This is a genomic window from Rhodococcus yunnanensis NBRC 103083 (assembly GCF_001895005.1).
GTDB classification, from domain to species: domain Bacteria; phylum Actinomycetota; class Actinomycetes; order Mycobacteriales; family Mycobacteriaceae; genus Rhodococcoides; species Rhodococcoides yunnanense.
The window spans coordinates 56,260-113,930 of sequence record NZ_BCXH01000014.1 but is presented as its reverse complement, the minus strand read 5'-3'; the positions used below and the strand labels follow the sequence as shown (position 1 = coordinate 113,930).

At 64.4% G+C, this 57,671-nt stretch carries 52 protein-coding genes and 1 pseudogene (2 of these 53 only partly in view); 30 read left to right on the top strand and 23 right to left on the bottom strand.

Going from position 1 to position 57,671, the window contains the following annotated elements:
* Positions 1 to 1,534: the 5' portion of a carboxyl transferase domain-containing protein gene (locus RY1_RS20760; RefSeq protein ID WP_072805928.1), read on the bottom strand. It extends 44 nt beyond the left edge of the window; the window shows 1,534 of its 1,578 coding nt (coding positions 1–1,534); the start codon lies at positions 1,532 to 1,534; its stop codon lies off the left edge, out of view.
* A gap of 124 nt (positions 1,535 to 1,658) precedes the next feature.
* Here RY1_RS20760 and RY1_RS20755 point away from each other — a divergent pair, with 124 nt between their 5' ends.
* Positions 1,659 to 2,330, top strand: coding sequence for a TetR/AcrR family transcriptional regulator (locus RY1_RS20755; protein ID WP_072805927.1), 672 nt, complete (start codon positions 1,659 to 1,661; stop codon positions 2,328 to 2,330).
* Between the two features lie 28 nt (positions 2,331 to 2,358).
* On the opposite strand, the gene RY1_RS20750 is transcribed toward RY1_RS20755, so the two are convergent.
* From RY1_RS20750 to RY1_RS20740, 3 genes are all read right to left on the bottom strand, one after another.
* Positions 2,359 to 3,948, bottom strand: a complete 1,590-nt coding sequence (locus RY1_RS20750) for a GMC oxidoreductase (protein WP_072806004.1) — start codon at positions 3,946 to 3,948, stop codon at positions 2,359 to 2,361.
* A 50-nt stretch (positions 3,949 to 3,998) separates the two neighbouring features.
* On the bottom strand, positions 3,999 to 4,553 hold the full coding sequence (locus RY1_RS20745; RefSeq protein ID WP_072805926.1) for a TetR/AcrR family transcriptional regulator: 555 nt from the start codon (positions 4,551 to 4,553) through the stop codon (positions 3,999 to 4,001).
* A gap of 126 nt (positions 4,554 to 4,679) precedes the next feature.
* A complete protein-coding gene (locus tag RY1_RS20740; RefSeq protein WP_072805925.1) occupies positions 4,680 to 5,315 on the bottom strand; it encodes a TetR/AcrR family transcriptional regulator in 636 nt (211 codons plus the stop codon).
* A 121-nt stretch (positions 5,316 to 5,436) separates the two neighbouring features.
* On the opposite strand from RY1_RS20740, the gene RY1_RS20735 reads away from it, so the two are divergent.
* On the top strand, positions 5,437 to 6,927 hold the full coding sequence (locus RY1_RS20735) for an MDR family MFS transporter (protein ID WP_072805924.1): 1,491 nt from the start codon (positions 5,437 to 5,439) through the stop codon (positions 6,925 to 6,927).
* Positions 6,928 to 6,933: 6 nt separating this feature from the next.
* Here the strand turns inward: RY1_RS20735 and RY1_RS20730 are convergent, their stop codons facing one another.
* Positions 6,934 to 8,241: an MFS transporter gene (locus tag RY1_RS20730; RefSeq protein WP_072805923.1), complete on the bottom strand. Its 1,308-nt coding sequence runs from the start codon at positions 8,239 to 8,241 to the stop codon at positions 6,934 to 6,936.
* 247 nt (positions 8,242 to 8,488) lie between these two features.
* On the opposite strand from RY1_RS20730, the gene RY1_RS20725 reads away from it, so the two are divergent.
* The 7 genes from RY1_RS20725 to RY1_RS20695 all read left to right on the top strand — a co-directional run bounded on the left by RY1_RS20725 (position 8,489) and on the right by RY1_RS20695 (position 16,161).
* Positions 8,489 to 10,162 (top strand): class I adenylate-forming enzyme family protein, encoded by a 1,674-nt coding sequence (locus RY1_RS20725; RefSeq protein WP_072806003.1) that lies wholly within the window; start codon positions 8,489 to 8,491, stop codon positions 10,160 to 10,162.
* Positions 10,155 to 10,835: a TetR/AcrR family transcriptional regulator gene (locus tag RY1_RS20720; protein ID WP_084727636.1), complete on the top strand. Its 681-nt coding sequence runs from the start codon at positions 10,155 to 10,157 to the stop codon at positions 10,833 to 10,835. Before RY1_RS20725 ends, RY1_RS20720 begins: the two co-directional genes overlap by 8 nt.
* Positions 10,832 to 11,881 (top strand): phosphotransferase family protein, encoded by a 1,050-nt coding sequence (locus RY1_RS20715; protein WP_072805922.1) that lies wholly within the window; start codon positions 10,832 to 10,834, stop codon positions 11,879 to 11,881. The genes RY1_RS20720 and RY1_RS20715 overlap by 4 nt, the downstream gene beginning before the upstream one ends.
* Before the next feature lie 21 nt (positions 11,882 to 11,902).
* The gene (locus RY1_RS20710) at positions 11,903 to 13,150 is read left to right on the top strand and encodes an acyl-CoA dehydrogenase family protein (protein ID WP_072805921.1); all 1,248 of its coding nucleotides are present in this window, start codon (positions 11,903 to 11,905) and stop codon (positions 13,148 to 13,150) included.
* Between the two features lie 138 nt (positions 13,151 to 13,288).
* The gene (locus tag RY1_RS20705; RefSeq protein ID WP_072806001.1) at positions 13,289 to 13,663 is read left to right on the top strand and encodes a PEP-utilizing enzyme; all 375 of its coding nucleotides are present in this window, start codon (positions 13,289 to 13,291) and stop codon (positions 13,661 to 13,663) included.
* Positions 13,660 to 14,988, top strand: a complete 1,329-nt coding sequence (locus RY1_RS20700; RefSeq protein WP_245819807.1) for a hypothetical protein — start codon at positions 13,660 to 13,662, stop codon at positions 14,986 to 14,988. The genes RY1_RS20705 and RY1_RS20700 overlap by 4 nt, the downstream gene beginning before the upstream one ends.
* 27 nt (positions 14,989 to 15,015) lie before the next feature.
* Positions 15,016 to 16,161 (top strand): Rv3169 family protein, encoded by a 1,146-nt coding sequence (locus RY1_RS20695; RefSeq protein ID WP_245819805.1) that lies wholly within the window; start codon positions 15,016 to 15,018, stop codon positions 16,159 to 16,161.
* A 205-nt stretch (positions 16,162 to 16,366) separates the two neighbouring features.
* Here the strand turns inward: RY1_RS20695 and RY1_RS20690 are convergent, their stop codons facing one another.
* On the bottom strand, positions 16,367 to 17,179 hold the full coding sequence (locus RY1_RS20690) for a response regulator transcription factor (RefSeq protein WP_245819803.1): 813 nt from the start codon (positions 17,177 to 17,179) through the stop codon (positions 16,367 to 16,369).
* Between the two features lie 94 nt (positions 17,180 to 17,273).
* Here RY1_RS20690 and RY1_RS20685 point away from each other — a divergent pair, with 94 nt between their 5' ends.
* The 10 genes from RY1_RS20685 to RY1_RS20640 all read left to right on the top strand — a co-directional run bounded on the left by RY1_RS20685 (position 17,274) and on the right by RY1_RS20640 (position 28,445).
* Positions 17,274 to 17,987, top strand: a complete 714-nt coding sequence (locus RY1_RS20685; RefSeq protein WP_072805919.1) for a PEP-utilizing enzyme — start codon at positions 17,274 to 17,276, stop codon at positions 17,985 to 17,987.
* A 2-nt stretch (positions 17,988 to 17,989) separates the two neighbouring features.
* Positions 17,990 to 19,552 carry a hypothetical protein gene (locus RY1_RS20680; protein WP_072805918.1) on the top strand — a complete coding sequence of 521 codons (1,563 nt, stop codon included), beginning with the start codon at positions 17,990 to 17,992 and terminating at the stop codon, positions 19,550 to 19,552.
* Between the two features lie 91 nt (positions 19,553 to 19,643).
* The gene (locus tag RY1_RS20675; protein ID WP_072805917.1) at positions 19,644 to 21,125 is read left to right on the top strand and encodes an AMP-binding protein; all 1,482 of its coding nucleotides are present in this window, start codon (positions 19,644 to 19,646) and stop codon (positions 21,123 to 21,125) included.
* Positions 21,118 to 21,726 carry a hypothetical protein gene (locus tag RY1_RS20670; protein WP_072805916.1) on the top strand — a complete coding sequence of 203 codons (609 nt, stop codon included), beginning with the start codon at positions 21,118 to 21,120 and terminating at the stop codon, positions 21,724 to 21,726. The genes RY1_RS20675 and RY1_RS20670 overlap by 8 nt, the downstream gene beginning before the upstream one ends.
* Positions 21,723 to 23,504: a pyruvate, phosphate dikinase gene (locus RY1_RS20665; protein ID WP_084727635.1), complete on the top strand. Its 1,782-nt coding sequence runs from the start codon at positions 21,723 to 21,725 to the stop codon at positions 23,502 to 23,504. Before RY1_RS20670 ends, RY1_RS20665 begins: the two co-directional genes overlap by 4 nt.
* Positions 23,501 to 24,028, top strand: a complete 528-nt coding sequence (locus RY1_RS20660; protein WP_072805915.1) for an acetyl-CoA carboxylase biotin carboxyl carrier protein — start codon at positions 23,501 to 23,503, stop codon at positions 24,026 to 24,028. The genes RY1_RS20665 and RY1_RS20660 overlap by 4 nt, the downstream gene beginning before the upstream one ends.
* A complete protein-coding gene (locus RY1_RS20655) occupies positions 24,018 to 25,403 on the top strand; it encodes an acetyl-CoA carboxylase biotin carboxylase subunit (protein WP_139279934.1) in 1,386 nt (461 codons plus the stop codon). The genes RY1_RS20660 and RY1_RS20655 overlap by 11 nt, the downstream gene beginning before the upstream one ends.
* Positions 25,400 to 26,899 (top strand): hydroxymethylglutaryl-CoA lyase-like TIM-barrel protein, encoded by a 1,500-nt coding sequence (locus RY1_RS20650; RefSeq protein WP_072805913.1) that lies wholly within the window; start codon positions 25,400 to 25,402, stop codon positions 26,897 to 26,899. The genes RY1_RS20655 and RY1_RS20650 overlap by 4 nt, the downstream gene beginning before the upstream one ends.
* Complete coding sequence (locus tag RY1_RS20645) at positions 26,899 to 27,306, top strand: Zn-ribbon domain-containing OB-fold protein (RefSeq protein WP_072805912.1); 408 nt, start codon at positions 26,899 to 26,901, stop codon at positions 27,304 to 27,306. The genes RY1_RS20650 and RY1_RS20645 overlap by 1 nt, the downstream gene beginning before the upstream one ends.
* Entirely contained in the window at positions 27,303 to 28,445 is a 1,143-nt protein-coding gene (locus RY1_RS20640) for a thiolase family protein (RefSeq protein WP_072805911.1), read from the top strand. Before RY1_RS20645 ends, RY1_RS20640 begins: the two co-directional genes overlap by 4 nt.
* A gap of 55 nt (positions 28,446 to 28,500) precedes the next feature.
* Here RY1_RS20640 and RY1_RS20635 read toward each other — a convergent pair whose 3' ends face one another.
* On the bottom strand, positions 28,501 to 28,896 hold the full coding sequence (locus tag RY1_RS20635) for a nuclear transport factor 2-like protein (protein ID WP_072805910.1): 396 nt from the start codon (positions 28,894 to 28,896) through the stop codon (positions 28,501 to 28,503).
* A gap of 300 nt (positions 28,897 to 29,196) precedes the next feature.
* Between RY1_RS20635 and RY1_RS20630 the strand changes: the two genes are divergently transcribed.
* Positions 29,197 to 31,863, top strand: coding sequence for a LuxR C-terminal-related transcriptional regulator (locus tag RY1_RS20630; RefSeq protein WP_084727633.1), 2,667 nt, complete (start codon positions 29,197 to 29,199; stop codon positions 31,861 to 31,863).
* A 20-nt stretch (positions 31,864 to 31,883) separates the two neighbouring features.
* Here RY1_RS20630 and RY1_RS20625 read toward each other — a convergent pair whose 3' ends face one another.
* The 6 genes from RY1_RS20625 to RY1_RS20600 form a co-directional block, all read right to left on the bottom strand.
* On the bottom strand, positions 31,884 to 32,720 hold the full coding sequence (locus RY1_RS20625; protein ID WP_072805909.1) for a mycofactocin-coupled SDR family oxidoreductase: 837 nt from the start codon (positions 32,718 to 32,720) through the stop codon (positions 31,884 to 31,886).
* A gap of 19 nt (positions 32,721 to 32,739) precedes the next feature.
* Positions 32,740 to 33,951, bottom strand: coding sequence for an acyl-CoA dehydrogenase family protein (locus tag RY1_RS20620; protein WP_072805908.1), 1,212 nt, complete (start codon positions 33,949 to 33,951; stop codon positions 32,740 to 32,742).
* A gap of 110 nt (positions 33,952 to 34,061) precedes the next feature.
* Positions 34,062 to 34,388 (bottom strand): putative quinol monooxygenase, encoded by a 327-nt coding sequence (locus RY1_RS20615; protein ID WP_072805907.1) that lies wholly within the window; start codon positions 34,386 to 34,388, stop codon positions 34,062 to 34,064.
* 12 nt (positions 34,389 to 34,400) lie between these two features.
* The gene (locus RY1_RS20610; RefSeq protein ID WP_072805996.1) at positions 34,401 to 35,426 is read right to left on the bottom strand and encodes an NAD(P)-dependent alcohol dehydrogenase; all 1,026 of its coding nucleotides are present in this window, start codon (positions 35,424 to 35,426) and stop codon (positions 34,401 to 34,403) included.
* A gap of 32 nt (positions 35,427 to 35,458) precedes the next feature.
* The gene (locus RY1_RS20605; protein ID WP_072805995.1) at positions 35,459 to 36,166 is read right to left on the bottom strand and encodes an iron-sulfur cluster assembly protein; all 708 of its coding nucleotides are present in this window, start codon (positions 36,164 to 36,166) and stop codon (positions 35,459 to 35,461) included.
* Positions 36,167 to 36,169: 3 nt separating this feature from the next.
* Positions 36,170 to 37,222 carry an amidohydrolase family protein gene (locus tag RY1_RS20600; protein WP_072805994.1) on the bottom strand — a complete coding sequence of 351 codons (1,053 nt, stop codon included), beginning with the start codon at positions 37,220 to 37,222 and terminating at the stop codon, positions 36,170 to 36,172.
* A 212-nt stretch (positions 37,223 to 37,434) separates the two neighbouring features.
* Here RY1_RS20600 and RY1_RS20595 point away from each other — a divergent pair, with 212 nt between their 5' ends.
* The gene (locus RY1_RS20595; RefSeq protein WP_072805906.1) at positions 37,435 to 38,850 is read left to right on the top strand and encodes an AAA-type ATPase lid domain-containing protein; all 1,416 of its coding nucleotides are present in this window, start codon (positions 37,435 to 37,437) and stop codon (positions 38,848 to 38,850) included.
* Between the two features lie 237 nt (positions 38,851 to 39,087).
* On the opposite strand, the pseudogene RY1_RS30705 reads toward RY1_RS20595, so the two are convergent.
* Positions 39,088 to 40,491 (bottom strand): annotated as a pseudogene (locus RY1_RS30705) (FAD-dependent oxidoreductase); the annotation flags it as partial.
* 89 nt (positions 40,492 to 40,580) lie between these two features.
* Here RY1_RS30705 and RY1_RS20585 point away from each other — a divergent pair.
* Together RY1_RS20585 and RY1_RS20580 are read left to right on the top strand one after the other, a co-directional pair.
* Positions 40,581 to 41,150 (top strand): TetR/AcrR family transcriptional regulator, encoded by a 570-nt coding sequence (locus RY1_RS20585; RefSeq protein ID WP_072805904.1) that lies wholly within the window; start codon positions 40,581 to 40,583, stop codon positions 41,148 to 41,150.
* 87 nt (positions 41,151 to 41,237) lie between these two features.
* On the top strand, positions 41,238 to 41,894 hold the full coding sequence (locus RY1_RS20580; protein WP_072805993.1) for a response regulator: 657 nt from the start codon (positions 41,238 to 41,240) through the stop codon (positions 41,892 to 41,894).
* Here the strand turns inward: RY1_RS20580 and RY1_RS20575 are convergent.
* Complete coding sequence (locus RY1_RS20575) at positions 41,869 to 42,258, bottom strand: response regulator (RefSeq protein ID WP_245819802.1); 390 nt, start codon at positions 42,256 to 42,258, stop codon at positions 41,869 to 41,871. The genes RY1_RS20580 and RY1_RS20575 overlap by 26 nt on opposite strands.
* A gap of 111 nt (positions 42,259 to 42,369) precedes the next feature.
* On the opposite strand from RY1_RS20575, the gene RY1_RS20570 reads away from it, so the two are divergent.
* The 3 genes from RY1_RS20570 to RY1_RS20560 all read left to right on the top strand — a co-directional run bounded on the left by RY1_RS20570 (position 42,370) and on the right by RY1_RS20560 (position 46,686).
* The gene (locus RY1_RS20570) at positions 42,370 to 43,935 is read left to right on the top strand and encodes a GAF domain-containing protein (RefSeq protein ID WP_072805902.1); all 1,566 of its coding nucleotides are present in this window, start codon (positions 42,370 to 42,372) and stop codon (positions 43,933 to 43,935) included.
* 93 nt (positions 43,936 to 44,028) lie between these two features.
* Positions 44,029 to 44,850: an alpha/beta fold hydrolase gene (locus RY1_RS20565; protein ID WP_072805992.1), complete on the top strand. Its 822-nt coding sequence runs from the start codon at positions 44,029 to 44,031 to the stop codon at positions 44,848 to 44,850.
* Positions 44,851 to 45,000: 150 nt separating this feature from the next.
* On the top strand, positions 45,001 to 46,686 hold the full coding sequence (locus tag RY1_RS20560; protein WP_084727629.1) for a serine hydrolase: 1,686 nt from the start codon (positions 45,001 to 45,003) through the stop codon (positions 46,684 to 46,686).
* A 42-nt stretch (positions 46,687 to 46,728) separates the two neighbouring features.
* Here the strand turns inward: RY1_RS20560 and RY1_RS20555 are convergent, their stop codons facing one another.
* Positions 46,729 to 47,925, bottom strand: coding sequence for an MFS transporter (locus RY1_RS20555; protein ID WP_072805901.1), 1,197 nt, complete (start codon positions 47,923 to 47,925; stop codon positions 46,729 to 46,731).
* 97 nt (positions 47,926 to 48,022) lie between these two features.
* Here RY1_RS20555 and RY1_RS20550 point away from each other — a divergent pair, with 97 nt between their 5' ends.
* The 3 genes from RY1_RS20550 (at position 48,023) to RY1_RS20540 (ending at position 51,484) form a co-directional block, all read left to right on the top strand.
* Positions 48,023 to 49,192: an ROK family protein gene (locus RY1_RS20550; RefSeq protein WP_072805900.1), complete on the top strand. Its 1,170-nt coding sequence runs from the start codon at positions 48,023 to 48,025 to the stop codon at positions 49,190 to 49,192.
* Between the two features lie 158 nt (positions 49,193 to 49,350).
* Positions 49,351 to 50,691 carry a serine hydrolase domain-containing protein gene (locus RY1_RS20545; protein WP_084727627.1) on the top strand — a complete coding sequence of 447 codons (1,341 nt, stop codon included), beginning with the start codon at positions 49,351 to 49,353 and terminating at the stop codon, positions 50,689 to 50,691.
* 142 nt (positions 50,692 to 50,833) lie between these two features.
* On the top strand, positions 50,834 to 51,484 hold the full coding sequence (locus tag RY1_RS20540) for a PadR family transcriptional regulator (RefSeq protein WP_072805899.1): 651 nt from the start codon (positions 50,834 to 50,836) through the stop codon (positions 51,482 to 51,484).
* A 25-nt stretch (positions 51,485 to 51,509) separates the two neighbouring features.
* Here the strand turns inward: RY1_RS20540 and RY1_RS20535 are convergent, their stop codons facing one another.
* The 7 genes from RY1_RS20535 to RY1_RS29805 form a co-directional block, all read right to left on the bottom strand.
* A complete protein-coding gene (locus tag RY1_RS20535) occupies positions 51,510 to 51,722 on the bottom strand; it encodes a hypervirulence associated TUDOR domain-containing protein (RefSeq protein WP_072805898.1) in 213 nt (70 codons plus the stop codon).
* A complete protein-coding gene (locus tag RY1_RS20530; RefSeq protein WP_072805897.1) occupies positions 51,719 to 52,903 on the bottom strand; it encodes an RNA polymerase sigma factor in 1,185 nt (394 codons plus the stop codon). Before RY1_RS20530 ends, RY1_RS20535 begins: the two co-directional genes overlap by 4 nt.
* 1 nt (position 52,904) lies before the next feature.
* Positions 52,905 to 53,312 carry a YciI family protein gene (locus tag RY1_RS20525; RefSeq protein WP_072805989.1) on the bottom strand — a complete coding sequence of 136 codons (408 nt, stop codon included), beginning with the start codon at positions 53,310 to 53,312 and terminating at the stop codon, positions 52,905 to 52,907.
* A 176-nt stretch (positions 53,313 to 53,488) separates the two neighbouring features.
* A complete protein-coding gene (locus RY1_RS20520; RefSeq protein ID WP_072805988.1) occupies positions 53,489 to 54,400 on the bottom strand; it encodes an RNA polymerase sigma-70 factor in 912 nt (303 codons plus the stop codon).
* 82 nt (positions 54,401 to 54,482) lie between these two features.
* On the bottom strand, positions 54,483 to 54,875 hold the full coding sequence (locus RY1_RS20515) for a sigma-70 family RNA polymerase sigma factor family protein (RefSeq protein WP_072805896.1): 393 nt from the start codon (positions 54,873 to 54,875) through the stop codon (positions 54,483 to 54,485).
* A 208-nt stretch (positions 54,876 to 55,083) separates the two neighbouring features.
* Positions 55,084 to 56,184, bottom strand: coding sequence for a beta-mannosidase (locus RY1_RS20510; protein WP_371829493.1), 1,101 nt, complete (start codon positions 56,182 to 56,184; stop codon positions 55,084 to 55,086).
* A 22-nt stretch (positions 56,185 to 56,206) separates the two neighbouring features.
* A complete protein-coding gene (locus RY1_RS29805; RefSeq protein WP_139279933.1) occupies positions 56,207 to 56,476 on the bottom strand; it encodes a hypothetical protein in 270 nt (89 codons plus the stop codon).
* Between RY1_RS29805 and RY1_RS20505 the strand changes: the two genes are divergently transcribed.
* Positions 56,475 to 57,671, top strand: the 5' portion of a protein-coding gene (locus RY1_RS20505; protein ID WP_072805894.1) for a hypothetical protein. It continues 843 nt past the right edge of the window; 1,197 of the gene's 2,040 nt are visible here — the first part of the coding sequence; the start codon lies at positions 56,475 to 56,477; its stop codon lies off the right edge, out of view. The genes RY1_RS29805 and RY1_RS20505 overlap by 2 nt on opposite strands.

Here is a 57,671-nt window from a genome sequence, read left to right as displayed (position 1 = left end):
TCGCACACGCCGAGAGTGCCAGTCCGAGAACATTTCTGGTGTCTGCCGGGTCGATGATTCCGTCGTCCCAGATGCGCGCCGTCGAATAGTACGGGTTGCCCTGCGACTCGTACTGCTCGCGAACCGGCGCCTTGAAGCTCTCCTGGTCGTCTTCCGACCACGGCTTGCCTGCGGCATCGAGCTGTTCGCTTCGCACGGTCGCGAGCACCGAGGCCGCCTGTTCGCCGCCCATGACGGAGATGCGCGCGTTCGGCCACATGAACAGGAATCGCGGCGAGTACGCCCGCCCGCACATCGAGTAGTTTCCAGCGCCGTACGACCCTCCGATGACGACGGTCAGCTTGGGAACCCGCGCACACGCGACGGCTGTCACCATCTTGGCGCCGTGCTTGGCGATACCGCCTGCCTCGTAATCTCGCCCGACCATGAAGCCGGAGATGTTCTGCAGGAACACCAAGGGGATGCTGCGCTTGTCGCACAGCTCGATGAAGTGCGCGCCCTTCATCGCGGACTCGGCGAACAGCACGCCGTTGTTGGCGACGATGCCCACCGGATGGCCATGAATGTGTGCGAAACCGGTGACGAGCGTCTTGCCGTACTCGGCCTTGAACTCGTCGAACTCCCCGGCATCGACGACGCGGGTGATCACTTCCCTGACGTCGTACGGCGTCCTGGAATCGGTGGGAACGATGTCGTAGAGATCGTGCTGATCGGCGATCGGCTCACGGGTCGGTTCGACGTCCCATGGCCTATTCGCCCGCGGCCCGAAGGTCTTCACGATGCGACGTACACGGCGCAACGCGTCGCGGTCGTCGTCGGCGAGATAGTCGGTGACTCCGGAGATCTTCGAGTGCAGATCACCACCGCCGAGTTCCTCTGCCGTGACGACCTCACCGGTTGCGGCCTTCACCAGCGGCGGACCGCCGAGGAAGATCGTTCCCTGATTCTTGACGATGATGGCCTCGTCGCTCATTGCCGGTACGTATGCACCGCCCGCGGTGCAGGATCCGAGCACCGCCGCGATCTGCGGAATCCCCTTGGCGCTCATCGTCGCCTGGTTGTAGAAGATGCGGCCGAAATGGTCGCGGTCCGGGAAGACCTCGTCCTGCCGGGGCAGAAACGCTCCTCCCGAGTCGACGAGGTAGATGCAGGGCAACAGGTTCTGTGCCGCGATCTCCTGGGCACGCAGATGCTTCTTGACCGTCATCGGATAGTAGGTGCCGCCCTTGACGGTGGCGTCGTTCGCGACGATGACGCACTCGCGGCCCGATACCCGGCCGATGCCGGCGATCATTCCGGCGCCGGGGCTTTCGTCGTCGTACATTCCGTTGGCGGCGAGCGGTGCGATCTCGAGGAAGGGACTTCCTGGATCGAGCAGTTCGTCGACACGATCACGAGGGAGGAGTTTGCCGCGAGCGATGTGGCGCTCGCGTGACTTCTCGCTGCCTCCGCGGGCCGCGAGCGCCAATGCGTCGGCCAGCTCGGTGACGAGCTTTTCGTGATTCGCTCGAAACCCGGACGATTCGACTGCCATAGGGGGGTGACCTCGTTCTCGTCGACAACTCGGGGATAGTTTCAGTTAATCCCGACTAACTGCCCTTTCAGTAAACTACGATTAACCGAAATTGTCCAGGATGTACCCGAGAGCGAGGACTGCGATGGTGGACTCCGGCACCCGTACGCCGACGACGCGCGAGGTGAAAAAGGCCGAGCGGCGGTCCGAGTTGCTCGCCGCGGCGGCCACGCTGTTCGCGGACCGCGGGTTCGCAGGCGTACGGCTCGAAGACCTCGGTGCGGCCGTCGGCATCAGCGGCCCTGCCGTCTATCGGCACTTCCCCAACAAGGAGGCCGTACTCGTCGAACTACTGGTCGACATCTCCGAATACCTGCTCGCCGGCGGTCAGCGGGTCGCGGCCACCGCCGCCGAGCCGGCGCAGATACTGGCAGAACTCGTCGACTTCCACCTCGATTTCGCCCTCGAATCCCCAGCCCTGATCCGCATACAGGACCGAGACCTCCAGTCACTCCCCGAGGCCGCGCGGCGCACCGTCCGGCGCAAGCAGCGCGAGTACGTCGAGATCTGGGTCGGAGTGCTTCGTGAATTTCACAGCACACGCGAACTCCAGAACACGCACGAACTTCACAGCACGCACGAATTCCAGAACACGCGCGAACTTCACAGCACAATGGAGGAGGCCGACGCACGCACCACCGCGCACGCGGCATTCGGGCTGATGAACTCGACTCCGTTCAGTGCGAACCGGACGGTGTCCACACGATCGCGTGTTCTACTACGCGCCATGACCATCGGCGCGCTGGCACTGAACTGAGTCGAGAACCGAAACAGATCAGATCAGATCAGATCAGGGTGCCGACATCCTCGACTACCAGATGATCCAACGCGCGCTCGGCCACCGCTGCGATGGTCATCGACGGATTGCATGCTGCCGAGTTTCCGGGCATCAAGGCACCGTCGAGCACGTACAGACCGGGCTGCCCCAGCACTCGGCCTTCCAGATCGCACACCGATCCCATGTTGGCGCCGCCGAGCGGATGCCACGTGGTCGGCACGACCGCGTTGGTGTCGACGAGCAAGGTCGAAGGCCCCGCGATCCGAGCCGCGACCGGACCGATTCGCGAGGTCTGAATCTCGTGGTCCCCTTCTCGTGGCCACTGCAGCACCGCGTCGTCGATGGCGGCGTCGTAGACGAATCGGCCACGACCCGAACTCACGCCGTAGCCCACCATGACCGTGCTGCGCGAATCGAGACCGAGAGGGGGAAACGACGCTTGAATGACGGTGATCGCCGCTGTCGGATCGTCCCACTGCAGGCTTCCGTAGATCACCGGGCCACCCCCCTTCTCCCCGAAGCCGTTGACAGGATCGGTCCACACATAGATGCGGTCGGCGTTGGTACCCCAGCCTGCGCCGAGCGCATCCGGCATGTCCGGTATCCGGCCCGTCGCCGACGCGCGCAGTAGCAGCTTGGTCGTGTTGGCGCTCCCGGCTGCCATGACCAACGCCTTCGTGGTCAGAATCTTGTTCTCCACCACCGTGCCCGACGCGTCGGTGCGGTCCACGTACACCGTCCACCGCCCGTCCGGTGCCCGCTCGACGTCGCGAACCTCGTGCAGCGTTTCGACCGTCACCAGACCGGTCGCCTCCGCCGCCGCGATGTAGGTGACATCGACCGAGTGCTTGCCCCCGTTGTTGACACCGAGCGCGCCGTCGCCGTTGGTGTACGACGGCTTCATCTCCCCGCGCAGCTCGGCAAGTGCGTAATTCCAGTCGATCGGCATCGGGATCTTCGAGACGGGGTAGCCCTCGCGAGTGGCGTTGCGTGCGAATGTCCGCGCCGCCTCGTAGTTGGGGCTCGCGATCAATTCATCCGGCGCCGTTGCCAATTGGAGCATCCGGGCAACGCGGGGATAGTGCACCCGGTCCATCGTGGCCCAGTCCAGTTCCTGCGGAAAGTTCGCCTCGAACACGTGCTGCGCCGGCTGCAAGGTCATGCCCTGATACACCAGCGATCCGCCGCCGACTCCCGCGGCACAGAGCGCAGTCATGTTGTCGCCGACCACGGCCTCCAACAGTCCCGCGTACGGTTCGAATGCAAGGGGCGTGCCGAAGAGTTGCGGATTCGACCGATGCCACAGAATCCGCTTGTCCGGCGACGCGGCGTGCGGGAACGTATCCGCATCGGGGCCAGTGGGCCAGCGCAGCCCGCGTTCGAGCAACGTGACCGGCACCCCCGCCTCCGCCAACCGAAGAGCAGTCACACCGCCCCCGAAACCGGACCCGATGACGACCACTCGATGGTCCTCGCGTGTGAGCGGGATCCTCTCCGTCCGTGCCCCCGTCCTCGCTCCGGCAACGGGATTGCCGACGAACGCGGCCCCCGCCACCGCTGCACCTGCGAGAAACGAACGCCTACTGAATCCGGACAAGATGTACCCCCACATCGTTACGTGGGCTACAAACTAGACAGAAGATAGAACTATGTCAAGATCGCGTTCAGCGCGGGCTCCAGCCATCGGCCCAGGAATTCACGCAGCTTCGCGTCGGTCCGTACCGCGTCGCTCTCGAACGAGACCACCGACAGAGCGAGACGGAGCGATATCTCGACGATGTCGTCGAGATCGTTGCGTGTAACCAGATTTCGCTCGACCATCGGTTCCAACAGTCCTCGCGCAACGGGTTTCGCCCTCGCGATCATTCCGTCGTCGAACACCGGGTTGCCCTGCTCGGCGACGAGCAACGCCATGAGAACCGGATGCGTTCGTACCGCGGATCTTCCGGCGACGATCACTTCCACGACGTACTCGCTAGCGCTCTCCACCGTGTCCAGCCGAGCTCGGATTCCGCTCAACACCTCCAGCGTCAATCCCGCCATCGCCTGGGAGACAACCTCTTCACGCGAGCCGAAGATGGAGTACACCGTCTGTCGTGAGACACCGGCGGCCGACGCGATCGACGCGACACTGACCCCCTCGAACCCACCGGCCTCGATCAGCCGCAACGTGGCGTTCAGAATCCTCTGACGTGACCGCATGTCCACATTATGTACGCAGACTCCCCAGAAACGCAGACACCCCAGAAATGCAGACTCCCATGCACGCAGACTCCCCCAGAAACGCCGGACTCACGTACGCAGGCCCCCACGTACGCGCCGCGCCCGCTATGCGCGCACCGGTGACGACGTGACGACCACGCGCCTGAGTTCGACGCGTGTCGCTCGGTAGATCTCCGCCAGATTCGCATCCTCGCCCGCGTCGACGCGGGTTGCCCAGTCGTCGAACGCGATTCGCAGCGTCATACCGACGCCCTCGACCAGTAGGCGAGCGAACGTGAACGATTCACGTCCCCCGAGTTTCGACGCGACCGCGTCGGTCAACCTGCACATCTTCCTGGCATCGAACGCGATGGCGGTGGCTCGCAGATGCGCATCGGTGACGATCAGCCGGCGTGCTCGAAGTACGCGACTGCGCGTGTCGTCGGCGGATTCGACCAGCCGGACCGCGGCTCGCTCGTAGATCTCTTCGATACCGGCGAAGTCGATGTCACCGGAATCGGTAGTGGCGAGCCATGCTTCGATCTCGGCGTCGACATCGGAGTCGGTCGCGAGGATCGACTCCTCCTTCGTCGGGAAATGGCGAAAGAAGGTGCTGGCCGAGACACCCGCGGCACGCGCGATCTCGTCGACGGTCGTCGCCGCGACACCGTTGCGTTCGAACAGGTCGAGCGCAGCGCGATTGATCTCGAGCCGGGTCTCCCGGCGTCGGCGTTCTCTGAGGTCCGGCACATCGCTGGCCATGGCTGCTCCCTTTCGTCGGTCACAAAGTACCAACAGATATCAAGTTGACAGTCACCGTCACTTTGAATCAGACTACCAAGTAATACTCGGGACACACTTCGCCAAGGGGATCGTCACCTCCATGCACACAGACGCAATCGAATCGGACTCAACGCGGCCCGCCGCCGACAAGCTCCCTCCCGGTAGCACACTGCTTATCGGCGTACTCGTCGTCGCATCGTTCGTGATGATCCTCAACGAGACGATCATGAGCGTCGCGCTACCGCGGTTGATGGTCGACCTCGAGATCACTGCGACCACCGCACAGTGGCTCACCACCGGTTTCATGCTGACCATGGCGGTCGTCATCCCCACCACCGGATTTCTGTTCCAGCGGTTCACGCTGCGCCAGGTGTTCGCCACTGCCATGACGCTGTTCAGCGCCGGAACGCTCCTCGCGGCATCGGCCCCTGGCTTCGAACTGCTTCTCGCCGGCCGTGTCGTGCAGGCCAGCGGCACCGCACTGATGATCCCGCTGTTGATCAACACGGTGCTCAACGTCGTGCCCGCCCAGCAGCGCGGCCGGATGATGGGTGTCATCTCGATCGTCATCGCCGTCGCACCGGCAGTGGGCCCGACTATCTCGGGTGTCATCCTCGACGCACTCGACTGGCGCTGGATGTTCTGGCTCGTGCTTCCCATCGCGCTCATCGCGTTCGCTGTCGGAGCTGCGCTGGTCAAGAACGTCACACCGACAACGAAACCCTCGTTCGACGCGCTGTCGGTGGTCTTGTCGGCGCTCGCCTTCGGTGGCCTCGTCTACGGGCTCAGCAGCATCGGCCACTCCGCCGAAGAATCGTACGTACCGGTGTGGGTTCCGCTCGTCGTCGGCGCGGTGTCGCTCGTCGTGTTCGTGCTGCGCCAGCTCGCACGCCAGGGTGAAGGCAAGGCGTTGCTCGATCTTCGCCCCTTCGCCACACCGACCTTCAGCATCGGGCTCGGCATGCTTGCGCTGAGCATGATGGCCTTGTTCGGCGCGCTCATCCTGCTGCCGATCTACCTGCAGAACATCCGCGGACTCGACACACTCACCACTGGCCTGATGTTGCTGCCCGGCGGATTGATGATGGGTCTGTTCTCCCCGTTCGTCGGTCGAGCATTCGACCGTATCGGCCCACGCCCGCTGGTCATACCCGGTGCGATCATCGTCAGTTCGGCTCTGTGGTTGATGACGTTGCTCGACGCCGCATCCCCGCTACCGATGGTCGTCGCCATTCACTGCATGCTCTCTGCAGGCCTCGCGACGGTGCTGACGCCGCTGATGACGTCCTCGCTCGGTTCGCTTCCGACACTGCTCTACTCGCACGGAAGCGCGATCTTCAACACCGCTCAGCAGCTTGCCGGTGCCGCGGGAACCGCACTGTTCGTGACCGTCATGACGACGACGGCCACCTCGCGCGTCACCTCCGGATCGACCGATCTCGCCGCCAACGAGGCAGGTATTCACGCCGCATTCCTGTGCGGCGGCATCGTCTCGCTCATCGCAGTGGTCGCAGCGTTCTTCATCCGGAAGCCTGCTGCGGACACCACCTCGACGACGGTCGTCGAGGCGGAACCCGCAGCAGTCCGATAGCTCGTCTCAGCCCTCGGCTCCCTGTGTGTGACGCGCACGCACCGTGGCCAGTGCTACGAGCCCGACGGCCGCGAGTGCCATGACGAAGAATGCGGGCGACAAGATGTTGCCCGTGCGCTCGACGAGCCACACCGCCACGAACGGCGCAGTGCCGCCGGCGATGATGACACCGAGATTCCAGCCCATCGCCACTCCTGTGTAGCGGGAGCGCTTGTCGAAGAACTGCGGAAGGATCGTGTACGCACCGACCTGCGCTGCCGCACTGTTGAGCATGATCACCACGAATGCCGCGGTGGCGACGACGAGGCCTGAGTCCATCAGGCCCATCATCGGGTAGGTCAGGACGATGAATCCGGTGAACCCGACAGCCATCAGCCGTACGGTTCCGATCCGGTCACCGAGTCGTCCAGCGATCGGCATCGCAAGTGCCGCAACGCCGATGGCCATCGTCGCCACCCAGAACACCGACGTCGAGTCGTACCCGAGTTGCTTGGTCAGATGGATCGCCATATATGTCAGGCCGATGTACGCCGTTCCGTTCACGGCAGCACTCAACGCCGTTGCCTGCGCCAACGCCCGCGGCTGACGCAGAAACACCGAGCTCACAGGTGAGCTGGATTCCTTGTCGTTCTCTCGAACTTCGTGCGTCTCCTCGACCCTGGTGCGCACCCACAGGCAGAACAGCGTGAGCGGCAATGCCAGCAGGAAGGGAACCCGCCAGCCCCAACTGTCCATCTGCACATCCGTCGTCAGTGCAGACACCACACCCGCCACTGCTGCGGCCAGCGCGAAGCCGCCGGTCGAACCCATCGGTGTGAAGGCACCGTAGGTCGCCTTGAGATGCGAGGGCGCCGACTCGGAGATGAACGTCGCCGAGCCACCGACTTCCCCTCCCGCGGAGAATCCCTGCAGAAGCCGCACGAGTACCAGCAGGGCAGTCGCCCACATGCCGATCTGAGCCGGAGTCGGGAGCAGCCCCATCGCGGTACTCCCCACGCCCATGCACACGAGCGTCGCCATCAGCGCTTTCTTGCGGCCGAACCGATCACCGATATGACCGAACACGATGCCGCCGAGCGGCCGGATCAGATATGCGGTCCCGAACACCGCGAGCGCCGACAGCAGCGACGTGACGGGCTGGTCGCTCGGAAAGTACAGCGGCGCGATGACGACAGCCAGGTAACCGTAGAGACTGAAATCGTAATATTCGATGAGGGTTCCGACTCCGCCTGCCAGCGCTGCACGACGAGTCTTGCGGCGATCGCTTGCGGTCCACGGAACTGCGGGAGCGGACGTGATGTCTGGTGCAGTCATAGGGTGCAACTCCTTGCGATGGTGTGACCTACGTCATGCAAGATAGTGGGACCCGAACGATCGTTTGTCAATAACTGAACAGTCGGAACCAAGCTTCATGTGCCTATTCGAGCCGCAATGCGGCGAATTGTTCAAAATTGACAAACGATCGTTCGATCGAGACTATGGTGTGAATCCAAGCAGGTGACAAACCAAGCACCTACCGCCGTGGCGCGAGTGCGAAGCCGATCCGATGAGGTGCATGCACGTGAAGCAGACAGACGACGTGGACTCGCCGTGGACGGCGTTCTACCCGGCCGCGGTACTCGCGGAAGCGCTCGAGCAATTTCCGACGATGCTGCACGCGTGGGACTTCCACGTAGCAGCCCGCCCGCACGCACCGGCGGTGCACTACTTCGGTGCAACGCTCACCTTCACCGACATCGACACTGCCGCACACTCTCTCGCGTCGGCACTCGTCGAGCACGGCCTCACACCCGGTGACCGTATCGCGATCTACCTGCAGAACGACCCTCAGTGGCTGGTGACATTGCTGGCCGCATGGAAGATCGGCGCAGTGCCCGTCGCAGTCAATCCGATGCTTCGGGCCGGCGAGCTGACCCACCACCTCGTCGACTCCGGCGCGCGGGCCCTCGTCTGTCTCGACAGCCTCTACGCCGAGGTAGTCGCTCCGATTCGCACCGAGGTCCCCCTCGACATCGTCGTGACGACCCACCCGCTGGACATGACGCCCGATGCCGTGGTCCCGGCGTCCACGGCGGCACACATCACAGCTCGTCGAACATTCGACGACGCTCTCGACTGGTCCACGCTGACATCGAAAGATGCTGACCGACAATTCGAGTCGACGTCGCCGGTACCCACGGATATCGGCGTTCTCACCTACACCTCCGGCACCACCGGCCGGTCCAAAGGCGCGATGAACCTCCAGAGTTCGCTCGTGCACAGCTCCACCGTCTATTCGAGGTGGTGGGATCTACGCGCCGAACAGGACGTGATCATCGGCGTCGCACCGGTTTTCCACATCACCGGCCTGGTAGCGGGGTTCGGCATCCACATCGTGAGCGGCGCACCCATCGTGCTGCTCCACCGCTTCGACGCCGAGGAGACCTTGCGCGCCATCGATACCTGGCGCGGCACCTTCATGATCGGCGCGAGCACCGCATTCATCGCCCTCAGCAATCATCCCATCAAGGATGAACTCGACCTCACGTCGTTGACGAAGACCCCTTCCGGCGGTGCGGCCGTCGGGCCCGCGCTCGTGGACAGAGTGCGTGAGGCAACAGGTTGGGTTCTGCGCGGCGCGTACGGAATGACCGAGACCACCTCGCCCACCCACCTCGGTCCCGTGGATGTCGACCCTCCCGTCGATCCCGACAGCGGCGCCCTGTCCGTCGGTGTGCCGGTACCAGGTGCGCGAGTTCGAATCGTGGACATCGCCGACGGTCACGACCTCGGCCCCGGTGAAGCCGGGGAGATCGTCGTCGCAGGTCCCATGGTCGTCCCAGGGTACTGGCAGCTTCCCGACGAATCGGCTCATGCCATAAGGGATGGATGGCTGCACACCGGTGACGTCGGCAAGACCACCGAGGACGGATGGCTGTTCGTCGTCGACCGACTCAAGGACATGATCAATGCCGGAGGGTACAAGGTCTTTCCACGCGACGTGGAAGATGTTCTCTACCAACACCCGGCGGTCCGAGAGGCATCGGTCGTCGGCGTGCCCGACGAGTATCGCGGTGAAACCGTCAAGGCATTCGTGTCCCTGACTCGTGACGCGACGGTCACTGCCGCCGAGCTGATCGACTTCTGCAAATCTCGCATGGCCGCGTACAAGTATCCCCGTGAGGTGGTCATCCTCGACGAGCTCCCCAAGACCACCAGCGGCAAACTGTTGCGCCGCGAGTTGCGAAATGTCTAGCACGACAGTGCAACCCGCGCCGTCACTACAACCCGCGCCGTCAGTACAACCCGCGCCGACACGTCGACCTGCGAGTTCCACCAAGACGGTCATCGTCGACGCCGCAGTCGAGAACTTCCAGAGCCGCGGCTACCACGGCACCTCCATACGCGACATCGCTCGCGGGGCCGACATGACTCCTGCGTCGATCTATCACCACTTCGCTTCGAAACAGCAGATCCTGCAGCACATCATGGAGCAGGTACTCAAACAGGCCATCTCCGACACCAACTCGGCATTGATGATGGTCGGTCGCTCGCCCGAAGACCAGCTCGTGGCCGTCGTGACCGCGTGGGTCCTCTATCACACCGAGCACCGCGCACTCGCCCTCATCGGCGCCTCCGAGATCAGAAGCCTCGATGATGTGGGCCTCCGTATCGTCGTCTCGCTGCGCGATCAACAGCAACAGATCTTCCAGGGCGTCATCGCCCGTGGCGTCGCCGAAGGTGCCTTCACGACGCCCTATCCCACCCAGGCTGCCATGGCGATCATCAACATGGGCTCGTCCATCTCGTCCTGGTATCGCGCCGACGGTGAACTGACTGCCGACGAACTCGCCCAGCGATATGCCGCGCTGGCGCTCGGCACTGTCGGAGCGCACCGAACCCGACTCTCGAAAGGGACCGAACGATGACCGCAGCGTCCACATCGGAAGATCTCGATTGCAGCAGCGTGCGAGTGTGGCTGTCACAGAACGAATCCGGTCCGGTGGGAGAACTGACCGCGCGCCTCATCGCGGGCGGACGCTCCAATCCGACGTACGAGATCAGCGACGGGCGCCGAGAGTGGATTCTCCGACGACCGCCGCAGGGGCATGTGCTGCCGACGGCGCACGACATGGGGCGTGAATACCGAGCACTGTCCTCGTTGAAGGGCACCGCAGTTCCTGTGCCGAGAACAATTGGGCTGTGCGAGGATTCGAGCATCATCGGAGCATCGTTCTACGTCATGGACAAGCTCGACGGCATCACCCTGCGCACACAGGACGACACCTCGCGCCTGACCGAGCAGCAGCGATCCGGCATCGCGGACTCGATGATCGACACCCTCGTCGCACTGCATTCGATCGACCCCGCCCAGGTGGGGTTGGCCGATTGGGGCAGGCCGGAGGGTTTTCTGGAACGCCAGCTACGCCGGTGGCTACGACAATGGGACGCCTCCGCCACCGCCGAGCGAGGTGAAGTCGCCGAACTGCATCGACGGCTGACCTCGGCTCTACCGCAGCAGGAATACCCGGGAATAGTGCACGGGGACTTCAAGATCGACAACATGATGGTGAACCCATCCGATCCGACCGAGATACTCGGTGTATTGGACTGGGAGATGTCGACACTCGGTGACACGTTGACCGACCTGGGCATCCTGTGCTCGTTCTGGGATCAACACGGCGAGTTCTTCAATCCCATCACCGCCGGAGCCACCGCACTGCCCGGATTCCCGACGCGCGACCGACTGGTAGAGCGCTACATCGCCGCGCGCGGAATCGACGTCCCGGACATCGACTGGTACCTGGTCTTCGCCGACTTCAAGATCGCCGTGATCCTCGAGGGCATTCACGCGCGCTACATGCAAGGCCACACCGAGGGCGACGACTTCTCCGGTGTCGGCGACATGGTCGGACCGTTGCTCGGCCGCGCACTCGAACGAGCCTCCGCCTCTTCGGTTTCCGGCCTCCACTGACGCCTCCAGAAGGATTGCATCATGACACACACTGTGAACACCGCGGCCATGCCCGCGACCGTCGACACCGCCTCACTCGATCTTCGACCATCGGCCAAGGCACTCGAACTTCGGAAAACCCTGGTCGAGTTCATGCACTCACACGTCTTCCCGGCCGAGCACGAGTACGAGCAGTACCGGGCCGCGGCCGCTCCCGGTGACAGCACACTGCCACCCGTCGTCGAAGAGCTGAAGAAGCAGGCGCGCTCGCGGGGCCTCTGGAATCTGTTCCTGCCCGCGTATTCCGGAATCAGCCAGCTCGATTACGCAGGACTCGCAGAGATCACGGGCTGGAGCCTGCACCTCGCCCCGGAAGCGACCAACGGGCAAGCACCGGACACGGGGAACATGGAGTTGCTGCATCTGTTCGGCACTGCGCAGCAGCAGGCCGAGTGGCTGGAACCGTTGAAGAACGGCGACATTCGCTCGGCGTTCTCGATGACCGAGGTCGACGTGGCCAGCTCCGATGCCAACAACATCCAGACCCTCATTCAGCGCGACGGCGACCACTACGTCATCAACGGACGCAAATGGTGGACCAGCGGTGCGGCGGATCCTCGGTGCCGCCTCCTCATCGTCATGGGCAAGACCGACCCCGATGCCGTCACGCATCGCCAACAGTCGATGGTGCTCGTTCCCATCGATACCCCTGGTGTGACCGTCGTACGCGATGTTCCGGTGTTCGGCCGGTACGACCAGCACGGCCACTGCGAAGTGACCTACGACAACGTCCGCGTTCCGGTGAGCAACATACTCGGCGAGGAGGGCGCAGGTTTCGCGATCGCGCAGGCGCGCCTCGGACCCGGCCGTATCCATCACTGCATGCGCGCGCTCGGCGCGGCCGAACGCGCACTCGGACTGATGGTCTCGCGCGCGCAGTCGCGAGTCGCGTTCGGCAAGCCGCTCGCCGAACAAGGCGTCGTGCAAGCGGAGATCGCCGAGTCGCGCATCGCCATCGAACAGGCCCGGCTGCTGTGCCAGTACGCGTCGAAGATCACCGACGAACACGGCAACAAGGCTGCTGCACCATATGTTTCGGCTGCAAAGGTATCGGTACCCCGTGTCGCACTCGATGTCATCGATCGTGCGATCCAGGTACACGGCGGCGCAGGGGTGAGCGACGACGTGCCACTGGCCGCGATGTACGGCTGGCACCGCGCCATGCGCATCTTCGACGGCCCCGACGAAGTGCACATCCGCACCATCGCGAAGTCCGAGCTCAGGCGCTGACGCCGCATGCCGGCCCCATGAGCTGAACCGTGCGATGTCCCCCAAGGTGGATCGTGATCGCCATCACATATTCCTAACGTAGTTCTACGAGTCCGATCACGCCGGTCGGACACGTAGAGCCCACGCGAAGGAATGACCATGAGCGACACGAACGAACAAGTCGGTACCGGAACGAACCTGTTCACAGCGGGCACAGTCACCGGAACTGCACGATGGTTCCGCGAGACATCGGATGTTCTGTCCATCGACGAGGACGACCTCGAAGACACCATCGCCTTCGTCGACAAAGGCGGGATGACGTTCCTCTCCCCCATCCTCCCCGACCTGAAAGCGATCGTGTGCTCCGCAGGAAGCCGCGAATCCCATCTGGCAATCCTCAGCCGTGAGTCGGCCGTACCGTGCGTCCTCGCCACCACCCTGACCGGCGACATCTCCGACGGCGACATCGTCACCCTCGACCTCAACGACGCCGACACCGCCCTCATCGCCCGCACCTCGGCGGTGACCGCATGACCGCATCTGCATTTTCGGGTCATTCCGCAGGCTCCACTCCTGCAACATCGGGTCATTCCGCAGGCTCCACTCCTGCAACATCGGGTCATTCCGCAGGCTCCACTCCTGCAACATCGGGTCATTCCGCAGGCTCCACTCCTGCAACATTTACACCGACCGACCTCGTTCGGCTGTACACCGACCCGAGCTACGAACCGACCCTCGACGAGTGGAACTGGCTGATCCACAAGGGCGGAGCGGCCTACAAGAGCGAACTGTCCGCGCGAACGGTCTTCGAGTCGGAACTGTTCGGCATGAACACCTACATCCTGATGTCGATGATGGAGGACTACCTCCGCGTTCCCGAACGCATCCGCACGATCACCGCAAAGCACACCGCGACCGAGCTTGTCGCGAAGGAACTGTCGGTCGGCACCAAGAAGAACTTCATCAACCTCGCCGCGATGCCGCTCCACTACATGACCGGCCGCGAAATCTTCGTCGACCTCGGCGAGAACTCGCTCGAGCAGGGACTCGACGATCAGCTCACCGTACTGAGGTTCTGGCGCGAGGCAACCATCGCGATGCGCGAGGACGGCGTCCTGTTCAACATGGACGCCGAACCCGCCGACAGCTCCCGTGTGGTGAACGGCTCCACGGTGGATCGGATCCTGGGCGAGCTCAACCCCGTCGACGACGCGATGCGGCTCAAGCTGCGCAAGCTCGGCGCGCGGTTGACCGGCTACATGTTCCTCGAGAACTGCGATGCACGCACCGCAGTCTGCGACACCGGCCCGTACCACCTCGGCGACGGAACGTTCCTGTTCCTGCGTGAGCTGTGCGCCGACAAGTACGGCGAGTTCCCCTGGCTGGACGGTATCCGCGAAGGTCTCGCACACCACCAGTTCGTGCTCGCCTACCGACTGCCGGACTCGGTGAAGATGGACAACAACGTCTGGGGCACAGCCTGGTTCGATCCGAGCAACTACCTCGACGAGGTCATCGACGCACGCGTGTTCGTCAACGACGGAACAGGCCTGCGGCCGCTGCACGGCGACGAGGTCGACTCCGTCGAGAAGTCCGTGCGGGCAGCGCACCGCGCACTCTACTCACGTTTCGCGGACACCGATCCGGAGCAGCGCAACCTGTACGCGACGCAGATGTACAGCTGGAAGCTCAAGAGCTGGGCCCGTGTCGCCGGGGTGTACGACGAGATCGACTGGGCCATCACGCCGCGCATCGTGGACAGCTACGCGAAGTTCAGCGATCCAGCCGTTGCGCTCGGCCTCATCGGCGGAATCTTCGTTCCGTCGGATCGGAGCAGTTGTTTCCGGCCGATCGGCTGATCGACACCTATTCACAGAAAGAGACTCATGCGTCAATCAATGCAGAAGCTTCTTCCCGCCGACGAATTGCTGCACCACCAGACCGTGCAGACGTTCGCCACCGTATCCGAGTCGGACATCTCGTGGACCGAGAAGGTGTGGTCGCCGATCTTCGCCCTCGACGGATCGCTCCAAATCGACTGTGGACTCGGGAAATACCACAACCGGAACGTGATGGACATGTTCGCGGGCGTCTCGCGTGGCACCGAGCAGATCACCGTCCGTGCAAGCCGCACTCTGGACGACGACCTCGAACGAATCGGTGCCGGACCGTTCGACTACGAAGTGATCGAACCGATGAAGAAGCTCCGACTCGTACTCCGTAAGAACGACATTCAGCCCATCGAGTTCGACGTCACCATCACAGCGATCCTTCCGCCGTTCCTCGAGGCCAAGGACGCACAGCGAGACACTCTGGGGCTTCGGATGTGTTCCGAGGTATTGCGATATCACCAAGCGTGCACTGCAGAAGGAACGTTGAAGATCGACGGCAGCACCGTCGACATCACTCCCGACAAGTGGCTCGCCTATCGCGATCATTCGTGGGGTGTACGCATGGACGTCGGCGAACCCCCATCCGACGTACACCGGTTGCAGCGCTTGGATCGCGACTTCACCCTCTTCTGGACGCCCATGTACTTCAAGCGACCGGACGGCAGCAAGTACGAGATTCACTTCTACCTTCAGAAGGAAGGCGACACCGTCACGTACTTCTCGGGTTTCGTCAACGAATCCGACGGTTCGCAGCACCCGCTGGTCGGCGTGAGGGACGATCTGAAATTCGACCCGAAGAATCGCAGGCTCCTTGGTGGCACAATCGAATTCGACGCGGGCTGGGGCGAGACCCGCCGCGTCGAGATCGAGCCGATCAGCGATACCGGTTTCCATCTGGGTACTGGACTGTATTTCGGGTTCAGGAACCAGCGACACGGAATCTACGCGGGCCCCGACCATCTCGACGGCGAACGAATCGCCGACGTGTCGACGCCCGACGGTGTACGCGAGGTTCACCAGCTCCGCGATCTACCGATCCGCACCCGCGAAGGCGACGCCGAGGGATACGGCATCTTCGAATCCATGGTGATCGGTGAGCACCCGAAATACGGCCTCACCCGCGAGGATTCATTTCTCTAGCGCGCTCCGCGCCGGGCGCAGTCGGTCCCCGCACCGACTGCGCCCGGACTGGGCAGGAGCGGAGCCTGCGGAGCGACCAAAGCAAGCAGGAGCGGAGCCTGCGGAGCGACCAAAGCAAGCAGGAGCGGAGCCTGCGGAGCGACCAGACTGAGCAGGAGCGGAGCCTGCGGAGCGACCGGGCTGAGCAGGAGCGGAGCCTGCGGAGCTATCCCGACCGGGCGAGGAGTGCGAGTTCCATTCGCGTATGGCATCCCGTGGTCGCCAGGATTCTGCTGACGTACTTCTTGACGCTGTCCTCGGCGAGGGACAGGGTCGCCGCTATCTGCGCGTTGCTGAATCCTTCGGCGATGAGCTTGACGACGTCGCGCTGCCTGGCCGTGAGATCCTGGAAGTCCCCTCGACACGATACGAAGGGGATGTTGCGCGCTACTGCCGACAACTGACGCGCCAACAATCGCAGCGTCGCCAGTTCGGTCGGCCCCAATTGTTTCGCGTCACCGGTGAAGATTCCGATCAGACCGGTGTGCATCCCGTACAGATCGACGCGCATCGCGGCTGCGGCGTCGACGGACCACGTTCCGGTGAGGAAGTGGTGCACGTACGCCGACGCCGTCGACGGCATCGCACCCAGTGCGTTGACCTCGGCCAACGAGGCCACTCCACCCGACTGGAGCATGCGGAGTGCCGTCGGAGTTCCGAATACGTCGTGGTGCGCCCATCGGTCGTGATATTCGGTCAGCATCGATTCGGTGCGTCCTGTCACCACAGGCGATCGATCGACGAACGTCGTCTGAAATGTCGGACCGGCGAAGAACGACACGTCCCGAAACCCGAAGACACTCGACAGCCCTTCGACCACCTGTTCCTTGAAGTCGGACAGGCAATTGGCCGAGTCGCAGCGTTCGAGCACGGCGAAGGCACGGCGGTAGTCGGCGTTCTTCAGGACAGCGCGGTGATCGGACGAGGCGGCAGGCCGTCGAATCGGATCAGGACTGTCCACCATCGTGGACTGTGACACATGGCACACGCTACATAGATTTCCATCAGTGAACAATCACCCGGCCGAAGTGGAAACTCCCCGGCCGACCCACACCACGTGCGAAGAGGCCCTCATGACAGACCCGGCAGTCACAGCTCCCAAATGGGGTGCGGCGGAGCTCACTCCGCTGCCCCTCCGCTACAACTCGGCTATCCGCGAACTTGTCGCATCACGTATCGCGGCGTCCGACGCGCCGTGGCCCGAGCTCGTCCTGGGCGGCAGCCTGTTCTCGATCGCCGACGCCATCGCGGTGGAGAAGGATGCCCTCGATTCCGGCTACCGCTTCGAATACTCGGCCACCGCGTCCCTTGCGTCCGAGCCGGAGAAGTACAAGGCGGCCACCAAGGCCGAGCTGGGGGATCAGCCGGAAGGAGAGCTGGTCGACGGCCGTCGCCTCGTCGGTTCAGGGGACAACGTCATTCGCAAGGCTGCCCCCATCAGCGGACCTGTTGCGCTGGTCTCCGACGTCGAACAGGTCATGAACTTCTTGATCGACGGAGTGCCGAAGGGAACCATCGCCGTGATCGACGACTCCGGCGGCACGCTGACGGCACCGATCCTCGAAGGCTTCGCCGGCATCATCTGCCTCGGCGGGACGGTTCGCTCCCACCTCGGCATCCTTGCACGCGAATACGACGTCCCCACCTTGATGAACGCGACCATCGGCACTCTCGTCGACGGCGACATCGTCGAAATCGAGATCACCGCAGCGCCTCCCGGTCCCGATGCCTACGAAACAGGCGACACCGGCCATGCACGCATCTGGAAGCTCGAAGGAGATCACTGATCATGGGAACACCTCGATACGACTACCGCGGACTGCTCGAAACCAACAGTTACATAAGGAATCTGAGCGACACGACGTACTGGTTGTGCATCACCCGCACCGTTCAGGAATCGAAGCTCTTCCCGATGAACCCGTACATGCTGCTGTCCTACCTGAACAGTTTCTACCGTTTACCGACGCTGCTGCGCGAAATCGATGCCGCGACGCCCGCCGAGGAGCTCGGTGATCGCGCCCGGGAGGTGAGCCTCAAGGTCGACACCGTCAACGCAGCGTGGGGAATGCCCGCGTTCTACCTGCTCGGCCGCGAGATGCTGATGAACTGGGGACTTCTTCGCCCCGAGGATGCGGCCGAGGACGTCGTCGACGTCGTCGACGTCGTCGATTTCTCGAGGCGCTTCGCGCTGGCTTATCACCGCAACGACGGACACATCAACAACAAGGAATTCGGCGATCGCAGCCAGTTCCTACCCGAACGGACACTCCAGGTCATCGAGGCCGACCTGCATGGTGTCAACGCCGGTGATCGTCTGCACGACGCCACCATCAAGCTGCTGGCGCAGCTCTCGCAGTACGCATTCCTCGCGCACTGCGAATGTCGCATCGGTATCCATAACAGCGGGCCGTACAACTTCGGCGACGGCCGCCAGATGGTCATGCGCGACTTCTTCGATCTCACCGAGGGCGACTACCCCTGGCTCGACGGCATCGCGACGGCCCTTCCGCTGAACAACCTCAGCATCTCACTGGTGTTCAAGGACACGAATTTCAATCTGATGGACGATTGGGCGTCGTTCGAGGCCGAACCGACGTATGCGGCGTCGAACATCGTCGCGGTCGGTTTGTACACCGCGGACGCATTGACCGACGGTTACCAGCCCGTCGGCATGGAGAACGCGGACACTCTCGCCGAGACGATGGAGAACTACCGCGCCATCCTCAACGAGGCGACGGCAGATCTGTGGAAGCGGATAGCGACCTGGTCACGCGAGCAGATGATCGACGGCGGCGCGCTGGTCTATTCGTCGGTCGGGAAGGATTTCGCACACCTGGCCGGTACGTATCGGCAGGACGACTGGTTCGAACTCGACGACCGTGCCCAACGTTTCAAGCCGTTGATGAACGACGAGTACGCACGCGACGCCCTCGGCGAAATGGTCGGTTTGCTCTCCCTCCCGCATCAGAAGGCGAACGAATATCAGATGGCGCGGTATTCGGGGCTGAACCAACACATGATGACCGGAATCCCGTACGACGCTCTCCGCGAGCCGGACCGCTTCGCGCTGACGGTCGGCGATCGATCGAACTTCTCGGGGTCCTCGACCATCGAGCCCAAGACCGGGCTGTGGGTGACCAGCGCAGGCCGCCTCGAGATCGACGAGTACAACGCTCGCGCCTCGGCATTCACACCCGGTGTCGCGCAGGCCCCGTATCGGTACCTCGACGAGGAGTGGGTCAAGCGCAACTGGCACACGAGAGAGGCAGACGAGCTGTACGCACTGGGACAGACGAACTCGCGCACCATCGCCGGCCGCGGCGCCGGTCTCCGCCGGGCCGATCTTTCCTGATGTGCCCCGCACCTACACCCGCGCAGCGCCACAACTACCCCGCGCAGCGCCACAACTACCCCGCGCAGCGCCACAACTACGAGGAGTACACATGCAGATCGGAGACCTGATCCGCCGAGCCGGCCGCCAGTTCGGCGACGCGCCTGCGATCATCACCGAAGCGCGGACGGTAAGCTTCGCCGAATTCGACAGTGCAACAGATCGTCTGGGTCATGCACTGCTCGCGCTCGGTCTCGTCCCCGGTGACCGCGTCGCCGTCGCGATGCCCAACGGGATCGACGGTGTGGTCGTCTACTACGCGCTGGCGAAAGCGGGCCTCGTCCGCGTCCCGCTGAACACCCGCGAGACGGCTGCCGAACACAGCTACAAGATCGACGACTCACAGTCTCGCGGATACGTGTTCGCCGGCGAGCCCGCAGCCGAGGTCGATGTCATGGTGCGCGCCGAGGATCTCGCCGGCGTGATGGCAGTAGCCTCCGATAGCCCGTGCGACGTGCCCAGGGAACCGAACGATCCACTCCGACTCGCCTACACCGGAGGCACCACCGGAAAACCCAAAGCCGTTGTACTGACGACCGCGACCGAACTCGCCGAGGTCGCGAACTTCCTCGTCGACCTCGTCCCGAACATCGGCCCGACGTCGGTGATGCTGCATGCGGCACCGATCACCCACGGCAGCGGAGCGTTCTTCCTGCCCCACCTCGTCAAGGGAGCGCCGAGCGTCGTATTGGAGAAGTTCAGTCCTACGAGCTTTCTCGACGCAGCCGGAAGATACGGCGCCACCAACACCTTCATGGTTCCGACGATGATCGCGATGTTGCTCGAACATCCAGGCACTGCCACCGCGGATCTGACGTTGGAACGACTCTGCTGGGGCGGTGCGCCGATGGCAACAACCCTCCTCGCCCGCGGGATCGAGATACTCGGTCCGGTCTTCGCGCAGCTGTACGGACAAGCCGAGGCGCCTCTCGCCATCACATGCCTGCAGCCGTGGGAGCACACTCCGGACCGGCTCGCGTCCGCGGGAAAGCCCTACACCTTCGTCGAAGTCGACGTCCGCGACACCGAGAACAACTCGCTTCCGGCCGGCGGCGTCGGCGAGGTCGTCACCCGTGGCCCGCACACGATGCGCGAATACTGGCGCCGACCCGAGGCAACCGCTGAAACGATCGACGACGACGGATGGCTCCACACAGGCGATCTCGGCCAGATCGACGACTCCGGTTATCTCTATCTTCTCGATCGTCGGCACGACGTCATCATCAGCGGCGGATTCAACGTGTACCCCCGCGAAGTCGAGGACGTACTGCTCGCCCATCCAGCGGTGCTGGAGGCAGCGGTCGTCGGAATCGCCGATGAGCGCTGGGGCGAACGAGTCTCGGCCGCAGTCGTGGCACGCAGCAGCGTCAGTGCCGAGGAACTGGCCGACCACTGCACGTCGCGGCTCGCCGGCTTCAAACGTCCGAGGCACATCGAATTCTGGGACTCCTTGCCCACCAGTCCGGTCGGCAAATCCCTCCGTCGCGAAGTCCGCGACCGCATGAGCACCGAGAAGGAAGCAACCAATGCCTGACCCCTACCTCTCGACCCTGCATTGCCTGACGTTGAAGCAACTGGCCGACGTCGAAGGCCTGGTCGCCATCCTGGATCTAGATCCCGACGACGTGAAATCCGCACTGGAACGGGCAGTCTCCGACGGCACCGCACTGGCGGCTCGCGGCAAGTACATGATCTCTCCCGCCGGCCGCTCTGCCCTCGACGACGCGTACCCGCAGTGGTTCGCCAAGGAACGAAGCGATGCCGAGATCGCCTCTGCGATGGACTCGTTCGAGTCCGGCGTCAACAAGCAGGTGCTCTCGCTGACGACGGCGTGGCAGACCACCGAGGTGGCAGGCGAACGTCAACCCAACGACCACAGCGATACCGCATACGACGACAAGATCATCGACAAACTGGGCACGGTTCTGGACAGGACCGCGGCGATCCTGGCCCCGTTGATCGCAGCCCAGCCGTCCGTCGACCGCTTCCTCGGCCGTATCGCCGACGCACTCACTCGCGCCGAGGACGGCGAACTCGACTACGTCAGTTCCGTACGCATCGACTCGTTCCACACGGTGTGGTTCCAGATGCACGAGCACATCCTGCGCATCACCGGCCGCGAGCGCGACGAATGAGCACCGCGGAGACGACAGCCGCGCAGACGACAGCAGCAGGGCCGTCTGCCGACCCGAAGAGCCGTTGGCTTGTGGTCGTGGGCGGGCAGACCGCAGAGCCGGACCGCGACCTGGTCGGCGGCAAGGCATGGAGCCTGTGGCGCATGGCTTCGCTCGGGCTGACGGTTCCGCCCGCCTTCGTCGTCACCACCGATGCGTGCAAGGCCTTCTTCGACGGCGGAAAAACGCTGCCCGACGGTATGGCCCAGGAACTTCGTGTCGGCATCGCCGGCTTGGAAGCCACTCTCGGCCGCACGTTCGGCGGGACGCATCAGCCACTGTTGGTGTCGGTTCGCTCGGGTGCCGCGGTCAGCATGCCGGGCATGATGGACACGATTCTCAATCTCGGGTTCACCGACGACGTCGAGCGCGCACTCGCCGAGGAGACCGGGAGCGCGCAGTTCGCAGCGGAGGTCAATCGCCGATTCCATGCTTTCTACGGCCAACTCGTCCTCGGATGCGCAGACGATCTCGACTCCCACGACTGCGCAGATGCGGTGCGCGCAGCGATCGTCGGCGAAACCGGCCGGGATGTGCCACAGGATCCGTGGCAGCAACTCGAATCCGCGGTGGCATCGGTATTCGAATCCAGCCGCACGCGGCGCGCGATCGCCTACCGCACACACCACGGAATTCCTCAGGACCTCGGCACGGCCGTCACCATTCAGGCGATGGTCTTCGGCAATCTCGACGACGATTCCGGCACCGGAGTGCTGTTCAGCCGAAATCCGCTCTCGGGTGAGCGCGAAGCATACGGCGAATACCTGCCACGGGGTCAGGGCGAGGACGTCGTCAGCGGACGGGTCACTCCCGAGCCGCTCGCGCGGCTCGCCGACCGCGCTCCCGACGTCCACCGCGAACTGCTCGCAGCAGCCGAGCGGCTCGACGCCCACGGCCGTGACGCACAGGACATCGAGTTCACCGTCCAGCAAGGAACGCTGTACATGCTGCAGTCCCGGCCGGCCAAGCGCACGGCCCGCGCGGCCGTCCGGATCGCCGTCGAGCTCGTCGACGAGGAGGTCATCACCCCGCGCGAGGCGCTGCGGCGCGTCACGCCTGAGCAGGTGACGACCCTGCTGCGGCCCGTCGTGGATCCGGCGTCGATCACAGCTGCCACGCTCCTCGGCGCCGGGACCTCCGCATGCCCGGGTGTGGCGAGCGGACTCGCAGTCGCCACACCGGAAGAGGCCGAGCAGATTCCGAACTCGATTCTCGTCCGTAAGAACACCAGCCCCGAGGACGTACACGGCATGATCGCCGCCGCAGGCGTCGTCACCGAGACCGGCGGCGCCACGTCGCATGCAGCCGTGGTGAGCCGAGCACTCGACACACCCTGCGTCGTCGGATATCCGGGGGCTGTTGCCGATCTCGTCGGGAAGATCGTGACCGTCGACGCCGTGACGGGCAAGGTCTACTCCGGCGAACTGCCGACCGTCTCCGTCGACGAGAGTGAGGACACCGATCTGCAACGTCTCATCGGCTGGGCGCGCGAGTACTCGCCCGTCGATGTGATCCGCGGAGATGCTCCCGAACCTGTCTTCGACGCCGAGTCGCCGGCGGATGTCGATCCCGATGCCGTACCCGACATTCCAGCAGGGACGGTGTCGGTGCGCGGCGCGGTGTTCGGACGCCGCGATGCGCTGCGCGCAGCTCTCGACGCCGGTGTGAGAACAGTCGTCGCAGACAGGGCACTTCCGGTGTTGCTGGCTGCGATCGCCCTTCAGGAGGAAAGACGATGACCGACAACACAATTCCAACCGACGTCACGATGCGCGAGCTCACCGCGCTGGTGAAAGAATTCACCGCGTCGGGCTGGGCGAGCATGGAACTCGACATCCATGGAATGCACCTGGTCCTCGGCCGCGACGGGGCGCCGGCGACAACTCACGGCACCGCAGCGCCGATTCCTACGCCCTCACCTCCGCCTCCACCGGCACATGCGCTGGCGCCGGTCCCTCCGCCCGCTCGGGTCGACCCACCGGCTGCACCCGTGGGCGCACGTGTGAGCACCGGGGACGAAGTCGCCGTCAAGTCCCCCGTCGTCGGGGCCTTCTGGGTGTCTCCGAGTCCAGGTGAGGCGCCGTTCGTGACGGTGGGCCAGCACGTCGATGCTGGCCAGCAACTCGGCATCGTCGAGGTGATGAAGCTGATGAGCAACGTGTCGGCTCCGGTGACAGGAACGATCGTCGCGATCGAAGCGCAGAACGCGGACATGGTGGAGTACGACCAGGTTCTCTTCCTGATAGATCCTGATGATGAGTGACATCGACTACCGCCCGATCAAGAAGGTGTTCGTCGCGAACCGGGGTGAGATCGCGGTCCGTGTCATTCGATCGTGCCGAGAACTCGGCATCGAGACCGTCCTCGCGGTCTCGACGATCGACCGCGACTCCGTTCCCGCGCGGCTCGCCGACCGCACCGTCTGCATCGGCCCACCCGCCGCCACTGCGAGTTACCTCAACATGCCGTCGGTGATCTCCGCTGCACTCGGAAGTGGCTGTGATGCACTGCATCCCGGATACGGCTTCCTGTCCGAGAATCCGCAGTTCGCACAGATGTGCGTCGACAACGGGCTCACGTTCGTAGGCCCGGCACCCCACGTCGTCACCGAAGCAGGCGACAAAGCGCGTGCCCGCGACATCGCCCGAGCCGCGGGCATTCCGGTACTGACGGGATCTCCGATCGTCACCGACGTCGACGATGCTTCTCGCGCGGCGGCAGACATCGGCTACCCCGTGTTGATCAAGGCCTCGGCGGGCGGCGGCGGGCGCGGAATGTCGGTCGTCGAGAGCGACGCTGAACTTCGCGCCAGATTCTCGGCCGCCGGTTCCGAGGCACAATCGGCGTTCGGAGACGGATCACTGTTCGTCGAGAAGTACATTCGGACAGCGCGTCACATCGAGGTTCAGGTCCTGGGCGATCGCCACGGCAGCGTCGTACAACTGGGCGAGCGCGACTGCACGCTCCAACGCCGCCATCAGAAGGTGATCGAAGAGAGTCCAGCACCCGGGCTTTCCGAGAAGACGAGGGCGCGCATCAGGGCATCCGGACTGGCCTTCGCCGAGGCCATCGGTCTGGACAGCGCAGGAACCGTCGAATTCATCTACGACGCTGACACCGGCGACTTCGCATTCCTCGAGTTCAACGCCCGAATCCAGGTCGAACATCCGGTGACCGAGTGCGTGACGGGAATCGACCTGGTCCGTCAACAGCTGAGGTCGGCGCAGGGCGACCGGCTCGAGTTCGGGCAACACGACGTCACCACTACGGGGCACGCCATCGAGGTACGCATCACGAGCGAGTCTCCGAGGGACGGATTCCTCCCACGCACAGGCACTCTGGCACGCTGGCGATCACCCGATCTGGACGGCATCCGCGTCGACACCCACGCCGAGGAGGGCTACGTCGTCGGACCCTATTACGACTCGCTGCTGGCCAAGATCGTGGCATACGGCACCGATCGCGAGGACGCGATCGCGAAGATGCTCGCGGCCTTGAAGGCACTCGAGGTGGACGGCGTGCCGACCACCGCCGACTTCGCGCATTTCGCGCTCGATCACAAGGACTTTCGGTCGGCCACCGTCAGCACCAACTGGATCGCCGAAACCGGACTACCCGAATTCCTGGAGACACCATGACCAGCTTCATCGATTGCGCACCGACCCTTCCCGACGGTTCCCGCCGGAAGATTCAGATCATCGACCAGACGCTGCGCGACGGCCCGCAGAGCTGGTGGGGTATGCGGATGCGCCGCGACATGGGTATTCCCATCGCAGATCACCTCGACCGCACGGGCTTCCACACGATCGATCTGGTCGGAAGCTCGATCTTCGAGGTGCTCGTGCGGCACTGTAAGGAAGATCCGTGGGATCAGCTGATCTCATTGTCCAAGGCCATGCCGCGCACCACGGTCCGTGCAGGCACGCGCAGCAACGGCATCGTCACGTTCGGTCTCACCGCGGACAGTGTGATGGACCTGTGGGTGCAGCGTCTGGTCGCGCACGGTATCGGTAGCTTCTGGATCTACGACGGCCTGTTCAACCTCGACAAGATCGGCCGTCTCGTCAAGACCGTACAGGCCGAAGGTGCACAGGCCATTCCGTGCATCCTGTATGCCGACAGTCCCTACCACACCGACGACTACTATGTTGCTCGCACAAGGGAACTCGTCGGCCTCGGCGCCGATGGAATCGAACTGGAGGATGCGGCAGGCCTGCTCACGCCCGACCGCACTCGCAGCCTGATCAAGGCGATCAAGACCGCAGCGGGTGAACTGCCCGTCGAGGTTCACTTCCACAGCAACAATGCGATGGCTCCGGTGAACTACCTGGAAGCTGCCCTCGCCGGGGCCGACCGGGTCCATACCGCAAGCCGTACATTGGCCGCGGGCGTCTCGCTCCCGTCGACCGAGGTGACGTACTCGAATCTGAAGTACGCCGGCTTCGACGTCGAGCTCGACGATTCCCAGTTCTCCCCCGTCGAGCAGCACCTGCAACGCGTCGCCGAATACGAGGGCCTACCCGTCGGCACACCTGCCGAGTTCAACCTGTTCCTGTACCGCCACCAACTACCCGGCGGTATGACCGGCACCTTCAAGGCGCAGCTCGCCGAACGCGGAATGGCCGATCGGTTCGAGGAAGTGCTCGACGAGATGTCCACGGTACGCACCGAACTCGGCTATCCGGTCATGGCGACGCCGTTCTCGCAGCTGGTCGGCACGCAGGCCGTGCTGAACGTGGTGACCGGCAAGCGTTACTCCGTCATCCCCGACGAGGTGCTGATGTACGTCAACGGCCACTACGGCGATGCCGTCGCACCGATGGATCAGAACGTCGTCGACGTCATCCAGGCCTCACCGAAAGCGAAGAGTTACCACGACTGGATTCCGGCGCAACCGTCGCTCGACGATCTACGTCAGCGATTCGGCAACGTCGACGACGACGAGCTCATCCTGCGCCTGCTGGTGCCCGGCAACGAGATCGACATCATGCGGGACACTCCGAAACGCAACCGTGACTTCGGTGCGTCCAGTCGAGAGATGGGGTACGTGCGCCAACTCGTCACGGCCGCAACGGGTGCCTACGTCCACCTCAGCTCCCCCGACTTCAGCCTCACCCTGCAGGGAGATCACTGATGACCATTCCGGCCGAGGGCCGCGTCACCAAACGACGCCCCGGTGCGGTCAAGGGAGGTTTGGCGGTTGCGGACAGTCGACCGATATTCGCGCACGACCGGATACACGGTCTGAGGTGCACGGCGTGCCGAAACCCCTCCGCGCAGCGGGATCTGCCGTGGTGCCCGGTCTGTAGAGGACCGCTGGTCGAAGACACCTTCTCGCCGTCGGGCAGCATGTGGTCTTCCACCGTCGTGGCAATCCCTGTAGGCAACAGAAAGCCGCCGTTCGCACTCGGCTACATCGACCTCGACGACGGACCCCGAGTCCTGGCGCATCTCCTCGTTCCCGAGTCGGTGCCGATCGACACCCGCGTCACGGTGACCGGTCTCGAACACGGCGACCTCGTCGCCGAGGTCGACTCGTGAGCGCCGACCGCGACGTCGCGGTGTTGGGCGTCGGGACGTCGGACTACGGCGCGTTCCAGCACCGCCGCGTCGAGTCGCTCGCGTGGGAAGCCGTCACCGAAGCGATCGGCGACGCCGAGATCGACCCACTGGACATCGATGCCATCATCGTGGGAACCGTGTTCGGTCCCCCCGGCGTCGCGACTCGGATCCAACGCGGACTCGGACTACCGGGAATACCGATGTGGACCATCGAAAATGCCTGTGCCAGTGGCACCGCGGCGTACCACGAGGCGGTGGAGGCAGTGCGAGTGGGCAGGTTCGACTGCGTGCTCGTACTCGGCGTCGACCAGATGTCGACACTGTTCACCGGTGCAATAGTGCCCGAGGCCACCGACCCCGAAGGTGCTGCGTCGCTTCCGCTTCCCGGGTTGTACGCGTTGCAGGCACAGCGCTACATCGGCCAGTACGGGGTGACGCCGGAGCAGCTGGCCGCAGTGGCCGTCAAGAACAAGACCAACGGCCTCGACAATCCGCGGGCTCATCTGAGAATGGGTGCGCCGACCATCGAGGAGGTTCTCGGCTCTCGGGCGATCGCCGAGCCGCTGACGTTTCTGCAATGCTGCCCGACGACCGACGGCGCAGGCGCTGCGGTGATCGGACGACCCAGAGCGCGCCACCGCGATGTGAAAGTTCTGTCCTCGGCGATGGTTTCCGGCGCCCTGTGGGACCATGGTTCCAAGCACGTATGGGGATTCGATTGTGTTGCTCGGGCCGCCGACAAAGCATTCACCGCAGCAGGAATCTCGCCGAAGGACATCGACGTCATGGAAGTACACGACGCCTTCACGATCGGCGAGATCACCACACTCGAAGCACTCGGGGTCGCCGAACTGGGCGAGGGCGCGCAGATGGCGCCCTCCGGTTACACCGCTCGCACCGGACCGCAACCGGTCAATCCCAGCGGCGGTCTGCTGTCGCGAGGACATCCGTTGGGCGCCACCGGTACTGCGCAGCTGGCCGAGATCGTCTGGCAGCTCCGCGGTGACGCCGGACCGAGGCAGGTCGCCAAGCACGAGACAGGCGTCGTCGAGACGATGGGCGGCGGCGCAGCCGGTATGGACGGAAATGCCTGCGTGATCAGTGTGTTGCGGCGCTGACGCGCCGCACGCGCGCGCAGTCACCTTTCGAGGTCACTGCGCGCGCGGCACACGACTACACCGTGATACCGATCCGCGACCAGAAGGCTTCGAAGCTCGATGGCACCATGTCGGTACCCCGAACCACCTTGCCGTCGACGAAGCGGTGGGTCATGACCATCGTGATGTCGAGTTCCTCGTCACCGAGCTTGCGGTAGGCACGGATGTTCGCGGTGACGAGTTCGTCCCCGACGACCTCGACGCTGACGACCTCGTTCGCCGACGCGTCGAGCTTGGCCAGAACTCCGAACGCTTCGAGGAACTCACCCTTGGTGTAGAGCCTCAGGTCGCCCTCCAGGGTGAAACCCGCCCATGTGAGATCGTCGGAATAGAGCGCGACGAGAGGTCCCGGATCTCCTGCGTCGGCTGCCGCGAACGCTGCTGTGAGCGCCTCTGCATTCTGCTGGCTCATGGTTGTGTGTCCCTTCGTGTCGTGTGCCGAGCACATCGAGGTCCTGTGCTCCTTATCACTCTGGGCCACAGTCGTCGGCAGCAAAACCGTTCGACTACGTGGTCCGCCACGGGGTACCCGCGAGCCGACGTAGGACGACGACAGCGCAGGTCACAAGGGCCATGCGGCGTCGCATCCGGGTGATCACCCGCGCCGAGTGACCGTAGTTGACCCCCGGCGATTGACAAGCACCCCGTCGGTGCAGAAGAGTGATCCAAGTCTCAATCGGTAGGGACACGACGACGTGTCGAGGAGGCAACTGTGAACGCCGACGAGTGGCATGAAATCCGAACCCTGCACACCTCGGGCGTCCCCATCACCGGGATCGCGCAGAGGTTGTCGATGTCGAGAAACACCGTCCGACGAGCGCTCTCGCTCGACGCTCCGCCGGACGATCGGCGCAGCATCCGCCGTACCGACGACGGTACCGACGCGGCCATTCGCGACATCCTCGCCGCGACGCCCGACCTGGGTACCGGCGACATCGGGCGCAGAATCGGCTGGGACGGATCACGCACCACCCTCACCCGACGAATCGACTCCGCACGACGGCAGCTTGCGGAGCTGTCCGACACCGCCGTCGACACCGAACCCGCACCCTCCCTACCGAACTACGCGACGCCCTTCATCGGTCGCGACTCCGAGCTACGCACACTGCAACTGCTCATGGGTACCGATCGTCTGATCACGATCAACGGTCCCGGCGGAATGGGCAAGACACGCTTGGCCGTTCAGGCCGCCACGCGATTTCGACGAGCGTTCGCCGACGGGGTACGCGTCGTCGAACTCGGTTCGCTGCACATGCCCGAGCTATTGCCGCAGGCGGTGGCCGACGCCCTCCGACTGCCCGCGCGGGGCCTGCAGGGCTCGTCCATCGAGAACAACTTGCTCGAATATCTGAGCACCAGAAGGATGTTGCTGGTCTTCGACAACTGCGAGCATCTGCTCGACGCCAGCGCACGGCTGATCTCCCTGCTGCTGCGCGGCACCACCCAGCTCCACATCATCGCCACCAGCCGCGAGATCCTCGGCATCCCCGAGGAACACCGGCTTGCGCTGCAGCCGATGCACACGAGTGCAGATCCACAACGAGGTTCGACGCCGGGAGCCGTCGAACTGTTCGCGTCGCGAGCTGCGGCGATTCTGCCTGCGTTCACGGTGACGCCCGCCAACCGGGAAGCGGTCGAACGGGTGTGCGCCCGCCTCGACGGAATGCCGTTGGCCATCGAGCTCGCGTGCTCCCGGCTCAGCGTGCTGTCGATCGACCAGCTGTCGGCGCGGTTGGACAGAAGGCTCGATCTGCTCACCGAGGGCAATCGCACCGGCCCGACGCGTCACCGCAGCCTGCAGGCGACGATGGACTGGAGCTACGAGTTGTGCACTCGCGAGCAGCAATTGCTGTGGGCTCGCACCTCCGTGTTCGTCGGTGCGTTCGATCTCGACATGGCCGAGCAGGTGTGCGCGGGGCGCGGAATCTCACCGCACGGCATTCTCGACGGCGTGTTCGCGTTGGTGGCGAAATCCATACTGCAGCGGATCGAGGACGACGGAAGGGTTCGCTTTCGCATGCTGGAGAGTCTGCGCGAGTACGGCGCAGCACAGTTGAACCCGGCCGAGGCAGAAGCGTTGCGTGACCGTCACTTCTCGTGGTGTGCGTCGGTGTTGAGCCGAGCTGCGGACAGTTGGTTCGGACCCCGTCAGGTGGAATCGAGCTCGTGTGTCCGCGACAATCGTTCGGACATCAGGTTCGCACTCGAGCATGCTCTACGGTCCCCGGATTCCGCCCAGGCACAGCGAGCCGCCGGACTGATCGCCGATGTGTGGTTCCTGTGGGCGTGCGGAATCTCCGTTCCCGAGCACCGACTCTGGCTGGACCGCGTTCTCAGTCAACCCGAGTTCGCGGCGGTCCGCACTCGGGCGTCGGCCACCGCAGGGCTGGTCATGACGTTGCAGGGCGACCGTGCAGGCGCCGATACCGTCTTGCGGCGTGCGTTGGCCGAGAACATCGACGAAGACCCTCTGGTACAGGCATTCTCGACGCACGTTCTCGGACTCAACGAGTTCTTCGACGGGCGTTTCGAACCGGCGATCGAGTTCTTGACGACTTCGGACGAGTTGTACCAGAAGATTCCCGACCGCGTCGACCTGTTGTACACCATGAAGATCCACCTCGGCATGGTGCACAGTTTCACGGGGAACCTCGACGACGCGCACGCGGCGTTCGACTCGGTTCGGGTTGCCGCCGAGTCGAACGGTGAACTGTGGCTCCGGTCGTACGCGGTGTACGGGCTCGGTTTGGTCCATCTCGTCGCCGAGCGGTTCACCGACGCGGCGACCTGCGCGGTCGACGCTCTCGGACTCCACCAGACCTTCGACGACGTGGTCGGAACCACGCTGATGACCGATCTGCTCGCCTGGGCGGAGGCCGAATCCGGTTCACCCGACCGAGCAGCGGTCCTTCTCGGGGCCGCGTCGGCGATGTGGGGATCGTTCGGCGAGCAGCTCTACGGCTCCGGCCACTGGATCGGCAAACGGGAAGTGTTCGAAGAACGGGCCCGGGAGGCTCTGGGTAGCAACGAGTTCGAGGCACGTCGGACATCTGGGACGGCCATGTCGGTCTCCGAACTGACCCGCTACGCCCTCGGCACGACAGCCACAACGACAACGACAACGACAGCGGCAGCGACAGCGACAGCGACACGGGCGGCCGCACCAGAAGGTTCAGGCGCCCCCGTCGCCGACCTGTCTCCACGCGAACACGAAGTGGCGGAGATGCTGGCGGACGGGTTGTCCAACAAGGACATTGCCGCTGCGCTCGTGTTGTCGCCGCGCACCATCGAGGGCCACGTCGAACGTGTTCTGCAGAAACTGGGCATGAGCCGGCGGCAGGAAGTCGCGGGATACTTCCACGCCGCCGGCAGATCCTGAACGCTGGACCTTGCTGAGTGCTAGACCTTGCTGAGTGCCCCTGCGTCGATCGGGAGCGCGATGCCCGTCACGTAGCGAGCTGCATCCGAGGCCAGCCACACGACGCCGTTGCTGATGTCGACGGCGTCGACCCACGGGACAGGGAGGGTGTTCATCGCGCCCTGGCATGCTTCACGGAAGTCGTCCTGGGTCGGGTGCTCGAGGTCGGGACGGAAGAGCTTGTACATCGGTTCGTTGTCGATCATGTCCGTCAACACCGACGTCGGATGAATCGAGTTGCAGCGAATGCTGTACTGACCCAGCTCGTTCGACGCGGTCCGCGCGAGTCCGGTGACACCGTGCTTCGCTGCCACGTAGTGCGCGAAGTTGGGGAAGCCCTGGATTCCGCCGGTCGAGGAGATCAGGATGATGGATCCGCCCTCGCCCTGTTCGATCAGATGCGGAACGGTGGCGCGCATGGTCTTCCACACACCCGAGAGATTGATGTCGATCATCTCGTCCCACTGCTCTTCGCTCAGTTCGTGCAGCGGAGCGGACGAGAAGATCCCAGCATTCGCGACCACGGTGTCGAGGCGGCCCAGTTCCGCGATACCCGCCGATACCGCGGCTTCCAACTCGCCGAGATTGCGCACATCGGCGACGACGGCATGAGCCCGACGATCGAACTTCTCGATCTCGCGCACCGTCTGATCCAGATCCTCGCGCGAGGATCCCTTGTACTTCGTGGTCTGCGGCTTGTCGCAGAGGTCGACGACGATGACGTCGGCACCCTCCTCCGCGAGGCGGACTGCATGCGAACGTCCCTGTCCGCGTGCGGCTCCGGTGACGAGGGCTACTTTTCCTTCGAGCTGTCCCATTCTCCGAACCTTTCCCTGATTACTTGTCGTACGACGGAACGATGGCCTTGGCGGCCTCTACCAAACTGATCTGATCGACGAGCATGTGCTGCGTGGCGACCGCGATGTCGCGGCTGCACCGTCCGAGGGCACTGGGGTTACGAATCGCCTGGCTTCCGGCCCAACGATGGGCGAATTCGACGATTTCGCCGGCAACTTCCTGCACCCACGTGGTGACCTGACGCAAGCGCGCACGCTGTTCGTCGGTAATCTCCTCGCCTCGGCGGGCAGTCTCCTCGGCGTCTCCGTGCGCCTCGTACACATACAGGCGAGCTGCCTGCAGGAGCGCTTCCTTCTTCGCGAAATCACGGAGGAACAACTGAGATTCGCCGACGGGGCCGTCGTAACCCGGGCGTTGCTTCTTGGATCCGATCTTCACGACCTCTTCGAGTGCGCGAGTGGCGATTCCGAGCGCGACGGGAGCGTGTCCACCGACGCCGATGCCGAGCAGGCCCAGCTTGTAGACGGGCTCGGGCCGGACCGGCACCGTCGAGAAGGTCTCCATCGTGAACTTGTCGGGGACGAAGACGTCGTCGACGAGGTAGTCGTAACTACCGGTTCCGACCATGCCCATCACGTTCCAGTTACCGAGAAACTCGACGTCGGTACGGGGTACGAAGGCGATGCGGCAGTCGGGTCCGCCGTTGGCGTCGAGTACCGGGTTGCCCGCGTCGTCGTGGACGACGAATCCTGCACCGATCCAGGACGCGTGGGCCGAACCACTGCCGAACTGGAAGCGGCCGGTGACGCGGTAGCCGCCGTCGACGCGAACTCCCTTGCCCGTGGGCATGATCATGCCTGCGGTGATGCCTCGTGCGGGGCCGTCGAACATCTCGCGGGCACCGGCGTCGTTCATGAATCCGACTGCGACACCGGTGCTGAACGCGTTGGCCATGAGCGCCCATCCGGTGGATCCGTCGGCGCGCGAGATCTCTTCGATCACCTTCAGCGACTCGACGATTCCTTGTCCGCCGCCACCGAATTCGGTGGGAACGAGGAGCCAGAACAGTTCCTGTTCGACGAGGGCTTCGTACACGGCGGTGGTGATGGTCGCGCTGGCCTCGATGTCGTTCGCCTCCCGCTCGACGACCTGCGCGACGATGCGTGCGCGCTCGGCGTAATCGGCGGCAAGTGCTGCGGGTGTGGCGGAGGTGGGTGTGGCGGGAGAGGGTGCCTCTAGTGTGTCGGTCATTGCTGTGTGCGCCTTTCCGAGACGGAGTGCGAAAGTCCGTATGACTCACATCACAATGCACTCGGAAAGGCGCCGCCGGCAGGCGGGTAACTACGTGATCAGCTACGTGGTCACGATGACACTTTCATTTCACCCATCTCGTTCCAGCCGGTCGCATCGATCGACTCGCTGATGATCTTGGGCGTCGAAGCGAGACCCTTGGGCAGCTCTTCGACCGCTTTCTTGAAGTGATCGCTGTTCACGTGCACGCCGCCCGCGTCGCCGTCGCGGAACGCTTCGACGAGGACGTACACGTTGGGCTCCTCCAGGGAACGGGACCAGTCGAACCACAGATTCCCCTCCTCGGCCCTGGTCGCCTCGGTGAACTCGGCTACGTGGTCAGGCCACCGCTCCGTCCAGTCGGGCTTCGTTTCGAACTTGACCACGATGAAGATCATGCTTGGAACTCCTTATGGGGTGAGGATGGCGCGGCCGCGGATGGCGCCGGCGTTCAAATCGTCTATGGCGCTCTGGAAGTCGTCGAGCTTGTACTTCGCTGTGTGCAGCACCACCGATCCACGAGCGGCCAAGGCCATCAGATCGCACAGGTCGTTGTACGACCCCACCAGATTACCGATGATGTTGATCTCCGAGGACACGATGTCGATGGTCGGCACATCGATGTTCTCGCCGTAGCCGACGACGTAGTAGTTGCCTGCCCCCTTGAGCATCGCGACGCCTTCCTTGGTTGCGCCGCCTTCGCCGACGAAGTCGATGACCGCTTCGCCCCCGGTGCCGCCCGTCAACTCCAACACCTGGTCGACGTGTGAGCCGTCGGCGACGACGCCGTGATCCGCGCCGATCGAGAGCGCCAACTTCACGGCGTCGGCGTTACGGTCGACGACGACGATCTCTGCCGACGTCAGTGACTTCAGTACCTGAATCCCGATGTGCCCCAGCCCGCCTGCGCCGATGACGACGACACGATCACGCGGCGTCAGGTGCTTCGACGCCTTGGCCGCGGCGTGATATGCAGTCAGTCCAGCGTCGGCAAGCGCCGCGACGTCTGCGGGTTCGAGGGAATCGTCGATCTTCACGACACTGCGTGCCGACGTCTTCAGGTACTCGGCGTAGCCGCCGTTGGTGTCGATACCCGGAAACTGGTTGACCTCGCAGTGCACGTCGTCGCCGGACCGGCATGCCCGGCACAGCCCGCACGTGATGAGCGGGTGCACGATGACCTTGTCACCCTCGGCGACGTTGGTCACCGCCGAGCCGACGGCATGTACCCAGCCTGCGTTCTCGTGCCCGATCGTGTACGGCAGTTGGACGTTCGATTTCTCGGCCCACTGGCCTTCCAGGATGTGCAGGTCGGTCCGGCAGACACCTGCGCCGCCGATCTTGACGACGACGTCGAACGGCCCGGTAGGGGTGGGAATCGGCAGTTCCGCCATGCGCAGATTCTCGTGGTAGCCCACGACCTGCACTGCTCTCATCGTGCTCATGATCTGTTCTCTCTCAGTCGGTGTCAGGCGTTGACGGTCGTGCGATCGGGGTCGTCGTACCGGGTACGGAGCAATCCGCGGCAGAAGTGAGCGTTGCCGTCGATGGAGATGCGCGTCGAACGTGCCCGTCGCAGCGCCAGTGGTACGTCGATCTCGGCGTAGTCGTTGCCGTGGTGATCGACCATGACGAGGCTGTCGGGCGTCACGGGCAGGCCGAGCGTCTGCCGACGCGTCAGCAGTGCACGCGTGGTGTCGTCGTCGGGGAGGTCCCCCAGGACGACCCGTCCCATCTCGTTCATCTGGCGTGCCGGGTCACGACGCATCAGCCCGGTGAGGCAGCGTTCCATCGCTGCGACATGCGCCTTGCGGTGGAACGTGAGTCGCAGCTCCTCCAGATCGTTCTCGGCTTCGTGTGCGAACGTGCCGCGATATCCGGCGTCGGCGGCGAGACCGGCGTTGATGATGTCGGAATCGTGGTGATCGTCCAGTTCGACGGTGACCGCACGCGTCCACGGCAGCTGCACGAGAACATCTTTGGCGTCCGACGCCATCAGGTAGGCGAAGTTCGGCGCACAGAACGAGGTCGGGAGTCGTAGATGGACCACCACGTCGCGGCCGTCGGAGACGGTCACCGACTGGACGAAGTCGAGATCTGTGATCGGTTCGTCCAGTTCGGGGTCGACCACCGCGCCGAGGGCCTCGAATGCAGCTGCTTCCCGGTTGTCGACCATCACCTACGCCCCGACCAGGTTCTCGTCGGCTGCGCGTTCGGCGCCTCGCGGACCGGTTTCGGTCTCGTCGGCGTCGGCGAGCCGCAGATCCACGGGGACCTCGATGTCGTACATCTTCGCCGCGTTGAGCCCGAGTACCTTCTTCTTCTGATCGATGGTGATCTCCGGGTACTCGGACAGTTCCGCGGGAATCTGGAAGTCGACGAACGACTCGATGAGCCACCGCGGGGTCCACAGTGCGTAGTCGGAGGAGAACTGAATCCTGTCCTCTCCCAACCAGTACAGCAGCTCACCCATGATCTGGGCGAAGTACTTGGGCCTGGTGTGGATGAACGGCATGGCCACCGCGAGTCCGGCGTGCACGTTGGGCTCCTGCGTCGCGATCCAGCAGAAGTCCTCCAGCCGCGGCAACCCACAATGTTCGACGACGAAATTGAGGTCCGTGAAGTCGGTGGCGATGTGGTCGACGTCCGCGACATCGAAGGCGTCACGATCGAGCGGACGGATGGTCGGCCCCTTGTGCACATGAATGTTCTTGATGCCGAGTTCACGGCAGACTTCGAGATAGCGCCGCGTCCAGTCGTCGTCGAGCTTGTAGCCGCGGGAGTCTCCGTGCCATTCCGCGGTGTAGAGCTTGACGCCTTTGAGCCCGAATCGTTCGGCGTCCGCGCGAAGCTGATCGAGTCCGGCTTCGCCGTTGCGCGGATCGAAATTGTGGTTGTAGGTCAACACGTCCGGATGCTGCTGAGTGAGCGCGAACGCCTCCTCGGTCTGGCCGAATCCGTTGACGTAGAACTCGCCGAGATGGGCGGGCTGGAAGATCGCGTGGTCCACGTATCCGTCGATGAAGAGGTCCTTCATCAGACGCTCGCCGCCCTGGTAGAGGTATTCCTCGTACGTCCACAGCTCGGATTCCGGCGACAGGTTGCGGTGGTAGTCGTAGAAGCAGTCGATGAACTGCTTGCCGTGAATGTTGCGCTGATTCTCTGCCCTCGCATCCCACAACGCCACGTGAGCGTCGACTATGAAGAAGCTGTTATCGCCCTTGGTGTACATCCGAAGTCCCTTCGTCATGTGACTGACGCCACAGTTCGCCCCTCTGAAGGTAAGGGTCGGCGACGTCTATTGGCAGATTCCTGATGTCTCAATGTGAGACGTAGGGCGGGCGCCGCACCGATGTAATCTGGATCACTATCAGCGACGCACTGCGACGGGAAGTCAGTTTGTCCGAGCACCGGCCGGAGCGGCAGCCCACCTCGGGTGGAGCCGTGAGTAGAGGCGACGACATCGTCGTGCCGGAACGCCTCCGTGCGTCCTGGCTCAGGAGCGAGCGCTACGGGGTGTCGATCGACGCCGTCGAGCCGGTGTTCGCCGGTACCGATGCGCCGGAGACGCTCTTCCATCGGTGCGGCACCGAGGTACTCGTCGATCTGCAACGCACCATGGAGTCCGAACCGGTCGGGATGATGCTCACCGATGCGGACGGCGTCGTTCTCAGCCGAGTCAGCGGTGACCACAGCCTCCTGCGTGCGCTCGACGCCGTGCACCTCGCACCGGGATTCGGATACTCCGAACGGGAGGTCGGTACCAACGGACTCGGTCTCGCCCTCGCCGATCTCGCACCCACGATGGTGCGGGCCGACCAGCACTACTCGCAGAGCCTGAGCGGCTTCACCTGTGCCGCCGCCCCCGTCGTCGACCCGGCATCGGGACGTCTCGAGGGAGCGGTCAACCTGACCACGTGGTCCGCGACGTCGAGCAACCTGCTGCTGACGTTGGCGCGCTCGGCAGCGAGCACGATCTCCGGTTCCATGCTCGCTCGCGGCTCGGGCAGGCATGCGCGACCGCCGTCGCGCCGGAACCTGTTTCGCATCGAGCACTCGGTCGGCGGTGTCGACCTCGGCCGAGAATGGACCGACGCCGTGGACGCCGCCTGCACCGCGATGTCCGCAGGCGAGGTGGTCACCGCAGTCGGTGAGTCCAGCACCGGGCGCGCGACACTACTGACACACGCTGCCAGGCGCGCATTCCCGGGTCACCGCATCCTGTCGGCTTCGGCACCCGACCTCGCCGACGTCCAGGCCTGGCTCGAGCTGTGGACGTTCGAAGCCGGCCGCGCGGACACCGTCGTCGTACTCCGGGATGTCGACACGCTCCCCACGTTCGCCGCCGAGCAACTCCGAAGCCTCCTGTTTCCCCCGCGCGGGAACGCCATGCCGGTTGCCATGACCGCAGAGACCTATCAGGACGTGCCGAACGCACTCACCGATGCGGCGAATTCGGTGGTGTCGTTGTCTCCGCTCGGGAACCGCCCCGACGACGTCATCCTGCTGGCACGGCACCTCGCCGACACCATCCGCGGCCGCACGGTCACGTTCTCCTCGTCCGCCGAGCACGCACTCCGCAGCTACGACTGGCCACACAACGCCGCCGAGCTGACTCGCGTGATCACGCGAGCGGTGAACCGATCGGACGTCGTCGACACCCATGTGCTGCCCGCCGAGGTATTGGCCGGGCCCAGGGGCAGACTGTCGACCATCGAGGCCTTCGAACACGGCGAGATCGTGCGTGTCCTGTCGTCGGGAAAACTGACGATGCAGCAGGTCGCCCACCACCTCGGGATGAGCAGGGCCACCCTGTACCGCAAGATCGCCTTCTACAAGATCGACGTCAAGCGACTGTGAACATGGTTGGCGATTGTGTTCATGGTTGGCGACTGTGAGCATGGTTGGAATGTCACCCACCGGGCTATCCGCACCCATGGCAACCGACTCTCACGAACCCAAGAACGCTCCTGATCAGGCCGACGCAGACGAACCGAAGGGCGGGCGGCCAGGGCCGACCGACGAAGGCAAGGACGGCGGCATGGCGACACGGGAACTCGCACCCGACATCGCCGAGAAGGACTGAGGGTCGCCGAGCCAGCGCGTGCGCACCGCTGCCCATTCGCCCGCCGCACTGTCCCCCGCCCACGCCACGTAGCCGTCCGGACGCACGAGCATCGCCGGGCCGTCGTCGACGCGCCGGCTGACCGATCCAACGAATTCGACAGCCGGAGAATTCTTTTCGAGAACCAGTAGGAAGCCGCCGTCGCGGAGCGCCTCCAGCAGCCGTCCGGTGGTCAAGGGGAGGTCGGGCGCCCTGGTCCCGACCAGTGAGTTCTCGCCCCGCCGGTGGCCGTACGCGATTCCGATGCCCGAGAACATCGCCGCGATCCTGGCGGCGACCGGCGGTATCCGAAGGGCCGCTCCCACAACGATGTTGCGTATCTTCTTCGCGCTCCACGATTGAACGAGGAGCATCCGAATCGTCCCACCCGAGGTGCGAAGAACCAGCTTTCCCACCGGATGTCGCTCGGCTTGGTAGGTGTCGAGCACTGCGTCGTCGGCGCCGCCCAGAACCGCCGCGAGCTTCCAGCCGAGATTCATCGAATCCTGGATTCCGGTGTTCATCCCCTGCCCGCCCGCGGGTGAATGTACGTGTGCCGCATCGCCGACGAGGAAGACCCTGCCGGTGCGATACTTCTCGACCTGCCGTTCGTCGCATCGGAATCTCGACGTCCATCGGACATCCCGCCAGCCGTAGTCGGTTCCCATCGCGCGGACGACCACCTGGCGTAACGCCGCGACATCGATCGGATCCGCGTCGACGGAGCGGTCGTTCCGATCCCAGGCGACCACGCGGTACCAACCGTCACCGAACGGCGCCACGAAGGCGAAGCAGTCCTTGCCCGCGTCGACGTTGATCAGCCCGGCAGGCGGATCGTCCAGGGTGACGTCGGCGAGCATGATCGATCGCAGCAGGTCGCGGCCGTGAAACTTCTGCCCGATGGCATCTCTGACGACGCTGTGAACCCCGTCCGCACCCACCGCATACGACGCTGCCCACGTAGTGGCCGTCCCATCCGGTGCCGCCGCGTGCACGCGCACTCCGTCGTCGTCCTGCTCGACGGCGGTGACGGTCGTCCCGCGCAGGATCCGGGCACCTGCGTCGCGCGCATACCTCTCGAGCAGAGTGTCGACGTCGGTCTGCGGTGTCGACAGCAGGAAGGGATACGGCGACGGCAGGACACTCATGTCCAGCTTCGTGTCGTCCCACAGCTTCAGACCGGACACCACCGCTCCGGTGGCGAGCAGCTCGTCGACGAGGCCACGGGAATCGAGTATTTCCAACGTTCTGGCATGCACGCCGAATGCGCGACTCAACGGCGACATGGCGTCGTGTTTCTCGAGCACCACCACCGACCGGCCTGCACGAGCGAGCTCACCTGCGATGGTGCACCCGGCCGGACCTGCACCTACGACGACTACGTCCACGGTGTCCATCGTGTCCTCCGAAGTTGGTCAACGGTTGTTGACTTCGACGGTAGCCCTGGACGCGAGCACGGTCAACAGTTGTTGACTAAGCTTCCGGAATGGCGCGCACCAGATCGGCATCAGGAACCAGAACGGCGATACTCGACGCCGCCCGCACACGGTTCGGCAACGACGGTTACGAACGCACCACGATGCGCGCCGTGGCCGCCGACGTAGGAGTCGATGCCGCGATGGTCGTCCGGTACTTCAAGACCAAGGACGCTCTCTTCGCCGAGGCCGCGAACTTCGAGTTGCACCTCCCGGACCTGCGCGGCGTCGCCCCCGAGGATCTCGCGGCGGTGCTGATGCCGACCTTCTTCGACGTCTGGGAGTCCGACGGAACATTCCTTGCCCTCCTGCGAGCAGCCGCGACCAGCACGGTGGCAGCCGACACGATGCTCGACGTCTTCGCGCGACAGGTAACCCCCGCACTGACCGGCATCACCCCCGACCGGCACGCCGAACGCGCCGCCCTCGTCGGATCCCAGATCCTCGGCCTTGCCTTCTCGCGCTACGTGCTCCGCGTTCCTCCGGTCGTCGCGATGACGCGTCAAGGCATCGTCGACTGGGTCGGCCCCACGATCACCCGCTATCTGACACAGCCTGCTCTGACACGGCCTGCTCTCTGACACGACACTGTGCTCTGACACGACACTGTGCTCTGCAGAGTCGGTTGACTGATGACATCCGCGCCGCCGCCCATGAAGACTCTTCTCATGACTGGACTCCGGGTAGTGGTGGCCGACGACGACGTGTTGTTGCGGGCCGGGTTGGCGAGCCTGCTGACCCAGGCCGGGCTCGACGTCGTCGGGCAGGCGGGCGACGCCGAGGAACTCGTCAACCTGGTCGGCACCGAGGCGCCGCAGCTGGCGATCATCGACATCCGGATGCCGCCGTCGCACACCTCCGAGGGGCTCGATGCGGCTCTGCGGATCCGGAAGGAATTCCCTGCCGTGGCGATGCTTCTGCTGTCCGCTCACGTCGAGGTCGACCACGCGGTGGAGCTGCTCGACGGCGGAAGCGGCATCGGCTATCTCCTCAAGACGAGGGTGACCGACGTGACCGATTTCGTCGATACCGTCGACCGCATCGCGCACGGCGCGTCGGTCATCGACCCCGCGCTGGTCTACGAGCTGGTCGCAGCTCGGCGGCGCGACGACCCACTCACCGCGCTCAGCGCGCGCGAGAAGGACGTCCTCACGTTGATGGCGGAAGGGCTGTCCAACGCAGGGATAGGTCGCCGCCTCTGGATCACCGAGGGAACCGTCGAAAAGCACGTTCGGAGCATCCTGACGAAGCTGGACCTCGCCGACACCTCCGACGATCACCGCAGGGTGCGCGCCGTGATCATGTATTTGGACGCGGTGAGTTGAGCACCAGCGCCTCTATCGAATCCGCCGACAGCTCGAACTTGGGGAGGAACCCGATGGCCGAGCTCGGTTCCACCAGGTCGGCGAAGTCGTCCTCGTCGTGCGTGGACACCAGAATGATCGCCGGCCGCGGCTCCGTCGTCGCGGCATGGAGGGCCTCGACGACGTCGAAGCCGCTCTCGGCACCGAGATCGATGTCCACCAGAATCAGGTCGGGCCTGGCGGTCTCGGCCGTCGCCACCGCCTCGGCGAGCGTCGACGCGGTCCCGACGACCGTGATGCCCGATGCCTCCAGCAGCCGCTGCGCCGCAGCGCAGAAGGACGCGCTGTCGTCGACGATCAGACACCTACGGTCGGAATGCTTCACTCTGTCGAGGGTGTCAGACGGCGGAGCTTCGGACATTCCCGCTACCCGGAATCTCGGCGACGCTCGCATCACCCTGCTGTGTCGGACTGAACTGCTGTGCCGGGGAGAGCGATGATGTCGCGACGCGAACGACTCATCACCCTGGTCTCGCGGCCGAGCACTCCGCCTGCCCGGTGGGGTATCGCCCTGGCTGCAGGATTGATTCTCGTCGAGGTGCTGATCGTGCTGCTGCTCAAGCGGATCTCGCCGGAGAACGCGTTCGGCGCCTTGTTCCTCTTCGGCGTTCTCGTCATGTCCGCGGGCTGGGGTTTCCGATTGTCGATCGCCACATCCGTGGCCAGCACGGCGGCGTACGCCTACGTCCATGCACAGGAGGGCAGCGAGAGCCTCGTGCCGGCGGTGATCGTGTTCCTCGCCGTCGCACTGTTGACGAACGTGCTCGTCGGGCAATCCAGACTTCGAGCCGAGGCGTTGATCGCGGCCGCTCGCGATCGAGAACGATTGCACGAGCAGACGGCCGCACTCGCACGCCAGCAGACCGCGCTCCGACGCGTCGCCACTCTGGTGGCGCTGCGCACCGACCCCGAGGACATCTATCGTGCCGTCACCCGCGAGCTCGCAGACGAGCTCGACGTCGAACACGTGTCACTCGTTCGATATGACAACGACGAGTTCTACACAGTGGTCGCCGCTCGGGACGACGGCGCCGACGGGCTGCGGCTGGTGCCCGGCGAGCAGCACCCGCTCGGTGGGCACAACATCTGCACGACGGTATTGGCCACGGGAGCGCCGTACGCCCTCGAATTCTCGGAGACAACGGGCGCTATCGCAGAGCGGCTACACGGGCGCGGGCTGTTGTCCGGTGTCGGAGTACCGATCACCGTCGACGGGCATACATGGGGAACGGTGATCGTCGGTTCCACCGATCGCTCACCGAAACTGGAGGTGTGCGAGCGACTCTCGGATTTCGCGGACCTCGTCGCCACCGCCGTCTACAACAGCGAAACGCGCCTCGAACTCACGCGATCACGGGCCAGGGTCGTCGCCGCAGCGGATCAAGCCCGCCGAGCCATCGAACGAGATCTGCACGACGGCGCGCAGCAGCGCATCGTCTCGCTCGGCATGGACCTGCGAGCCACTCAGCTGCTGGTGCCCGAGGAATTCGACGTTCTTCGCAGCCAGCTGGACCGCAGCGTCGAGACTCTGTCGCAGGTACACACCGATCTGCAGGAGCTCTCACGCGGAATTCACCCGGCCATTCTCTCGCGTGGTGGTCTCGGACCTGCACTCAAGACACTCGCCCGCCGGTCTTCGGTGCCGGTCTCGCTCACCGTCGACATCCCCGTCCGGTTACCGGAGACCGTCGAAGTGGCCGCGTACTACGTCGTCGCCGAGGCCATGACCAACACGGCGAAGTACGCCGACGCGTCGGGAATCGACATCACGGCCGTCGCCGAGGACGGTCGACTCGATCTCATCGTCAGCGACGACGGTCTGGGCGGCGCCGACCTGACCAAGGGTTCCGGGCTCATCGGCCTGCAGGATCGAATTGCCGCAGTCGGCGGCACATTGACCATTTCGAGCGAACCGGGCACCGGGACCACCCTCGTGGTCCACATCGTCGCCCGCCCGGGCACTACCGGGTCGCCCGCCCGGACACTACCGGGTAGCCGGTAGCGAGATCCACCCGCCAGCAGCGTCGACATGCGCTGCTCGATGGACGAAAGTTCTTGGTACGCACTCGAACATACTTCATCGCAGGAGGACTTCATGCCGTACATCACCACCACCGACGGAACCGAGATCTACTACACCGAGCAGGGCACCGGAAAGCCCGTCCTGCTGAGCCACGGCTGGCCGCTGTCCTCGGATGCATGGCAGGTCGAGCTCAAACTGCTCGCCGACGCCGGCTACCGCGCGATCGCACACGACCGCCGCGGACACGGACGCTCGTCCAAGACGTACGTCGGCAACGACATGGACACCTACGCCCGCGACCTCGCCGAACTGGTCGAGGCATTGGACCTGCAGGAGCTGACGCTCATCGGCCACTCCACCGGCGGCGGTGAAGTGGTTCGCTACGCAGCCCAGCACGGTGGAAGCCGCGTCGCCCGCGTCATCACCGCAGGCGCCGTCCCGCCGATCATGGTGAAGTCCGAGACCAATCCCGAGGGCACCCCGATCGAAGCTTTCGACGACATCCGGAACGGCGTCCTCACCGACCGCTCGCAGTTCTACAAGGATCTGTCCGTACCGTTCTTCGGCGCCAACCGCGACGGCTCCGCAGTATCTCAGGGCGCCAAGGACGACTTCTGGCGTCAGGGGATGCTGGTGAACCTCGCGGCCGCATACGACTGCGTCAAGGCGTTCTCCGAGACCGACTTCACCGAGGACCTCAAGGCTCTGACAGTGCCGATCTTCATCGCGCAGGGCGACGACGATCAGATCGTGCCCATCGCAGCGGCGGCACTGAAGTCGATCGAGCTCGTCGCGGACGGCACGTTGAAGGTGTACCCGGGTGCTCCGCACGGCATCTACGGCGACTACCAGAAGGCATTGGACGCAGACATTCTCGAATTCATCGCGAAGTAGCGCGGCCACCGACGCACCGCCCCGTGGCGAGGAGTTACGCCCCCGACGTAACTCCTCGCACCCCGGGTCGATCTTACTGCAAATTACATAGTGCAAACTGCAGTTCGGGGGTACTGTCGTCGCATCAGTTCCTCGAGATGGAGAAATTCGATGGTCGGGACCGACAGTGCCTCAGACAACAGTGCCCCCAACCGCAGTGCTCCTAACGGCAGCGCCCCCAACGGCAGTGCCCCCAACGGCAGGCGCCGGCGCTCGTTCGCGGTATCGGTACTCGCGCTCGGTATGAGCACGCTTCTCGCGTGCAGTTCCGCGTCCGGCACCGAGGAGACGACCACTCTCGCCGAGGCTCCACCACAGGTTCCGCCCGCGCAGATCGACCGCGAGCGCGTCGATGCCGCCGTCGGGCAGCTCGACGGATACGTGAACGACATGATGTCTCGAACGGGAGCGCCCGGCATCGCGGTTGCGGTGGTCTACCAGGACGAAGTGCTCTATTCGAAGGGCTTCGGCGTCCGCAAGGTGGGCGAGCCGGATGCCGTGGACACCAGCACGATGTTCCAACTGGCCTCGGTGTCGAAACCGGTGGCGTCGTCGGTGGTGGCATCACTCGTCGGCGAGGGGAAACTCGATTGGGACGACCCCATCCGCCAGTTCGAACCCCAGTTCGCGGTCGCCGATCCCTACGTCACCGACCATGCGAGTTTCACCGATCTGATGTCGCACCGGTCGGGCCTGCCGGACCACGCCGGTGATCTCCTCGAAGATCTCGGATACAGCTACGACGACATCGTCACACGGTTGAATCAGGTTCCGTTGGAACCTTTTCGGGACAACTACGACTACACGAACTACGGCTTCTCCGCGGCAGGCGTAGCTGCAGCAAAGTCCCAGGGCACCACCTGGGCCGAACTGTCCGAGCAGAAGATCTACGAACCACTCGGCATGACGAATACGACGTCGAGCCAACAGGATTGGGTGAACGCGCCGAACCACGCGTACAACCACGTCCTCGTCGACAAGAACTCGAACACCTGGGAAGCGAAGTACGTCAGCGATCCCGAAGGCCAGGCACCTGCAGGCGGCGCCGCATCCTCGGTCGACGACATGGCAAAGTGGATGCGCATGGAGCTCGCGGGTGGGCAATTCGACGGCGATACCGTGGTCGACGCCGACGCACTGCAGTTCACGCACCAGGCGCACGCTCTCGCCAATCCGTCGGCGACGCCGGGTGCACGAGACAGTTACTACGGCATCGGTTTCAACGTCGGCACCGACACCGCGGGGCGCGTGGAAGTCAGTCATGCCGGCGCGTTCGGACTCGGCGCGAGTACCGATGTCGTGATGCTGCCGAGCGAACAACTCGGGATCGTCGTTCTCGCCAACACCGCACCCGTCGGTGTCGCGGAAACCATTGCGGCCCAGTTCATGGACTACGCCAAGAACGGCGAGCTCACCGTCGACTGGGCACCGTTCGTGGCGGCACGATTCGAGGAGATCGTCGAGCACGGCCGCTCCGAAACGGACTACACCGATCCGCCCACCTCGGCGGCCCCTGCGAAACCGACGAGCGCCTACGTCGGCACCTATTCGAGCCCGTTCTACGGTCCCGCGGAGGTCGTCGGCGAAGGGGACGGACTCGTCCTGAAAATCGGGAAGAATCTCGAATCGAGCTATCCCCTCACCCATTACGACGCCGACACCTACTGGTTCGAGCCGATCGGCGAGAACGCGTCCGGCCCCACCGGCGCCGAATTCACCGTCGCCGAGGGTGCTCCGACGACTCTCACCGTCGAGTACCTCGACCCCCTCGGCCTCGGCACCTTCACCCGCTCCTGAAGGTCATCACACAGCTGGGGTCGATCACACTGCTGGTTCTGATCACACTGCTGTGGGAAAGCCTCGGCGTGCGACGACGGCGAGCGCCAGTCCCACGGCGATGACCGATGCTGCGATCCACGGCAGACCCGAAACACCGACGGACGGAAGCAGCATCGCGCCGATCGCCGCGCCTGCCGCGATCCCGATGTTCGACGACGCATTCACCCACGCCCCTGCCATCTCCGGGGACGTGGCGTGAGTGCGCACCGCGGCGGATTGGTAGAGCGACGGCACACCGCCGAACGCGCCGTTCCACAGCGCCGCAGCGATCACCACCGCGATCAACGACGGGTGACCCGCGCCCACCGCGAGCACACCGACGAGCACGGCCGACAGAACGACGATGGTCGTACGGCGTGGATTCCGGTCGAGCATCCGTCCGGCGAACCACAACCCGATCAGGCCGCACGCGCCGCAGATCAGCAGAACCGGGCCGATGGACGAATCACTGACTCCTGCAGTGAGAAACAGAACACTGATGTAGGTGTACAGAATGTACTGGCCTACATAGGTCAGCGCGTTCGACGACACCACCGCCGTGAGGCTGCGACGACCGGAACCCGAATCCGCCCGGGGTGTGGGCACATCGGAATCGACGATCGGCAGGAACTTCGCCACCATGAGCAGAGTGACGGCCGAGGACACGGCCAGCACCGCGAACGCGGACCGCCACCCCAGTGCCGTTCCCAGTGATGTGGACAGCGGCACGCCGAGAACGAAGCCGACCGACGCACCTCCGGTAGCCAACGCGATTGCTCTGCCCACGTGTGCTCGGTCGACCAACCTCGGCGCGTATCCGATGCACAGCGAGAAGAACAACGCGTGCGCCGCGCCCCCGACCATCCGTCCACCGACGACAACGGCGAACGACGGCGCCAACGCCACGATCGCATTGCTGGCAACGTAGCCTGCCAGCGTCGCCAGTAGTAGCGGCTTGCGCGGAAGAGATCTCGTACCGATCGTCATGGGCACCGCCAGCACGGCAACCATCCCCGCGTACAGGCTCACCAGCAGACCCGTCGAGGATTCCTGCACGTCGAACCCGGCCCCGATCGCGGGAAGCAGACCCACCGGGAGCATTTCCGTCGTCACGGCCAGGCACGACGCAAGAGCCAGCGAGAGCAGTCCCGGCATGTTGGCTCGAACAGTGCCTGCCACGCCGGCCTTGGCCGTGCCGGTAGGGGTGCGGATCGTCATGAGACACGAATATACTCAGCCGGTGAGTTTAATCAAGTGGCCCCAGTGAATTTGATCAAGTGACCAGCGAGTTCGATCGAATGACAAGATGTCTGTGATGACTCGACACCAGGACAGCGCCGCGAACAGGTGGCACGGAGCAGCGCAACTCCTCGCTCTGCTGCGCGCCGAACCAGGCATCACACGAGCGATCGCGGCGCAGCGGCTCGGCATCAGCAGCGGCGGCGCGACCGACCTCGTCGCACGTCTACGCACCGCCGAGCTGCTCGACGAAAGTCCCGCCCCGACACGCGGCCGCGGTCGTCCGACGACCGTATTGCGAGCACACGATCACGGCCCGCTTGCCATCGCCGCCGACCTACGCCCCGGCGACTGGCGTCTCGCCCTCACCGACATCGCCGGACACACCGACATCGTCGACCGCAGCCTGCAGACCTCATCCGATCCCGAGGAGCTGATCGCCGAGGTCGCAGCCGCGATCAGCGCCGTCGCCGATCGGGAACCCGGACGCGTCCGAGCCGTGTCGGTCTCGGTCGCAGGCACGGTCAGCGACGACAGACTGGTTCAGTTCACCCCGCGCGGATGGTCCGACGTCGACCTCAGTCCGCTGCGCCACCTCGACATCCCTTTCCTCATCGGAAACGACGCGACACTCGCAGGCTTGGCCGAGGCACGCACCGGCGCCGCACATGGTGCGGGCACCGCGCTGCACCTCATCATCGCGGTCGGTATGGGCGGCACTCTGATCGTGGACGGCGCGCCCGCGTCAGGTGCACATGGTGCAGCAGGCGAATACGGGCACATCCCGTTCGGCGATCCGGCAACCCAATGTCCCTGCGGCGCACACGGTTGCTGGGATCTCACCATCGACGGCCGGGCGCTCGCCCGCCTCCTCGGCGAGGCTGCACCCTCGGACCCGGTGGCATACACGCACACCCTGATCGCCGACAATCCTGTACCGGACAACCGAATTCGCCAGGCCTTCGACACCGTTGGCGCGTCGATCGGACGAGGAATCGCGGGGCTGGTCAACCTCCACGACCCCGACGTCGTCACCCTCGGGGGATTGGCATCGCCGCTTCGAGCAGCGGCACCTCGGGCATTCGAGTCCGCGTACCTGCAGGGGCTCATGGCATTCCGCAAGAAGTCGGCGCCTCCGGTTCTCGACGGCGTCCACGGAGACGACGGACCTCTCCACGGCGCCGCGACGAGGGCGATCGATCACATCGTCTCGGAAGCCTCGTTGGCCGAGTGGGCGCGCCAGTAGTCGTCGGGCACCCGCGAGGTCCCACCGCACGTCGTTCTCGAGAAACTGCTGCAATTTGCATGGTGCAAATTGCATTCGCGGTGGTACTTTCGTAGGACTTCGGAACCGGATAGACGGCGCGTTCTGGATCGACGAACATCAGACGATGGAGTGAATCGATGACTGCACGGACAGCACGACCGCTGGCGCCATCACGGTCGACACGACGCACCCTGCGACGACGCACCACTCTCGCGGCCGTGGCCGCGTCCGTGACGATCGTCGCCGCGTGTTCGTCGAGTACGACGGACACAGCGGAGGAATCGACGACCGCTGCGACCAGCGCAACCAGCGCCGTCGTACCGTTCGACACCGCCGCGATGGACGCGGTGGTCCAGGACTCGGCACAGAAATTTCGGCAGGTCGGCATGGTGGTGCTGATCGAGACCCCGAACGGGCAGTACGTCAACACCTGGGGCACTCTCGGTGTCGGTTCGTCCGAGGTGCCCACACTCGACACCAAGGTCCGTGTCGGATCGAATACCAAGACGTGGACGGGAACTGCGATTCTGCAGTTGGTCGAGGAGGGAAAGCTCTCGGTCGACGACCCCGTGAGCAAGTACCGGCCCGATGTGCCGAACGGCGAGAACATCACCGTCGGCCAACTGCTCGACATGCGCAGCGGCCTGTTCAACTACACCGAAACGCTCGAGCTGAACACCGCGCTCGACAACGAACCGCAGAAGGTATGGGAGCCGGAACAGCTTCTGGCACTGGCGTTCGCCAATCCTCCGTACTTTGCGCCCGGTGAGGGTTGGCACTACTCCAACACCAATACCGTGCTGCTCGGTCTCATCGCCGAGCAACTGGACGGCAAGCCGATCGCACAGATCTTCCAGGACCGCTTCTTCACCGAACTCTCCATGACCGGAACGTCGTTCCCCGCCAACACGGACAACACGATCCCGGCAACGTACTCCGAGGGCTACTCGTATGCCGGCAACGTCGAGACACTGGGCGAGGGCAAGGAGTCGTTGTCGGCGGACAAACTTGCCGCGATCGACGCCGGGACACTGCAGGCCAGGAACACCACGAACGACAATCCTTCGTGGACCTGGTCTGCGGGACAAGGCATCTCGACGGCCAACGACCTCGCGACCTGGGTACAGGCGATCGGCAAGGGTGAGCTCCTCGACGAGCAGACGCAACAGCTGCGGTTGGACAGCGTGACACCGACCGACCCCGGCAACCCCCAGTCCACCGGGTACGGGTACGGGCTGGCACAGATGGGACCCATGTACGGGCACACGGGTGAATTGCCGGGCTACAACTCCTTCATGGGATACGACCCAGTCAACGACGTCACCATCGTCGTCTGGGGCAATTCGGCTCCGACCGCCGAAGGCGACGCTCCCGCAGTCGAACTCGCAAAAGCACTGGTGCCGTTCGCTTATGCCGGACCGGCCGACGAGACAGCCGACGACATCGACCAGCTGGACGAGGTGACCGGTGGCAACTGACACTGCCTGACCGGGAGGCCGGGATGCACCGCCGGGGGGCGGCGTGTGCATCCCGGCTCCATCTCGCTAGGCTCGATGTTTCGGTACTGCTCGGTGTTTCGGTACTGCTCGGTGTTTCGATATATCAGGGGGGTGAGCAGGTGTGCCGCAAGGCGATCTCAACACGACGTCGTATGTGATTCTCGGACTGCTCGTTTCACGTGACTCGTCCGCGTACGAGATCTCCGTGCACTTCAGTCGAGGAGTCGCCGAACTGTGGCCGCGCGCAGACCGGCAGAGTTACAACGCTCCGAAGAAGCTTCTCGAACTGGGTCTGGTCACGTCGACGAGCGATCCTGTGGGGACCAAACGCCGCCGGACCGTCTACTCGATCACCGACAGCGGCCGCGAAGCGCTCGCGACGTGGCTCGCCACTCGATCCCGCCCGTCGGCGCTGGAGTTCGAAGGTATGGTCCGAGTGCTGTTCGCCGAGCAGGGCTCCATCGATGATCTGCGCGCCAACCTTGCCACCATGCGCGAACAAGCCCTCCAGACCCGAGGGCTGTTCGCCTCGCACGCCGAACGGATGCGCGAGCCCGACGGCGGATCGTTCCCCGAGCGCCAGCACCTCATGGCACTGGCGAACCGCTTCATGATCGGCCACTTCAGCCACATCGTCGAGTGGGCGGACTGGGCACTGGAGGAAACGGACAGCTGGCCCGACACCGTCTCCCCCGCCGTCACCCACCGTGACCGCACCCGTGAGATTCTGCGGGAGTGCGCCGAGCGCGGCAAGGCCGACGGCGCACCGTGAAGGCATGCCCGCACGAGAGGTTGCGCTACTTCTTCTTCAGCGCCGACGGCTTGTGCACGGCGTCGTTACCCGATTTCTCGCTCACGACGCGGTACTGAGGTTCGTCCTTCGAGGCCTTGACCGTGCGGCCTGCGGCTTCGGTCTCCGAGGTGATCTTCTCCTCGACCGTGCCTTCCGCGGTGCTGCCGTGGCTCTTCCATTCGACCTCGTCACCCTTGTGCAGTTCGTCTTTGCTCATGGCTGCGGACTACCCAGGTCGGGGCGATCTACTCCTGACGTACGCAGCTGTTCGCTGATACGTGCAGCGTGGAGCGTCAGGTGGTGGCGCTCGGCGAGGTTGGTGGCGGCCAGGGCAGCGTCGGCGTAGAGCCTGGCAGCACCGGGCAGATCACCTGTCTTCTCGTGCAGATACGCCGACGCCGCGGTGTAGCGGGGTACCGCGGAGTCCACCTCGGCCAACGCCGCGAGGCCTGCCGCAGGCCCATCTGCCTCGCCGACGGCCACCGCCCGGTTGAGTCGTACGACGGGACTGGCGGTGAGGCCGAGCAGCTCGTCGTACCAGCTGACGATCTGCACCCAGTCCGTGTCCTCGACGTGCTGTGCGTCGGCGTGCAACGCGGCGATCGCAGCCTGCGCTTGAAACTCCCCCAGCCGGTCACGTGCGAGCGCCGCTTGAAGGATGTCGACGCCTTCGCGGATCAGCGTGGTGTTCCACCTGGAACGATCCTGCTCGGCGAGGGCGACGAGGCTGCCGTCGTCGCGAATCCTCGCCGGACGCCGCGCGTGATGCAACAGCATCAACGCCAGCAATCCGGCGGATTCCTCGTCCGCGGTCATCTGCGCCAGCTGACGAGTGAGCCGAATCGCCTCGGCCGAGAGGTCGACATCGCCCGAGTAGCCCTCGTTGAAGACGAGGTAGAGCACCCGTCGCACTGTTGCCGGGTCGCCCGGCTCGTCGAAACGTACGTCGCGGACCGTGCGTTTGGCCCGGCTGATGCGCTGCGCCATGGTTGCCTCGGGCACCAGATAGGCGCCCGCGATCTGCGCGGTCGTCAGACCCCCGACCGCACGCAGAGTCAATGCCACGGCCGAGCCCGGTGTCAGCGACGGGTGAGCGCACAGGAAGAACAGGTGCAGCGTGTCGTCGGCGGTCTCGGTCGGACCGGACGGCGGCTCGGCCCGGATTTTCTCCTCCCTGTCCCGACGCGCGGATTCGGATCGATGGGCGTCGAGGAACTTGCGCCAGGCAACGGTGACCAGCCAGCCCTTCGGATCCGAGGGCAGTCGGTCCGGCCACGACGACGCGGCCTGCAGGAGAGCGTCCTGCACGGCGTCCTCGGCCGTCGCGAAGTCGACTCCACGGCGGACGAGGACACCGATCACCGCAGGCGTGAGCTCCCGCAGCAGCGATTCGTTCATCTCACTCGGTGACCGTGGTCGGTACTCCCATGAACGGACGCACCTCGAGCCACTCGTGAATGGGCCTGCCACCTGCGCCCGGCGCCGCGGACAACTCGCCTGCGAGCTCGAGTGCACGCTCGTAGGTCTCGACGTCGACGACCATCCAGCCCGCGATGAGATCCTTGGTCTCGGCGAACGGCCCGTCGGTGACGGGCGGCTTGCCCTCGCCGTCGGATCTGACGAACGTTCCCTCCGAGGACAATGCCTGGCTGTCGACGAATTCACCGGTGGTCTGCAGACGCGCCGCGAAATCGTTCATGTACTGAATGTGGTCGTCGACCTCCTGCGGCGTCCACTGGTCCATCGGTACGTTGTTGACCGCTGCAGGCGCGCCGCGGTAGTGCTTCAGAAACAGGTACTTCGCCATGATCGTTCCTCCACCAGTTCCGTGCGGCCCTGTGGCCGCATCCACCCCTGGGACGACGCTGCCGAGCCGATATCGACATCCCTCGCCAGACTACTTTCGAGAAATGTCGGCGAGCAGTGTCGGCGAGCAGTCGCAATATTCGAAACAGGACATCGTGTCGGGCCGGGTGGCCACTGTCAGTGCGGCGAGGTCGCGGCGGCACTCGGCGCGAATCGACCGAGCTTGGACGGGTTCATGACCCAGTGCAGCTGTGCGATTCCGCCGGGGGTCGTCGTTGCCGTCAGCAACGTGTACGGCACGTCGTCTCTGGCCAACAGGACCGATGCAGCGCCGTTGGCCTCTACCCACGTGATCTGCGCGCCTGTCCAGAAATGGGACGAGAAGGCCGCAACGAACTTCGCGACCTTCTCGTCGCCGTGGATCCGAATGCGCGCGGCGAGAACACCCTTCACGCCGCCACCGTCGGACGAGCTCACGATGTCGGCGGCGAACAGTTTCTCCAGAGCATCGAGATCACCGGTCTGAGCAGCATCGACGAACGCAGCCAGCAGCCTTCGGTGATCGTCGGCGCTCACCGACGACCTGCGACCGGCCGCGATGTGTTTGCGTGCGCGGGTGACGAGTTGCCGCGCATTCGCCTCGCTGACTTCGATGATCTCCGCGATCTGTCGATACGGGTAGTCGAAGGACTCACGCAGGACGTAGGCGGCTCTCTCGGTGGGCGAGAGCGTTTCGAGAAGCAGCAGCACTGCGAAGCCGAGAGCTTCACCACGCTCGGCCCCGAGTGCAGGGTCGGCGCTGGTATCCACGGGTTCGGGAAGCCAGGGGCCGATGTAGGTTTCATGCCTGGCCCGCGCCGATTGCACTGCGTTGATCGCCAATCGAGTCGTGGTGGTGGACAGGAACGCCGCCGGATTGAGAACCTTCGACCGGTCGCATGCCTGCCACCTGAGCCATGCGTCCTGAACGATGTCTTCCGCCTCGGATGCGCTGCCCAGCATTCGATACGCGATGCCGAACAGTTGTGGCCTGACGCCGTTGAAGATCAGCGCGGCGTCGTCGAGCTCGGAACCGATGTCACGAGGCATTCTGGTCACCTTCTGTGCGTGGGCGTGGAAGGGCTGTCGACATGTCCGATGCCGAACAGTGTTGCACGGAGAAACGAGACCATCAGGGGTTTCCGTTCGGCGGTGTCCAGTGGCGAAGCTTGTCTGCAGTGCTCACGATCCACACGCGATCGATCGCCCCGTCCTCGACCGCGAAGGAGACGACTCCACGCACGTGGCCTGCACTGCGGAACGCGAGCCCCACACGGCCGTTGACCGACTCTTCACTGACCGACTCTTCACTGACCGATTTCTCGCTCGTGTTGGCCGCCGGGTGCGCCGCAGAAGCGCCGAGGAGAAGTTGCGCGACCTCCTCGCGGCCCGTCACTTCGCCCTTCCCGTCCACGACCGCCGTGACACCGTCGGCCAGCAGCCGCCGCAGAGACCGAGGGTCGCCGTGTCGGCACGCTGCGATCAACGCACGTACGACGGCGTCGTGTGACTTTCCGGTCTGCATGATCGTCGTCGAAGATCAGATCACGGCTTAGGGGCGAACGAGTCCGGTACACCCGATGGCACGATCTTCATGCGTGGCTCCTCCCGCCGGCAGCCGTGGTCGGCTGCTCGGTCACATACCTAGACCGAGCAGACCACCGATATGTGACAGCGTGCCCTGAAGTCCACCTGTCTCGAGTCCACCTGTCTCGAGTCCACCTGCCGGGGAACTACGAGCCGAGCACGTCCCACAGCGGATCTTCGGGTCCGATGTCATAGGTGCACTCGGTTACCCGTGGATCGGGGACGAAGGCCCACAGAAGCGCCCCTGCAGTGCCCGCGGTTCGTTGTCCGTCGATTTTCGTCTCGACGTGCGAAGCCCGATCCTCGAGCGATGTGCACGATCCGGCGAATTCACCGATCTCGGCGACGAGAAGGGGTTTGTTTACCTCTGTTGTCTGCGTGATGCGGCGCGCCAACCCATTCCATTGATCACCGGGAAGGGGGACACCGTCCGCGCCGTAGTCGTGGTACTGAAGAACGTCGACGTACGGCGACTCGGCCAGGTACTTGTACTCGTCGCCCTGACTTCCGCACTGCCCGCCGCCGGTGAGTCCTGCGGTGATGAGTGTGCGCGGGTCGAGTGCACGTACCTGCGCACCCGCCGTGTCGAAGAACGTTCGCAGAACAGCCGCGCCGTCCGCCGCGCACGTGCGTGTCCACCACACACATGCCGCGTCGGCGCAGTTGCTGATCTCGGGTTCACCGACCAGCTCCCAGGCTGCGAGAGCGTCGGAATTCTTCCATCGGTCCACTGCTGCCGCGGTCCATTGCTCGAAACTGAGCACCGCATTGACCGTCGGCACGGGTGGGACGGTGGTCCAGCCGTCGACGTACCACTGACGGTCCTTGAAGACATCGCCCTCGCACGCTCCGTCCTGTGGCGACAGCACGGGAATCACGAGTTGGTCGTGTGCTTCGGCGGCCGCGAACACCGCATCCATCGGCCCGAAGTCGAGCTGGCCGGTGAATTTGTTGATTGCCAGCGATTGGAATGCGTCGAACCGGGTGAGGGAATGATCTGGAAGAGATGCAAAATAGCTGTCGAGATCGACCATTGCGCCGCACCCGACATTGACCGACCAATCGGTGGCCAATTGATAGGCGTCGAATCCCGTCGGCCACCACGGTGCACCGTCGAGGGCAAGACCGGTGGAATCGGCGGTCACGCGCGCGCCGGGAGTAGGCGCAGCCGCCGCAGACGACGAGACGACAGTCCCGAAAAATACTGCGACAAGCGCGATCACGGACGTGCCGACGAGCTGTCGCATCCTGAACATGTTCCGATGCTAGTCAGCCGAGCGGCCGCTCGACAATTCCGCACCCGAACGATCCAGACGCCAGAACCGGTCTTCGCTCACCGATCGAAGTGTCGAAAGAAATATTCTTCGTGAGCGAGCTTTCGGTTTGCTGACGGGGAGCTTTTCTCGTCGAATGGTCTTTTTTCGAAACGGACGAAACGTGGTGCGTATCACCACAGTTGTCGTGCACTACATTTCGCGGGCCGGTAATAATAATTTCGACGGTGCCCTCTCCTTTTTCCGAAAGCTGGATTCCCTTCATGCCCACTGTTGTTCACAGGTCTTCGTGGAGTGCCCGCCTGATTGCGCTGACGGGCGTTCTCTCGCTCGCGCTGGTGCCGACGGCGCCTGCATGGGCGCAGGAGCTCGACGAGCCGCAATCCGATACTGCGGCCGCCGTCGACACGGCCCCCGATGCGGCGGAGGGTTTCGTCTTCGGCCTCGGTGACCTCGGCTTGGGTGGATCGTTGCCGCTGTACGGCACCGATGGCCGACTCCGTGTCACCGTGCCCGTACCCGAGGGCTCCGCCCCCGCTGCGTTGAACGCGGTCCTCGACCTTCCGGCGTGGCTCGATCGAGGCTGGATCGACGTCGATTCCGGTGAGCGCTCGTTGACTCGGATCACTCTGCCCGCCGACCAGGCCACCCTTCCGATCTCGATCCCACTGGGCGCGGCCACCGTAGCCGAAGGCGCAATCACCCTCGACGTGTCGTCGACCCTGATTCCCGACGCCGGCTACTGCCCGAACGTCACCGAGGACCCCATCCGGTTCGTCGACGCCGTCGTCGACTACTCCGGGGTGCCCGCCGCTCCGCGGACGATTTCCGAGTTCCTACCTCCTGTCCTGCAGCAACTGACTGTCTTCGTGCCCGCCGAACCGACCGACGACGTGATCTCGGCGACGCTGACGTTGACCACGTCCGTCGTCGCGTACTACGGCGCCCACACAGTTCGGGTCGTCGTTCGACCCGATACCGAGTTGCAAGCCGCCGCCCCCGACGGGCCGTTCGAGCGGTCGGTGGTGCTGTCCGAGAACACCGACGCCGGAGCGGAATTGATCTTTCCGGGCGGCGAGCAGGCTCCGCCGCGGTTGTTCGTCTCCGGTTCGGGCAGTCAGCTGTTGGACCAGACGCGCCTCGTCACCAGCAATATCGCCGATCTGGCCGTGGCGACCAAGGCATTGGCCGGTGCCTCGGCCCCGCCTGCAGTGCTTGCGCCCAATTCGGCCACCCTCGATGCGCTCGGCATCGGAACAGTCAGCGGCACTCCCGTTGCGTCTCTGCCGATCGATCAGACACGACTCGGCCGCTCCGCAGCAGGGTTGTCGGTACATCTGATCGGCAACTACACCCCGGGTGCCGGTTCGATCACCGCCGCCGTCGGCGATACGACCCTTGCGGTCTGGCCTGCCGAGACGACCGGGATTCTCGATCGGTGGATCGACATCCCCAACGGG

Bases quoted from the DNA above. Each gene is read 5' to 3' on its own strand.
- RY1_RS20755 (WP_072805927.1), top strand. From the start codon at position 1,659: ATGGTGGACTCCGGCACCCGTACGCCGACGACGCGCGAGGTGAAAAAG.
- RY1_RS20745 (WP_072805926.1), bottom strand. From the start codon at position 4,553: ATGCGGTCACGTCAGAGGATTCTGAACGCCACGTTGCGGCTGATCGAG.
- RY1_RS20740 (WP_072805925.1), bottom strand. From the start codon at position 5,315: ATGGCCAGCGATGTGCCGGACCTCAGAGAACGCCGACGCCGGGAGACC.
- RY1_RS20735 (WP_072805924.1), top strand. From the start codon at position 5,437: ATGCACACAGACGCAATCGAATCGGACTCAACGCGGCCCGCCGCCGAC.
- RY1_RS20730 (WP_072805923.1), bottom strand. From the start codon at position 8,241: ATGACTGCACCAGACATCACGTCCGCTCCCGCAGTTCCGTGGACCGCA.
- RY1_RS20720 (WP_084727636.1), top strand. From the start codon at position 10,155: ATGTCTAGCACGACAGTGCAACCCGCGCCGTCACTACAACCCGCGCCG.
- RY1_RS20715 (WP_072805922.1), top strand. From the start codon at position 10,832: ATGACCGCAGCGTCCACATCGGAAGATCTCGATTGCAGCAGCGTGCGA.
- RY1_RS20710 (WP_072805921.1), top strand. From the start codon at position 11,903: ATGACACACACTGTGAACACCGCGGCCATGCCCGCGACCGTCGACACC.
- RY1_RS20705 (WP_072806001.1), top strand. From the start codon at position 13,289: ATGAGCGACACGAACGAACAAGTCGGTACCGGAACGAACCTGTTCACA.
- RY1_RS20700 (WP_245819807.1), top strand. From the start codon at position 13,660: ATGACCGCATCTGCATTTTCGGGTCATTCCGCAGGCTCCACTCCTGCA.
- RY1_RS20695 (WP_245819805.1), top strand. From the start codon at position 15,016: ATGCGTCAATCAATGCAGAAGCTTCTTCCCGCCGACGAATTGCTGCAC.
- RY1_RS20685 (WP_072805919.1), top strand. From the start codon at position 17,274: ATGACAGACCCGGCAGTCACAGCTCCCAAATGGGGTGCGGCGGAGCTC.
- RY1_RS20680 (WP_072805918.1), top strand. From the start codon at position 17,990: ATGGGAACACCTCGATACGACTACCGCGGACTGCTCGAAACCAACAGT.
- RY1_RS20675 (WP_072805917.1), top strand. From the start codon at position 19,644: ATGCAGATCGGAGACCTGATCCGCCGAGCCGGCCGCCAGTTCGGCGAC.
- RY1_RS20670 (WP_072805916.1), top strand. From the start codon at position 21,118: ATGCCTGACCCCTACCTCTCGACCCTGCATTGCCTGACGTTGAAGCAA.
- RY1_RS20665 (WP_084727635.1), top strand. From the start codon at position 21,723: ATGAGCACCGCGGAGACGACAGCCGCGCAGACGACAGCAGCAGGGCCG.
- RY1_RS20660 (WP_072805915.1), top strand. From the start codon at position 23,501: ATGACCGACAACACAATTCCAACCGACGTCACGATGCGCGAGCTCACC.
- RY1_RS20655 (WP_139279934.1), top strand. From the start codon at position 24,018: ATGATGAGTGACATCGACTACCGCCCGATCAAGAAGGTGTTCGTCGCG.
- RY1_RS20650 (WP_072805913.1), top strand. From the start codon at position 25,400: ATGACCAGCTTCATCGATTGCGCACCGACCCTTCCCGACGGTTCCCGC.
- RY1_RS20645 (WP_072805912.1), top strand. From the start codon at position 26,899: ATGACCATTCCGGCCGAGGGCCGCGTCACCAAACGACGCCCCGGTGCG.
- RY1_RS20635 (WP_072805910.1), bottom strand. From the start codon at position 28,896: ATGAGCCAGCAGAATGCAGAGGCGCTCACAGCAGCGTTCGCGGCAGCC.
- RY1_RS20625 (WP_072805909.1), bottom strand. From the start codon at position 32,720: ATGGGACAGCTCGAAGGAAAAGTAGCCCTCGTCACCGGAGCCGCACGC.
- RY1_RS20620 (WP_072805908.1), bottom strand. From the start codon at position 33,951: ATGACCGACACACTAGAGGCACCCTCTCCCGCCACACCCACCTCCGCC.
- RY1_RS20615 (WP_072805907.1), bottom strand. From the start codon at position 34,388: ATGATCTTCATCGTGGTCAAGTTCGAAACGAAGCCCGACTGGACGGAG.
- RY1_RS20610 (WP_072805996.1), bottom strand. From the start codon at position 35,426: ATGAGAGCAGTGCAGGTCGTGGGCTACCACGAGAATCTGCGCATGGCG.
- RY1_RS20605 (WP_072805995.1), bottom strand. From the start codon at position 36,166: ATGGTCGACAACCGGGAAGCAGCTGCATTCGAGGCCCTCGGCGCGGTG.
- RY1_RS20600 (WP_072805994.1), bottom strand. From the start codon at position 37,222: ATGTACACCAAGGGCGATAACAGCTTCTTCATAGTCGACGCTCACGTG.
- RY1_RS20585 (WP_072805904.1), top strand. From the start codon at position 40,581: ATGGCGCGCACCAGATCGGCATCAGGAACCAGAACGGCGATACTCGAC.
- RY1_RS20580 (WP_072805993.1), top strand. From the start codon at position 41,238: ATGACTGGACTCCGGGTAGTGGTGGCCGACGACGACGTGTTGTTGCGG.
- RY1_RS20570 (WP_072805902.1), top strand. From the start codon at position 42,370: ATGATGTCGCGACGCGAACGACTCATCACCCTGGTCTCGCGGCCGAGC.
- RY1_RS20565 (WP_072805992.1), top strand. From the start codon at position 44,029: ATGCCGTACATCACCACCACCGACGGAACCGAGATCTACTACACCGAG.
- RY1_RS20560 (WP_084727629.1), top strand. From the start codon at position 45,001: ATGGTCGGGACCGACAGTGCCTCAGACAACAGTGCCCCCAACCGCAGT.
- RY1_RS20555 (WP_072805901.1), bottom strand. From the start codon at position 47,925: ATGACGATCCGCACCCCTACCGGCACGGCCAAGGCCGGCGTGGCAGGC.
- RY1_RS20550 (WP_072805900.1), top strand. From the start codon at position 48,023: ATGACTCGACACCAGGACAGCGCCGCGAACAGGTGGCACGGAGCAGCG.
- RY1_RS20545 (WP_084727627.1), top strand. From the start codon at position 49,351: ATGACTGCACGGACAGCACGACCGCTGGCGCCATCACGGTCGACACGA.
- RY1_RS20535 (WP_072805898.1), bottom strand. From the start codon at position 51,722: ATGAGCAAAGACGAACTGCACAAGGGTGACGAGGTCGAATGGAAGAGC.
- RY1_RS20530 (WP_072805897.1), bottom strand. From the start codon at position 52,903: ATGAACGAATCGCTGCTGCGGGAGCTCACGCCTGCGGTGATCGGTGTC.
- RY1_RS20525 (WP_072805989.1), bottom strand. From the start codon at position 53,312: ATGGCGAAGTACCTGTTTCTGAAGCACTACCGCGGCGCGCCTGCAGCG.
- RY1_RS20520 (WP_072805988.1), bottom strand. From the start codon at position 54,400: ATGCCTCGTGACATCGGTTCCGAGCTCGACGACGCCGCGCTGATCTTC.
- RY1_RS20515 (WP_072805896.1), bottom strand. From the start codon at position 54,875: ATGCAGACCGGAAAGTCACACGACGCCGTCGTACGTGCGTTGATCGCA.
- RY1_RS20510 (WP_371829493.1), bottom strand. From the start codon at position 56,184: ATGCGACAGCTCGTCGGCACGTCCGTGATCGCGCTTGTCGCAGTATTT.
- RY1_RS29805 (WP_139279933.1), bottom strand. From the start codon at position 56,476: ATGAAGGGAATCCAGCTTTCGGAAAAAGGAGAGGGCACCGTCGAAATT.